55 protein-coding genes and 1 tRNA gene (2 of these 56 running past the window's edge) are annotated in these 54,374 nt (G+C 69.3%); 18 read left to right on the forward strand and 38 right to left on the reverse strand.

Annotated elements, in window-relative coordinates:
* The 3 genes from OOT46_RS19450 to OOT46_RS19460 all read right to left on the reverse strand — a co-directional run.
* Positions 1 to 907: the 5' portion of a response regulator gene (locus OOT46_RS19450; RefSeq protein WP_265405290.1), read on the reverse strand. The gene continues 410 nt to the left of window position 1, outside the view; only the first 907 of its 1,317 coding nucleotides appear in the window; the start codon lies at positions 905 to 907; its stop codon lies off the left edge, out of view.
* Between the two features lie 125 nt (positions 908 to 1,032).
* On the reverse strand, positions 1,033 to 1,293 hold the full coding sequence (locus tag OOT46_RS19455) for a hypothetical protein (protein WP_265405291.1): 261 nt from the start codon (positions 1,291 to 1,293) through the stop codon (positions 1,033 to 1,035).
* A gap of 222 nt (positions 1,294 to 1,515) precedes the next feature.
* Positions 1,516 to 1,591 (reverse strand) — tRNA-Arg (locus OOT46_RS19460).
* Between the two features lie 236 nt (positions 1,592 to 1,827).
* Between OOT46_RS19460 and OOT46_RS19465 the strand changes: the two genes are divergently transcribed.
* Positions 1,828 to 2,730: a c-type cytochrome gene (locus OOT46_RS19465; protein ID WP_265405292.1), complete on the forward strand. Its 903-nt coding sequence runs from the start codon at positions 1,828 to 1,830 to the stop codon at positions 2,728 to 2,730.
* Positions 2,731 to 2,830: 100 nt separating this feature from the next.
* Here the strand turns inward: OOT46_RS19465 and OOT46_RS19470 are convergent, their stop codons facing one another.
* From OOT46_RS19470 to OOT46_RS19500, 7 genes are all read right to left on the reverse strand, one after another.
* On the reverse strand, positions 2,831 to 3,367 hold the full coding sequence (locus tag OOT46_RS19470; protein ID WP_265405293.1) for a DUF2946 family protein: 537 nt from the start codon (positions 3,365 to 3,367) through the stop codon (positions 2,831 to 2,833).
* A 116-nt stretch (positions 3,368 to 3,483) separates the two neighbouring features.
* Complete coding sequence (locus OOT46_RS19475) at positions 3,484 to 4,491, reverse strand: YheT family hydrolase (protein ID WP_265405294.1); 1,008 nt, start codon at positions 4,489 to 4,491, stop codon at positions 3,484 to 3,486.
* A 52-nt stretch (positions 4,492 to 4,543) separates the two neighbouring features.
* Positions 4,544 to 4,981, reverse strand: a complete 438-nt coding sequence (locus OOT46_RS19480) for a YybH family protein (RefSeq protein WP_265405295.1) — start codon at positions 4,979 to 4,981, stop codon at positions 4,544 to 4,546.
* A gap of 17 nt (positions 4,982 to 4,998) precedes the next feature.
* Positions 4,999 to 5,883 (reverse strand): formyltetrahydrofolate deformylase, encoded by an 885-nt coding sequence (gene purU / locus OOT46_RS19485; RefSeq protein ID WP_265405296.1) that lies wholly within the window; start codon positions 5,881 to 5,883, stop codon positions 4,999 to 5,001.
* A gap of 99 nt (positions 5,884 to 5,982) precedes the next feature.
* The gene (locus OOT46_RS19490; RefSeq protein WP_322114270.1) at positions 5,983 to 7,479 is read right to left on the reverse strand and encodes a TAXI family TRAP transporter solute-binding subunit; all 1,497 of its coding nucleotides are present in this window, start codon (positions 7,477 to 7,479) and stop codon (positions 5,983 to 5,985) included.
* Between the two features lie 10 nt (positions 7,480 to 7,489).
* A complete protein-coding gene (locus OOT46_RS19495; protein ID WP_265405297.1) occupies positions 7,490 to 7,696 on the reverse strand; it encodes a zinc-finger domain-containing protein in 207 nt (68 codons plus the stop codon).
* Positions 7,697 to 7,712: 16 nt separating this feature from the next.
* Positions 7,713 to 8,636, reverse strand: a complete 924-nt coding sequence (locus tag OOT46_RS19500; RefSeq protein ID WP_265405298.1) for a branched-chain amino acid transaminase — start codon at positions 8,634 to 8,636, stop codon at positions 7,713 to 7,715.
* Positions 8,637 to 8,827: 191 nt separating this feature from the next.
* Between OOT46_RS19500 and OOT46_RS19505 the strand changes: the two genes are divergently transcribed.
* Positions 8,828 to 9,589 carry a hypothetical protein gene (locus OOT46_RS19505; RefSeq protein ID WP_265405299.1) on the forward strand — a complete coding sequence of 254 codons (762 nt, stop codon included), beginning with the start codon at positions 8,828 to 8,830 and terminating at the stop codon, positions 9,587 to 9,589.
* A 3-nt stretch (positions 9,590 to 9,592) separates the two neighbouring features.
* Here the strand turns inward: OOT46_RS19505 and OOT46_RS19510 are convergent, their stop codons facing one another.
* Genes OOT46_RS19510 through OOT46_RS19520 form a run of 3 tightly spaced genes read right to left on the reverse strand, consistent with a single transcriptional unit; the run spans position 9,593 to position 11,213 of the window.
* Positions 9,593 to 9,985: a hypothetical protein gene (locus OOT46_RS19510; protein ID WP_265405300.1), complete on the reverse strand. Its 393-nt coding sequence runs from the start codon at positions 9,983 to 9,985 to the stop codon at positions 9,593 to 9,595.
* Positions 9,982 to 10,815 carry a metallophosphoesterase family protein gene (locus OOT46_RS19515; RefSeq protein ID WP_265405301.1) on the reverse strand — a complete coding sequence of 278 codons (834 nt, stop codon included), beginning with the start codon at positions 10,813 to 10,815 and terminating at the stop codon, positions 9,982 to 9,984. The genes OOT46_RS19510 and OOT46_RS19515 overlap by 4 nt, the downstream gene beginning before the upstream one ends.
* A gap of 56 nt (positions 10,816 to 10,871) precedes the next feature.
* The gene (locus OOT46_RS19520; RefSeq protein ID WP_265405302.1) at positions 10,872 to 11,213 is read right to left on the reverse strand and encodes an antibiotic biosynthesis monooxygenase family protein; all 342 of its coding nucleotides are present in this window, start codon (positions 11,211 to 11,213) and stop codon (positions 10,872 to 10,874) included.
* A gap of 129 nt (positions 11,214 to 11,342) precedes the next feature.
* Between OOT46_RS19520 and OOT46_RS19525 the strand changes: the two genes are divergently transcribed.
* On the forward strand, positions 11,343 to 11,891 hold the full coding sequence (locus OOT46_RS19525; protein ID WP_265405303.1) for a hypothetical protein: 549 nt from the start codon (positions 11,343 to 11,345) through the stop codon (positions 11,889 to 11,891).
* A gap of 14 nt (positions 11,892 to 11,905) precedes the next feature.
* Here OOT46_RS19525 and radA read toward each other — a convergent pair whose 3' ends face one another.
* From radA to OOT46_RS19540, 3 genes are all read right to left on the reverse strand, one after another.
* On the reverse strand, positions 11,906 to 13,273 hold the full coding sequence (gene radA / locus OOT46_RS19530; RefSeq protein ID WP_265405304.1) for a DNA repair protein RadA: 1,368 nt from the start codon (positions 13,271 to 13,273) through the stop codon (positions 11,906 to 11,908).
* 42 nt (positions 13,274 to 13,315) lie between these two features.
* Positions 13,316 to 13,801, reverse strand: a complete 486-nt coding sequence (locus OOT46_RS19535) for an acyl-CoA thioesterase (protein WP_265405305.1) — start codon at positions 13,799 to 13,801, stop codon at positions 13,316 to 13,318.
* A 115-nt stretch (positions 13,802 to 13,916) separates the two neighbouring features.
* On the reverse strand, positions 13,917 to 14,249 hold the full coding sequence (locus OOT46_RS19540) for a DUF2917 domain-containing protein (RefSeq protein ID WP_265405306.1): 333 nt from the start codon (positions 14,247 to 14,249) through the stop codon (positions 13,917 to 13,919).
* A gap of 184 nt (positions 14,250 to 14,433) precedes the next feature.
* Between OOT46_RS19540 and OOT46_RS19545 the strand changes: the two genes are divergently transcribed.
* Entirely contained in the window at positions 14,434 to 15,954 is a 1,521-nt protein-coding gene (locus OOT46_RS19545) for a PLP-dependent aminotransferase family protein (RefSeq protein ID WP_265405307.1), read from the forward strand.
* A 36-nt stretch (positions 15,955 to 15,990) separates the two neighbouring features.
* Here OOT46_RS19545 and OOT46_RS19550 read toward each other — a convergent pair whose 3' ends face one another.
* The 3 genes from OOT46_RS19550 to alr form a co-directional block, all read right to left on the reverse strand.
* Positions 15,991 to 16,368 carry a type II toxin-antitoxin system VapC family toxin gene (locus tag OOT46_RS19550; RefSeq protein WP_265405308.1) on the reverse strand — a complete coding sequence of 126 codons (378 nt, stop codon included), beginning with the start codon at positions 16,366 to 16,368 and terminating at the stop codon, positions 15,991 to 15,993.
* The gene (locus OOT46_RS19555) at positions 16,368 to 16,604 is read right to left on the reverse strand and encodes a type II toxin-antitoxin system Phd/YefM family antitoxin (RefSeq protein ID WP_265405309.1); all 237 of its coding nucleotides are present in this window, start codon (positions 16,602 to 16,604) and stop codon (positions 16,368 to 16,370) included. Before OOT46_RS19555 ends, OOT46_RS19550 begins: the two co-directional genes overlap by 1 nt.
* A gap of 123 nt (positions 16,605 to 16,727) precedes the next feature.
* Positions 16,728 to 17,840 (reverse strand): alanine racemase, encoded by a 1,113-nt coding sequence (alr, locus tag OOT46_RS19560; protein WP_265405310.1) that lies wholly within the window; start codon positions 17,838 to 17,840, stop codon positions 16,728 to 16,730.
* A 201-nt stretch (positions 17,841 to 18,041) separates the two neighbouring features.
* On the opposite strand from alr, the gene lplT reads away from it, so the two are divergent.
* The 3 genes from lplT to OOT46_RS19575 all read left to right on the forward strand — a co-directional run bounded on the left by lplT (position 18,042) and on the right by OOT46_RS19575 (position 21,163).
* Positions 18,042 to 19,319 (forward strand): lysophospholipid transporter LplT, encoded by a 1,278-nt coding sequence (lplT, locus tag OOT46_RS19565; protein WP_265405311.1) that lies wholly within the window; start codon positions 18,042 to 18,044, stop codon positions 19,317 to 19,319.
* Between the two features lie 72 nt (positions 19,320 to 19,391).
* Positions 19,392 to 20,303, forward strand: a complete 912-nt coding sequence (locus OOT46_RS19570) for a DMT family transporter (protein WP_265405312.1) — start codon at positions 19,392 to 19,394, stop codon at positions 20,301 to 20,303.
* Positions 20,304 to 20,437: 134 nt separating this feature from the next.
* Positions 20,438 to 21,163, forward strand: a complete 726-nt coding sequence (locus OOT46_RS19575; protein WP_265405313.1) for a S24 family peptidase — start codon at positions 20,438 to 20,440, stop codon at positions 21,161 to 21,163.
* A 725-nt stretch (positions 21,164 to 21,888) separates the two neighbouring features.
* Here OOT46_RS19575 and OOT46_RS19580 read toward each other — a convergent pair.
* The 4 genes from OOT46_RS19580 to OOT46_RS19595 form a co-directional block, all read right to left on the reverse strand.
* Positions 21,889 to 24,690, reverse strand: a complete 2,802-nt coding sequence (locus OOT46_RS19580) for a hybrid sensor histidine kinase/response regulator (protein ID WP_265405314.1) — start codon at positions 24,688 to 24,690, stop codon at positions 21,889 to 21,891.
* Positions 24,691 to 24,702: 12 nt separating this feature from the next.
* Positions 24,703 to 27,207 carry a methyl-accepting chemotaxis protein gene (locus tag OOT46_RS19585; protein WP_265405315.1) on the reverse strand — a complete coding sequence of 835 codons (2,505 nt, stop codon included), beginning with the start codon at positions 27,205 to 27,207 and terminating at the stop codon, positions 24,703 to 24,705.
* A 40-nt stretch (positions 27,208 to 27,247) separates the two neighbouring features.
* Positions 27,248 to 27,772 (reverse strand): chemotaxis protein CheW, encoded by a 525-nt coding sequence (locus tag OOT46_RS19590; protein WP_265405316.1) that lies wholly within the window; start codon positions 27,770 to 27,772, stop codon positions 27,248 to 27,250.
* A 115-nt stretch (positions 27,773 to 27,887) separates the two neighbouring features.
* Complete coding sequence (locus OOT46_RS19595; protein WP_265405317.1) at positions 27,888 to 28,748, reverse strand: response regulator; 861 nt, start codon at positions 28,746 to 28,748, stop codon at positions 27,888 to 27,890.
* Positions 28,749 to 28,921: 173 nt separating this feature from the next.
* Between OOT46_RS19595 and OOT46_RS19600 the strand changes: the two genes are divergently transcribed.
* From OOT46_RS19600 to OOT46_RS19640, 9 genes are all read left to right on the forward strand, one after another.
* Positions 28,922 to 29,407: a glutathione peroxidase gene (locus OOT46_RS19600; protein ID WP_265405318.1), complete on the forward strand. Its 486-nt coding sequence runs from the start codon at positions 28,922 to 28,924 to the stop codon at positions 29,405 to 29,407.
* A 70-nt stretch (positions 29,408 to 29,477) separates the two neighbouring features.
* Positions 29,478 to 30,671, forward strand: coding sequence for an aromatic amino acid transaminase (locus OOT46_RS19605; RefSeq protein ID WP_265405319.1), 1,194 nt, complete (start codon positions 29,478 to 29,480; stop codon positions 30,669 to 30,671).
* 31 nt (positions 30,672 to 30,702) lie between these two features.
* Positions 30,703 to 31,668, forward strand: a complete 966-nt coding sequence (locus tag OOT46_RS19610; protein ID WP_265405320.1) for an ABC transporter permease — start codon at positions 30,703 to 30,705, stop codon at positions 31,666 to 31,668.
* A complete protein-coding gene (locus tag OOT46_RS19615) occupies positions 31,665 to 32,522 on the forward strand; it encodes an ABC transporter permease (protein ID WP_265405321.1) in 858 nt (285 codons plus the stop codon). Before OOT46_RS19610 ends, OOT46_RS19615 begins: the two co-directional genes overlap by 4 nt.
* Positions 32,523 to 32,534: 12 nt before the next feature.
* Positions 32,535 to 33,515, forward strand: a complete 981-nt coding sequence (locus tag OOT46_RS19620) for an ABC transporter ATP-binding protein (RefSeq protein ID WP_265405322.1) — start codon at positions 32,535 to 32,537, stop codon at positions 33,513 to 33,515.
* Positions 33,512 to 34,375 carry an ATP-binding cassette domain-containing protein gene (locus tag OOT46_RS19625; RefSeq protein ID WP_265405323.1) on the forward strand — a complete coding sequence of 288 codons (864 nt, stop codon included), beginning with the start codon at positions 33,512 to 33,514 and terminating at the stop codon, positions 34,373 to 34,375. Before OOT46_RS19620 ends, OOT46_RS19625 begins: the two co-directional genes overlap by 4 nt.
* A 56-nt stretch (positions 34,376 to 34,431) precedes the next feature.
* Entirely contained in the window at positions 34,432 to 35,916 is a 1,485-nt protein-coding gene (locus OOT46_RS19630) for an ABC transporter substrate-binding protein (RefSeq protein WP_265405324.1), read from the forward strand.
* A gap of 37 nt (positions 35,917 to 35,953) precedes the next feature.
* Positions 35,954 to 37,345: an amidase gene (locus tag OOT46_RS19635; RefSeq protein WP_265405325.1), complete on the forward strand. Its 1,392-nt coding sequence runs from the start codon at positions 35,954 to 35,956 to the stop codon at positions 37,343 to 37,345.
* Between the two features lie 19 nt (positions 37,346 to 37,364).
* On the forward strand, positions 37,365 to 38,696 hold the full coding sequence (locus tag OOT46_RS19640; protein ID WP_265405326.1) for a tetratricopeptide repeat protein: 1,332 nt from the start codon (positions 37,365 to 37,367) through the stop codon (positions 38,694 to 38,696).
* Between the two features lie 22 nt (positions 38,697 to 38,718).
* Here OOT46_RS19640 and OOT46_RS19645 read toward each other — a convergent pair whose 3' ends face one another.
* The 5 genes from OOT46_RS19645 to OOT46_RS19665 form a co-directional block, all read right to left on the reverse strand.
* Positions 38,719 to 39,594 (reverse strand): EamA family transporter, encoded by an 876-nt coding sequence (locus tag OOT46_RS19645; protein WP_265405327.1) that lies wholly within the window; start codon positions 39,592 to 39,594, stop codon positions 38,719 to 38,721.
* Positions 39,595 to 39,749: 155 nt separating this feature from the next.
* Entirely contained in the window at positions 39,750 to 40,436 is a 687-nt protein-coding gene (locus tag OOT46_RS19650; protein WP_265405328.1) for an OmpW/AlkL family protein, read from the reverse strand.
* A gap of 423 nt (positions 40,437 to 40,859) precedes the next feature.
* Positions 40,860 to 41,570, reverse strand: coding sequence for a helix-turn-helix transcriptional regulator (locus OOT46_RS19655; RefSeq protein ID WP_265405329.1), 711 nt, complete (start codon positions 41,568 to 41,570; stop codon positions 40,860 to 40,862).
* Between the two features lie 27 nt (positions 41,571 to 41,597).
* Positions 41,598 to 41,990 (reverse strand): VOC family protein, encoded by a 393-nt coding sequence (locus OOT46_RS19660; protein ID WP_265405330.1) that lies wholly within the window; start codon positions 41,988 to 41,990, stop codon positions 41,598 to 41,600.
* A gap of 87 nt (positions 41,991 to 42,077) precedes the next feature.
* Positions 42,078 to 42,605: a cupin domain-containing protein gene (locus tag OOT46_RS19665; protein WP_265405331.1), complete on the reverse strand. Its 528-nt coding sequence runs from the start codon at positions 42,603 to 42,605 to the stop codon at positions 42,078 to 42,080.
* 135 nt (positions 42,606 to 42,740) lie between these two features.
* On the opposite strand from OOT46_RS19665, the gene OOT46_RS19670 reads away from it, so the two are divergent.
* Both OOT46_RS19670 and OOT46_RS19675 read left to right on the forward strand, forming a co-directional pair.
* A complete protein-coding gene (locus OOT46_RS19670; protein WP_265405332.1) occupies positions 42,741 to 42,869 on the forward strand; it encodes a hypothetical protein in 129 nt (42 codons plus the stop codon).
* A gap of 237 nt (positions 42,870 to 43,106) precedes the next feature.
* Positions 43,107 to 43,589 carry a hypothetical protein gene (locus OOT46_RS19675; protein ID WP_265405333.1) on the forward strand — a complete coding sequence of 161 codons (483 nt, stop codon included), beginning with the start codon at positions 43,107 to 43,109 and terminating at the stop codon, positions 43,587 to 43,589.
* Here the strand turns inward: OOT46_RS19675 and OOT46_RS19680 are convergent.
* The 10 genes from OOT46_RS19680 to OOT46_RS19735 all read right to left on the reverse strand — a co-directional run.
* Positions 43,556 to 44,239, reverse strand: a complete 684-nt coding sequence (locus OOT46_RS19680; protein WP_265405334.1) for a transposase — start codon at positions 44,237 to 44,239, stop codon at positions 43,556 to 43,558. The two genes, OOT46_RS19675 and OOT46_RS19680, sit on opposite strands and share 34 nt — an antisense overlap.
* A 1,360-nt stretch (positions 44,240 to 45,599) precedes the next feature.
* Positions 45,600 to 46,016, reverse strand: a complete 417-nt coding sequence (locus OOT46_RS19690; protein ID WP_265405335.1) for a type II toxin-antitoxin system VapC family toxin — start codon at positions 46,014 to 46,016, stop codon at positions 45,600 to 45,602.
* Positions 46,017 to 46,036: 20 nt separating this feature from the next.
* Positions 46,037 to 46,306 (reverse strand): type II toxin-antitoxin system Phd/YefM family antitoxin, encoded by a 270-nt coding sequence (locus OOT46_RS19695; RefSeq protein ID WP_265405367.1) that lies wholly within the window; start codon positions 46,304 to 46,306, stop codon positions 46,037 to 46,039.
* Positions 46,307 to 46,460: 154 nt separating this feature from the next.
* A complete protein-coding gene (locus OOT46_RS19700) occupies positions 46,461 to 46,679 on the reverse strand; it encodes a PIN domain-containing protein (RefSeq protein ID WP_265405336.1) in 219 nt (72 codons plus the stop codon).
* Positions 46,680 to 46,682: 3 nt separating this feature from the next.
* Positions 46,683 to 46,877, reverse strand: coding sequence for a hypothetical protein (locus OOT46_RS19705; protein WP_265405337.1), 195 nt, complete (start codon positions 46,875 to 46,877; stop codon positions 46,683 to 46,685).
* Positions 46,878 to 46,990: 113 nt separating this feature from the next.
* On the reverse strand, positions 46,991 to 48,469 hold the full coding sequence (locus OOT46_RS19710; protein WP_265405338.1) for an AAA family ATPase: 1,479 nt from the start codon (positions 48,467 to 48,469) through the stop codon (positions 46,991 to 46,993).
* A gap of 135 nt (positions 48,470 to 48,604) precedes the next feature.
* A complete protein-coding gene (locus tag OOT46_RS30790; protein ID WP_322114271.1) occupies positions 48,605 to 50,167 on the reverse strand; it encodes a methyl-accepting chemotaxis protein in 1,563 nt (520 codons plus the stop codon).
* A gap of 181 nt (positions 50,168 to 50,348) precedes the next feature.
* Positions 50,349 to 52,076, reverse strand: a complete 1,728-nt coding sequence (locus OOT46_RS19725; protein WP_265405339.1) for an ABC transporter substrate-binding protein — start codon at positions 52,074 to 52,076, stop codon at positions 50,349 to 50,351.
* Between the two features lie 151 nt (positions 52,077 to 52,227).
* Entirely contained in the window at positions 52,228 to 53,721 is a 1,494-nt protein-coding gene (gene glpK, locus OOT46_RS19730) for a glycerol kinase GlpK (protein ID WP_265405340.1), read from the reverse strand.
* A 19-nt stretch (positions 53,722 to 53,740) separates the two neighbouring features.
* Positions 53,741 to 54,374 carry the 3' portion of a DeoR/GlpR family DNA-binding transcription regulator gene (locus OOT46_RS19735; protein ID WP_265405341.1) on the reverse strand. 131 nt of this gene lie beyond the right edge of the window, so the window shows 634 of its 765 coding nt (coding positions 132-765); its start codon lies off the right edge, out of view; its stop codon occupies positions 53,741 to 53,743.

Consider the following 54,374-nt stretch of genomic DNA (forward strand, 5'->3'; position numbering starts at 1 on the left):
GGTCGTCGAGGGTCAGGGCCGCGGGCACGGTCTCGCCCGACGGACGCCGGCTGAAGTGAATCGCCTGGCGTGTCAGCGAGAGCAGCTCGGACGGGCTCAGCGGCGGCACGATAACGTCGATGCCGGCCGGTACGCGGTCCGGGGCCTGTTCGGACGGCGGCAGGAAGGCGACGGCCGTGGCCGCATCGAGCAGCGGGCGCAGGCCCACCAGCTCGTCCAGGTGCACGCCGTACAGGGGCGAACCGAGCACCAGGGCCGGCGGGGTTCTGAGGCGGCCCGACCCGAGGCCCTGGCGCGCCTCCCCGGCCGTGCTGATCAGCCGGATGCGCCAGCCCAGCCGCTGCATGCGACGCGTCAGCGACTCGTAGACGATGGGCGGCTCGCCGATGAGCCAGACCTCGGCGCCGCCGGCGTCGACGTCCTCTTCGTCCTCGCACGGGCCGTCGAGGTCCAGGCAGGCGCGCAGCACGCTGCCTTCGCCGGGCAGGAACCCGACTTCGAGCCGGCCGCCCAGGAGCGTGCACAGCGAGCGGGCCGAACCCAGGGTGGTGATCGGCGTCGTGAGGTCCACCGCCGGCTCGGCGCCGCCCTCCTCCTCGGCCGATGGCGGCCCGTCGCCCCCCGCGTCGGCCACCTGGAGTTCGAGCCGGCAGTGCAGCGGCGCCGTCGGTTGCGCGCGCACCGAGAAGAACACGCTGCCGTGGCGGGCGCGTGCCATGGTGTAGTTCAGCAAGAAGTCGGCAAGCCGCGTGATCGCGTCGGCCCGGGCGCGATCGACCTGGGGGCGGCCCCCTTCGTGATCGAAGAAAAACGGCATCTGCCGCGCCGCGGCATCGAGCAGATGCCGCCGGCTCAGGTCCGTGAGGACCTCGCTCAGGTCGACGCGTGAGGAGGCTTCAGCTTGCATGGCATGGCGGTTGGGGCCCGGAGGCGATCGGCGGTCTGACAGGCCCAGCCCTCGGACCGCCTGCACTTGCGTTGTGTCATGCAAGCCCCGTACCCAACAAGCTGAGGCTGCGGTGTCGCCGGCGCTCAGCCCACCCTCAAGGCGACCGGCTGCCCGGCCGCCCGCCGGCTGTATTCGCTCCACGCCAGGCGGGCTGCCTCCTGCAGGCGCTGCGGCGCCCGGCACAGCTGCAGATGACAAATCCAGTGCTGCAGGCTGTCGTCGATCTGGCTCGCCCACTCGTCCTCGCGCGCAAAAGCCGCCAGGTCGCCGACCACGTCGGTGCGGCCCGTCTGCTTGTTGAGCCAGCGGATGAAAAGAGGTTCGCGGGAAGTGGAGAGGGCCATGGCACGCGGCTCGGAAGCGGAAAAATCGGAGGCGAAGTGTTGCACCCGCTCCCGCCGGCCGCTGTCGGCGGACGTCCTACACGGCGGGCCGAGGCCAGGCGCGAAGGGACGACGGGAACAAAAAGACGGTGGGAGGTGCTGCGGTGCGCACCCGACCCGGGGACGGGTCACATCCAAGACGTCAGCGCAGGCGACGACGGGGTCGATCTGCCACTGCGAAAGTGGCGCGCCCGGCTGGGATCGAACCAGCGACCCTTGGCTTCGGAGGCCAATACTCTATCCACTGAGCTACGGGCGCAAAGATGCGTATGTTAACCGCTAAAGCGAGGATTGCTTGCGCGCCTCGTTCGATCATCGATCCACGAAGGCGGCCGGCGGGCCATCCGGCAGCCCGGCGAGGGCAAGGCGCCACAGTGGGGCGCCGCGTGCGCCCCCTATCCGCCCGTGCAGAGGGCGGCCCGTATAATCCCGAGGTTTTGCAGCGCGGATGCCCGCCCCACCAACACACGCTCCCGCAGTCGAGGATTTGAGCCCATGAGCGACAAACACAACGCCCACGACGAACACGAAGGCCCGCACGAGGGCCCGATCAAGACGCCCAAGCAATTGATCGTTGCGGTGGTGTTCTCGTTCCTGATCCCCATCCTCGGGATCCTGCTGCTGGTCACCTTCGTCGTGGTCGACAAGAAGGAAGGCGCGGGCAGCGATGGTTTCAGCGAAGAAGCGATCGCCCGCCGCATCCAGCCGATCGGCAGCATCGAGCTGAAGGACCTCTCCGACCCCGCCACGCTCAAGGCCGGCATCGATGTCTTCAAGGCGCAGTGCGCCGCCTGCCACGCCACCGGCGCGGCTGGCGCCCCCAAGCTGGGTGACGCGGCGGCCTGGGGCGAGCGTGTGAAGCAGGGGTACGACCCGCTGCTGCAGGCGGCCCTCAAGGGCAAGGGCGCCATGGGCCCGCAAGGTGGCGGCGATTTCAGCGACCTCGAGATCGGCCGTGCGGTGGTCTACATGGCCAATGCCGCCGGCGCCAAGTTCGAGGAGCCCAAGGCGGCGACGCCGGCCGCTGCAGCCGCTTCGGCCACCGAGCCGAGCCCGCAGGACACCCAGGCGGCCCAGAACGCTGCCGCCGCTGTCGCTGCGGCGGCCAAGGGCGCCGAAGCCTCCGCACCTGCTGCTGCCCAGGGCAGCCCGGCCGCCGCGGCGGTGCCGGCCCTCTACGCGCAGGCTTGCCAGGTCTGCCACGCCGCCGGTGTGGCGGGTGCGCCCAAGCTCGGCGACAAGGCCGCCTGGGGCCCCCGCCTGGCACAGGGTGTCGAGGGGCTGACCGCCAGCGCGATCAAGGGCAAGGGCGCGATGCCGCCCAAGGGCGGCGCTGCCAGCGCGAGCGACGCCGACATCAAGGCCGTCGTCGCTTACATGGTCGATACCGTCAAGTGACGGCCGCCTGAACGCTCTCTGCTGAACCAGATCGCTTCGATCTGAACAAAGGCCGGTGTTGTGACCGGCCTTTGTCGTTTCCGGGCCTCCGGGCAGCGGCTCAGAGCGTCTGCTGCTGCGGGCTCAGCACATAGCCGAAGCGCCCCGGGAAGCTGTCGAAGCGCCCGTCCTCGGGCTGCCACAGCCCGGCTTCGACGGCGTGGGAGGCCGCTTCCATGTCCAGTGTGTGAACCACACCGAAGCCGAGGTCGGTGTGGAGGAAGAGCCGTCCGTGTTCGTCCAGCCAGGCCGATTCATAGCGGGCCGGCGCCCCGGTGTGGGCGCAGATCAGCACCGGGCCGCCCGGGTCGGGCTGCAGCCGCCACACCCACGGGGCCGCTTCCAGCTCCACATACACGCGCTGCGGTCCGTTCTGGAAGAACCACGCACCTTGTGCATCGGCCGCATAGTTGCGGTGGATGAAGTCCTTCAGCTTGTCGTGCGTGATGCGGCTGCCCTTGACCTCCGGAAAAGGTCCGGCTGCCTGGATGCGCTCGTCGCGCATGTACCAGTCGCCCCGCGCATCGAGCGCCAGCCAGCCGCGGCAGGCCGGCACGTTCGGCCACTTCTTCAGTGCCGCCTTGACGATCTCGTCCATCTCTGCACCCCCGATCCCGTCGATCTCGCAGCCGCAGTGCGGCCCGGCGGTCTCCAATCCCCCGGCGCCGCCGACCCCGACGGTCCCACAACCACGTCAAAAGCCTGAATCGTCCGTCAAAGCTGCTTCTGCATCCAGTTCAGCACCTGCTCCGGTAGTGTCAAGACGTGACCAGGCCAGTGCCCGGACGGAAAGCCGACGTGGCCGCCGTGGGGCGGCTGCCAGAGCGTCACGAACTCGCCCACCTGGTCCTGCCGCGGCAGGCTGGCGGCCGGCACGAAGGGGTCGTTGAGGGCGTTGAGCACCAGCGCCGGCACGCGGATGCGGTGCAGCAGCGGCTTGCTCGAGGCGCGCGACCAGTAGTCGTCGGTGTCGCGGAAGCCATGCAGCGGTGCAGTGAAGACGTTGTCGAACTCGTAGAGAGTGCGTGCCGCCAGCAGCCGCTCGCGGTCGAACAGGCCGGGATGCTGGGCCAGCTTCCTCAGGGCCTTGGGTTTCATCGTGTTGAGGAACATGCGGCTGTACACCAGCCGGTTGAAGCCGCGCCCGATCGCCGCGCCGCCGGCCGCGAGGTCCAGCGGCGAACTGATGGCGCAGACGGCGCGCACGCTGCGGGCGGCTGTCTCGCCGGCTTCCTCGGCCCAGCGCAGCAGCGCATTGCCGCCCAGCGAGACGCCGACCGCGAGCATCGGCCCGGTGTGCGCCTCGCGCAGGCGCGCCAGCATCCAGCCGATCTCCTCGTGGTCGCCCGAGTGGTAAGCGCGCGGCGCGAGGTTGAGCTCGCCCGAGCAGCCGCGGAAATGCGGCACCGCGTAGTGCCAGCGGTGCCGTGCCGCCCAGTGCGCGAAGGCCTCCGCATAGTGGCTGCGCGACGAGCCTTCCAGGCCGTGGAAGAGCACCAGCAGCGGCGCGTCGGGAGGCGGTGCCGCGCCAGCGGACGGTTCCGCGTAGACCAGCCGGTCGATGTCGACGAAGTCCTGGTCGGGGGTGGTCCAGCGTTCGCGTGCATAGAGCGGCGCGGGACCGAGGAAGCGGCGCGAGAACAGCGCCGGCCAGATGGTCTGCACATTGCCGCCGACCGGGCCGGAGCCGGTCAGCCAGCGAGGCGCACGGTAGCCGAGCATGGTCCTGGACCTCGAAAGCCTGTGGGGTGAGTCGGGACAGCGAAACGCGGCTTCAGTGCAGCATGCCGAGACTGCCGCCCAGGTCCTGCAAATCGACCGCCGCGCCGGAGCTGGCGTGGTGGCACACCAGTCGCCAGCCCAGCGGCGTCTTCACATAGACGTTGGTCGCGAGGACCGTGCCGGTGTGCAGGCCGTCGGCGCTGCTGTGCCTCACCTGCTCCACCACGCTGTGCACTGCGGTGGTCAGCGTGTTGATGCGGCGCACCTTCTCCGGCCGCACCTCGAGGTTGCCGGCGGCGAACAGCTGCTCGAAAGCGGCCCGGATGGCGGCCGCCCCGAGCAGGCGCGGGCCGCCCGGGTGGATGCAGACGATCTCGTCGTCGTCCGACCAGACCGACATCATCTTCTCGATATCGCCTTGCTGCAGCGCTTCGTAGAACTGGGCTTCGATGTCCTCGGGGGAGGCGAGCGTCGCGGGCGGTCTGGGCATGGCGGGCAGGGGCAGGTTCAGGGGAAGACGATGGTCTTGCGGCCGTTCATCAGCACGCGGTGCTCGACGTGCCAGCGCACCGCGCGCGCGAGCACCACACACTCGACGTCGCGGCCCACGGCGGTGAAGTCCTCCGGGCTCAGCGAGTGGTCGACGCGCTCGACATCCTGCTCGATGATGGGCCCTTCGTCGAGGTCGGCCGTGACGTAGTGGGCGGTTGCGCCGATCAGCTTGACGCCGCGCTCATGCGCCTGGTAGTAGGGCTTGGCGCCCTTGAAGCTGGGCAGGAAGCTGTGGTGGATGTTGATCGCGCGGCCCTTGAGGAAGTCGCAGAACTGCGGGCTCAGGATCTGCATGTAGCGCGCCAGCACCACCAGGTCGATCTCGTGCTCGTCGACCAGGCGCTCGACCTGCTGTTCCTGGGCGCGCTTGGCCTCGGCGGGTGCGCCGGTGGGCAGTGGCAGGTGGTGGAAGGGCAGGCCGTAGCTGGCGGCCAGCTCGGCGAAGTCGGGGTGGTTGGAGACGATGGCCGGGATGTCGACCTGCAACTGCCCGGAGCGCCAGCGAAACAGCAGGTCGTTGAGGCAGTGGCCGTGTTTGCTGACCATGATCAGCAGGCGGGGCTTGCGTGCCAGCGAATGGAACTTCGCCTGCATGCCGAACTGCTGGCCGACATGGACGAACAGCCGGTCCAGCGTCGCGACGTCGGCCAGGTGGGCGGGGGCCTCGAAGTGCACCCGCATGAAAAAGAGGCCGGTGCCGTCCGGATCCTGCACGTCGCCGAACTGCTGCGAATCGATGATGTTGCAGCCGGCCTGGTAGAGCAGGCCCGAGACGGCATAGACGATGCCCTTGGCGTCCTTGCAGGAGAGGGTCAGGATGAATTCTTGCGGCGGGGTCATGGGTGGCCTTCAGTAGCCGCGATTGTACGGAGCGGCTGCGCTTTCCCGGGACGGCCGCGGCGCGTCCCCCCGGCACGAGGGGCCGGTGCGGCCTGGCGCTCAGCCGACCGCCTGGGCCTCCATGGTCTGGCGCAGCTTGCCACGGACCAGGTCGATGTGCTGGCGCAGCGCATACAGCTCGTCGGCGTAGGACAGCGGCACGCTGATCTGGGAGGCGCGTGCCTCGACATCGTCGAGCTGGGCCAGCAGCTCGCGGGTGTCGACCTCCGGCCGCTCCAGCGACTCCTCGACCTCGCGCAGCCGCGCGTACCAGCGAAACACGCGCGAGCGCACCCGGAATTCGTAGAGCGGCGGGACCAGGCGCGACAGCGGGATCAGCACCGCGACGATGGACAGCAGCGCCACCCACATGCGGTCGATCACGTTGGAGACCCAGAACGGCAGGTAGCGCTGCAGCCAGGGTGCGCCGTTGCGCAGGTAGCGCTGCGCCTCGGGGGCCACCGGCAGGTCGGTGTTCACCGCGTTGGGGAACTCGCCGGCACGCGCGAACCAGCCGGCTTCACCGTGGATGCGGCCGGCCGCCTGCATCATCAGCTGCACCAGCGCCGGGTGCAGGCCTTCGCGCGCCACCAGCGTGGCGGTGGGCGCGATCAGCTGCACGTCCTCGCCGGGCAGATCGCGGCCCAGGTCGACGACCCCGCGCGGCAGGGTCACCGCCGAAAGGTGCCTGAGCTTGCGCGCGTAGGCGTGCGACTGCGAGAAGTTGAAGAGGCGGATGCCGGGCGTCTGCAGCAGCATCTGGATCAGCGGCGAGTCGGGTGCCGAGACGAACAGCATGGCGTCGGAGCGGCCTTCCAGCAGCTCGACGACGGCCGGCGTGTTGCTCAGGTGGGACAGCTTGAGGGTGTCGCGGTCCAGTCCGTTGAGCTCCATCAGCTCGTCGGCCAGGGCCTGCACGCCGCTGCCCGGCGAACCGGCATTGAAACGCCAGCCCTTCAGCTCGGTCAGCGACTGCAGCCGCGGGCGCTTGAGCAGGCGCTTGGCGCTGTCCTCGCGGTAGAACAGCCAGACCGGCTCGTAGAACAGGCTGCCGAGCGAGACCAGCCCCGGGTCGGGCGCCTCCTCGTCGCCCGGCGGGCGCCGCCAGGTGCCGCCCTGCACGAAGGCGATGTCGATGTCCTTGTCGGCCTGCTGCAGCCAGGCCAGGTTGTCGGCCGAGCCGCCCGAGGGTCGCAGTTCGACCGTGATGCCGTAGGGCGCCAGCAGCTCCCGGTAGCGCCGGCCCATCACCTCGTAGGCGCCCTGCTCGGTGCCGGTGGCCATCACCAGGCGTTTCGGGGGCGTCGGGTCCAGCACCCAGTAGGCGGCGGCCATCAGCAGCGCCGTCAGCACGATGAAGGGCGCCGCCGCGGGGATCAGGTCGCGCAGCGTCAGCAGCATCTGCTTGATGCGCGAGTAGCCCATCGCGCCGGCCCTCACGGCACTGCGCGCCAGGGCGCGGCCGCTGTCCACCGGGAGAAAACCCGGTGCGGGCCGGCCGAGACCCGGGGGCTGCGGCGGGACACCATCGGTCGGATCGCGGCCGGGGGCTGCCATGGCCGCCGGCTCAATGCCCGTGGACCTTCTCGCCGGCCTTCAGCTTGTACATCGTGCCGCAGTAGGGGCAGCGCGCCTCGCCGCCGGCCGCCACGTCCAGGAAAACGCGCGGGTGGTTGCTCCACAGCGGCATCTTCGGGTTGGGGCAGAACACGACGCCCGGTCCCTGCAGGTCCTTCGCGCTCACTTCAACCACGGATTTGACGAACTCGCTCATCGGGGCATCCTCGTGTTCAGACCTGGGTCAGCCACTCCGCGTATTTCGCGTTGCGGCCGTTGACGATATCGAAGAAGGCATTCTGGATCTTCTCCGTGACCGGTCCACGCTGGCCGGCGCCGATCTGCAGGCGGTCGAGCTCGCGGATCGGCGTGACCTCGGCGGCGGTGCCGGTGAAGAAGGCCTCGTCGCAGATGTAGATCTCGTCGCGCGTGATGCGCTTCTCGACGATGCGGATCCCCAGGTCGGCGCAGATCGCGAAGATGGTGTTGCGCGTGATGCCGTTGAGCGCGCCGGCCGACAGGTCGGGCGTGTAGACGACGCCGTTCTTGATCACGAACAGGTTTTCGCCCGCGCCTTCGCTGACGAAGCCGGCCGAGTCGAGCAGCAGCGCCTCGTCGTAGCCCTCGTCGGTCGCTTCCATGTTGGCGAGGATGGAGTTGGTGTAGTTGCTCACCGCCTTGGCCTGCGTCATCGTGATGTTGACGTGGTGGCGGGTGTAGCTGGAGGTCTTGACGCGGATGCCGCGCTTCAGGCCCTCTTCACCCAGGTAGGCGCCCCAGGACCAGGCGGCGACCATCAGGTGGATCTTGTTGCCCTTGGGGCTGACGCCCAGCTTCTCGGACCCGATCCAGACCAGCGGGCGGATGTAGCAGCTCTCCAGCTGGTTGGCGCGCACGACTGCCTTCTGCGCCTCATTCACCTGCTCCTGGGTGAAGGGGATGTTCATGCGCAGGATCTTGGCGCTGTTGAACAGCCGCTCGGTGTGCTCGCGCAGGCGGAAGATGGCGGTGCCCTTGGCCGTGTTGTAGGCGCGCACGCCTTCGAAGGCGCCGCAGCCGTAGTGCAGGGTGTGCGACAGCACGTGGATCTTGGCGTCGCGCCACTCCACCAGTTGGCCGTCCATCCAGATCTTTCCGTCGCGATCGTCCATCGACATGATGGGCTCCTCAGTTTATTGGGTCTTGAAGGGCGTCATTCTACGGTTGACGAACCGGGGCAAGCTGTGGACTTCTTTGCTCACTCTCCCTGGCCGCGCTGCGGGTCGGCTCGCAATTTTTCACGTGCCGGCCTGACAATACGTCCGGGGCCGAGGGCGGAACAGCCGGGCCGTTTTCGGAGAGTCGTCAGATGAAGTGCCTTGTTCGAGCCGCGAGTTCGGCCGTCGCCCTGTTTTCGTTCGTGCTCATGTCGGGATGCGGAACGTCACAGAACCTGGCCCCGGAGCCAAAAATTGTCTTGTCCAAGGTGGCGGTCCTGCGCGTGGACCCTCCCGGCGAGCTCTACACCAGGAACAGCAACCTGGTCCTGAACTCGACCGGCGGCCTGCTGGGCGCGGGCGTGCAGGCGCTCGACACCAGCTACAAGTCGCGGACCTTCAACCAGAAGATGGAGGAATATCGGCTCTCCAGCGGGAAGAAGATGACCTCGGCCCTGATCGAGGAACTGGCGCGACAAGGCTTCGATGTGGAGCTGATCGACGGACCGAAGGGGCCGCCCGACGACCCCGACAACGTCGACTACACGAAGCTCCCCACCCGCAATCCGGTGTTGCATGTTCGTTTCGACGCCATGGGCATGTACTCGAGCCAGACCTCCCTGTATTACCTGCCTCAGTTGAATGTGTCGGCGTGGTTGGTCATGCCCGGTTCGGAGTCCTATCCCTTCGAGGAAGGCTTCTACTACGGAGCGGATTCGCGCGGAGAGAAGTACTGGAGCCTGCCCAGCGACGACAAGTATCGCTATGGCACGTTCGAGACCCTGGTGAACAGTCCGGACAGTGTCGCCGAAGGCTACGACGCCGGAATCAGGGCCGTCGCCAAGCGGATCGGCGAACAGCTCCGCAGCCGCTTCGACCGCCCGGCCGCCGTCGCGGGCGCGCCCGCACCGTAAGGCTCAGGCCCCGGCGGTCGGGTCTTGCGGCCGCCACAACTCCCAGCTCACCACCTTGCCGCCCTTCACCTCCACCGTGAGGTGCGAGCCGCCGGGATCGGTCCAGCGGTAGCGCTCGGGCGCCTCGCCCAGCTTCTCCCCCAGGCTGCGCGCCAGCAGCACCAGCTGCATCATGCGCATGCCGGTGTGCATCTTGGCGTTCAGCATCACGGCGCTGTCGATGTAGCCGATCGGCGCGCTGCCGGCCTGCCGCATCACGCGCACTGCCTTGTTGAACTGCAGCAGCAGCCAGAACACGATGATGCTGACGGCCAGCACCACACCCTGCCAGCCGTAGCCGTACCAGCCGACCGCGAGGGCGGCGAGGGCCAGCGCCCAACCTGTCCATGGATTCATGGCGCGATGGTAGGCCCTGGGGCCGCCTTGTCCGTTGTGGATGCCCGCAGCGCGGCGGCGATGTCGCCCTCGCGCCGGCCCACGCGGCCGGTACGCAGGGCGTCGGCCCAGTCGCCCCGGCCGTGGCGCTCGGCCTGTCGGGCTGCCGCTTCCCAGTCGTAGGGCACCGCGCGCAGCTGCACCGACCAGCCGGCTGCGCCTTTCTCGATCAGCGCATAGCGGGCGTGCGGGCTGCCGTTTTCCATCACGTGCTCGTGCGGGTGGCTGTCGTCGTAGGCCTGCAGCCCGACGCTGCCGGGGTTGACGACCAGGCGGCCGTCCTCGAGCTGCATGACCCGCGGCTTGTGGGTGTGGCCGCAAAGGATCACGGCCGCCTGCGCCGCGCCCGCACGCGTCAGCACCTCGGCGTGGCTGGCCGCGCGCACGCCGGGCCAGCCGCGCCCCCCGAAGTCGGGGCACACGGTCTCCATGAAGTACTGCAGGTCGCTGCCCGGCGTGCCATGGCAGGCATAGACCTCCTCGCGCCAGCGCAGCTGGGCCGGCAGGCCGGCCAGCCACTCGCGCTGCGGGGGCGTCAGCCGTTCGGCCGCGTGGCGGTCGGACAGGCCCATGCCCTCCAGCGGCCGCAGCACCTGCCGCTCGTGGTTGCCGCGGATGGTGGGCAGCGCCAGGGGCATCAGACGGTCCAGCGTCTCGCAGGGCCACAGCGGGCCCGAGGCGATGTCGCCCAGGTTGAGGGTGGCGTCGGCCCCGGCGGCCTGGATGTCGGCCAGCACGGCGTCGAGCGCCGGCAGGTTGCCGTGGATGTCGGACACGATTGCAAGCCGCATGGCCTTCCTCCGGGGGGGTGCCCGGCACCCCTGCTGGCGCGCTGCCGCCGGCCGGCTCAGCGCGCGGGTTTTTTCATGCTGCGCGCCTGTTCGACCCGCGCGACGCGCAGCTCGAACTGCTGGTACCACCGCTGGTGACCGAGACGCTGGGCCTCCTGGTGCTCCACATGCGCCTTCCACGCAGCGATGTCCTCCAGCGAGCGCCAGTAGGAGACGGTGATGCCGAAGCCGTCGGCCCCGCGCACGCTTTCCACACCCAGGTAGCCCGGCTGCCCGGCCGCCAGTTCGACCATGCGGTCGGCCATGCCGCCGTAGCCTTCGGGGTCGTCGGGCGTGCGCAGGTTGCTGAAGATCACCGCGTAATAGGGCGGCTCGGGGGTCTCGGCGAAGGGACTCATGGCTCGCCAGTGTAGGGCGTCCAGCGCGAATGGGGGATGGAGCCGGGCGGCGGAAGTGCCTAGTCCATTGGACTAACATCGCCGCAGCGGGCCGGCGTGCCTGCCGAGGAATACTCACAGGAGAGGGAATTGAAGACGATGTGGAAGAAGACCGGGCCGAAACAGGCGGCGCTGCTGGCAGCCGCCCTGGCACTGTTGGCTGGCTGCGACAGTCGGACCGCGACCGAGAAGGGCCAGGACCTCGCCAAGGAGAAGCTCGACTTCGTCCAGGGCATCGGCAATGTGGTGAAGGGCCAGGGCAAGGACCTGGGCGGCACGGTGGGTGAAGGCGTGGGCAACGTCGTGACCGGCCTGGGCAAGGGTTTCGACGCCTCGCTGCAGGCCAAGCCGGTGCGCCTGGCCGATCCCGAGGCGGCCAAGGCCGTGCAGGTCACGCGCGCCCAGGAGCTGCCGGCGGCGGCCGACGGCAAGAGCAAGGGCATGACGGTCTACATCGTTTCGGAGAACGGCTACGAGGGCTCGCTGCGCCTGTTGGCAATGTCGGGCGGCGCGGAAGTCGGCCGCAGCACCGCCAAGGCGAAAATCGACAAGGGCGACGCGAAATACGTCGACTTCAGCTTCGACGAGCGAGTGCCGCTGACCTCGGTGGACCAGTACTCGCTGGTGCTGGTCAAGTAGCCACGGGGCGCGCCTCAGCCCAGCTCGCGCACCAGGTCGATGGCCTGCTCGACCCGCTCCACCGCGTGGATGGTCAGGCCCTCGATGGGCTTTTTCGGCATGTTCGCCTTGGGCACCACGGCGACGCTGAAACCCAGCTTGGCCGCCTCCTTGAGCCTTTCCTGGCCGCGCGGCGCCGGGCGCACCTCACCGGCCAGGCCCACCTCGCCGAAGGTCAGGAAACCTCTGGGCAGCGGCTTGCCGCGCAGCGAGCCCTGGATCGCCAGCATCACCGCCAGGTCGGCCGCCGGCTCGCTGATGCGCACGCCGCCCACCGCGTTGACGAACACGTCCTGATCGAAGCAGGCGATGCCGGCATGCCGGTGCATGACCGCCAGCAGCATCGCCAGGCGGTTCTGCTCCAGGCCGACGCTGAGCCGGCGCGGGCTGGGGATGGGCGAGCTGTCGACCAGGGCCTGCACCTCCACCAGCATCGGGCGGGTGCCTTCCAGGGTCACCAGCACGCAGGAGCCGGGCACCGGCTCGCCGTGGGTGGACAGGAAAATCGCGCTCGGATTGGCGACGCCCTTGAGGCCGCGCTCGGTCATCGCGAAGACGCCGATCTCGTTGACCGCGCCGAAACGGTTCTTGAAGGCCCGCACCAGCCGGAAGGCGCTGTGCGTGTCGCCCTCGAAGTAGAGCACCGTGTCGACGATGTGCTCGAGCACACGCGGGCCGGCCAGCGCGCCTTCCTTCGTGACGTGGCCGACCAGCACCATGGCCGTGCCGGTGGCCTTGGCGGTGCGGGTCAGCTGGGCCGAGCACTCGCGCACCTGCGCCACCGAACCGGGGGCCGAGGTGAGCTGCTCGGAGTAGACCGTCTGGATCGAGTCGATCACCGCGACGGCCGGCTTCTCCGCATCGATGGTGGCGAGGATCTTCTCCAGCTGGATCTCGGCCTGCACGCGGACCTTGGAGCCGTCCAGCCCCAGCCGGCGCGCCCGCAGCGCGACCTGGGCGCCGGATTCTTCACCTGTGACGTACAAGGCTTTCATCTGCTGGGACAGCGCGTCGAGCGCCTGCAGCAGCAGCGTGGACTTGCCGATGCCCGGGTCGCCGCCGATCAGCACCACGCCGCCGGGCACCATGCCGCCACCCAGCACGCGGTCGAGTTCATCGATCCCGGTGGGGCAACGCTCGACGTCCACCGCCTCGATCTCGGCCAGCGAGGTGACCGGCGCCGACTTCGCCAGCGCCTGGAAGCGGTGCTGCCTGCCGCCGCCGCTGTCCGCGAGCGTCTCTTCCAGGGTGTTCCAGGCGTTGCAATGTGGGCACTTGCCCAGCCACTTGGGGCTGGTGCCGCCGCACTCCGTGCAGGTGTAGACCGTTTTTTCCTTTGCCATGCAGGCATTGTCGGCCATGCCCACCGGGTGGGGCCGGCGGGCTCAGACGGTGCTGGCGCGGATGCCCTGGTAGCGCTGCTCGAGCTCCTGGCGCAGTTGCTTGCGCACCTTGGCGGCCTCCTGGCGGCGCCGCTCGTCCGGCGTGGTGGGCGTCAGCGCAGGCACCGCGGTGGGCTTGCCGTCGTCGTCGACCGCCACCATCGTGAAAAAGCAGCTGTTGGCGTGGCGCACCACCTGCTGGCGGATGTTCTCCGCGACCACCTTGATGCCGACCTCCATCGAGGAGGTGCCGGTGTGGTTGACGGAGGCCAGGAAGGTCACCAGTTCGCCGACGTGGATGGGCTGGCGGAACATCACCTGGTCCACCGAGAGCGTCACGACATAACGCCCCGCGTAGCGGCTGGCGCAGGCATAGGCGACCTGGTCGAGCAGCTTCAGGATCGTGCCGCCGTGCACGTTGCCGGAGAAGTTGGCCATGTCCGGCGTCATCAGCACGGTCATCGAGAGTTGGTGGCTGGGCAGGTCCATGAAGCAGGCGGCAAGCGGGCCGGGCAGTGAAACGACCCCCGCATTGTGACGGTGCCGACGGCGCGCCGGGTGGCTCGCGGCGCGACAACAAGCGGCGCAGCGGCGACGAGCGGCCTCAGCCGGCCACGGCCGGTGCGCTGTCGGGCGGCGCCGCCGGACGGGGCGTCCGGCTCAGGGCCGCACTCAGCCGGCCGAACAGCCGGCCGAGTGCCGAGGCCGGGCGGACCAGCGCGACGGCCGAGCCGGATTCCGCGCCGAGCAGCACGCCTTCTCCCGGGCGCAGCTGCAGCGAGTCACCGGCATGCAGGAAGTGGTCGTGCAGGTCGCCGCTGGCGGTGACCCAGACCCGGCCGTGCCGCACTTCGAGGGTCGCCGAGCGGCTGAGCGGCAAGTGCATCAGCTGCCCGGGGGCGAGCTGCAAGGTGGCGTAGGAGGGGGAGGGGCGCATCGTGGATCTCCTGGGCAGGGCGGTGGAATCGTTGCTGCCCAGTATTCGCAAGACGCTCCCGGCGGGTAAGACGCAGGCCGCGCCAAAACGAAGCAGTACAGATGCGCCTGTGCGTGTCTGTACTGGCGACAGAACTGCACATCTGTACCTGTGCGCCCCCCCACTCGCCCCTCACAATGACTGTATGGATACCGCTCGCCCGACTGGTGTTTCCGCAGCGCCCGCCGACTCGGCGGCAACGCCGCTGTACCTGCGGCTGGCCGGCGGCATCGAACGCGCCATCGCCAGCGGCGCGATGCGCCCCGGCGACCGGCTGCCTTCGGTGCGGCAGCTCAGCCAGCAGCACGACGTCAGCCTGACCACCGCGCTGCAGGCCTACCGCTGCCTGGAGAACCGGGGCCTGGTGCAGGCCCGCCCCAAGTCGGGTTATTTCGTCGCGCCGCGCACCTACACCTTGCCGGAGCCGCAGATCGACCTGAGCATCGCCGGCGCCTCCTTCGTCAGCATGGACCACGTGCTGCACGAGTTCCTGCAGATGGTCGACCACCCGCTGGCCGCGCCTTCCTTCAACGCCGCGCCGGCGCGCACCCTGCTGCCCGAGGCCAAGCTGCAGCACCTGCTCGCGGGCGTGAACCGGCGCCACCCGGAGTACGCGTCGAAATACCAGATGGCGGGCAGCACCGCGCTGCGCCAGGAGATCGCGCGGCGTGCCGTCACCTCGGGGGTGCACCTACACCCCGACGAGATCGTCATCACCAACGGTGGCATGGAGGCGGTCTACCTCGCGCTCAAGTCGGTCGCCTCGCCGGGCGACACCATCGTGCTGGAGTCGCCCACCTATTTCCACCTGCTGCAATCGATCGAGAGCCTGGGCATGAAGGTGCTGGAGATCCCCAGCCACCCGCGCGACGGCATCTCGCTGGAGGCGCTCGACTTCGCCACCCAGATCCCCGGGGCAGTGAAGGCCTGCGTGCTGCTGCCGAACTTCCCCAACCCGATGGGCAGCCTGATGCCGGTGGCCCACAAGCGCCGGCTGGTGCGCATGATGGCCGAGCGCCGCATCACGCTGATCGAGAGCGACATCTACGGCGAGCTCTACTTCGGCGAGCAGCGCCCGCCGGTGCTCAAGAGCTTCGAGACCGACGGCGACGTGATCCTCTGCTCGGCCTTCACCAAGACGGTGGCACCGGGCTACCGCATCGGCTGGGTCGCGCCAGGCCGGCACTTCCTCAAGACCCAGGCGCTGAAGGTACGCACCTCGGTGGCCTGCCCGCTGCTGCAGCAGGAGGTGCTGGCGCAGTTCATCCGCGACGGCGGCTACGACCACCACCTGCGCAAGCTGCGCGCCGCGCTGAAGACCCAGGCGACCCAGATGGCCGACGCGGTGGCGCGCCACTTTCCGCCCGGCTGCCGGCTCAGCCGGCCACAGGGTGGGCTGATGCTGTGGATCGAGCTGCCGCGCCATGTCGATTCACGCGAAGTCTTCGCGCTGGCGCGGCGCGAGCACATCGGCGTGGCGCCGGGCGCCGCCTTCAGCTGCGGCCGGCGTTTCGACCACTACATCCGGCTGCAGTACGGCGAGCCCTGGTCGCCGCGCATGGAGGCGGCGTTGCAGAAGCTGGGCCAGATCGTCACGCGGCTGGCACAGGAGCGGCCGGAGTCGGGGGTGGAGCGGGGCATGCCGCTGGGCGAAGTGCTGGCCTGAGCGCCGTTCTGCGGCGGCAGCCCGAACCGGGCGGCTTCAGACGAGAAGCACGAGATCGCTGTACTTCGCCAACATCTCGTCAACCGTCAGCAACTTGAGTGGCTCGGCAAGGGCCTGGGCAATCAGGAGCCGGTCGAATGGGTCGTTGTGGTGGAGCGCCAGCTGGGCAACTCCTGCTGCATGACTTGCCTTGACGGGCAGCTCCAAGAATCCGCTCGCTTCGATGGCGTTCGCCAGCTCCTGGGGATCGGCTTCGATTTTCCCCAGTCGGGCTTTGATCGCAATCTCCCAGATGGAGGCAGCAGAGACATACACCGCGTCCGCTGATTCGATGATGTGGCGTGCTGGCGGCTTCAGCAGCGGGGACCCGGCAACCGCCCACAAGAAGATGTGCGTGTCCAGCAGAAGTCGCATCAGCGCCCTTCGAAGGTCGCGAGTACGTCGTCGGGCAACGGGGCGTCAAAGTTCTCGGGGACGCTCACCTTGCCCTTGAGCAAGCCGAACTTGATACGACGCTTCGGGCCCTCCAGTCGAGTGATGCGGACCAACGGCTTTCCGTTTCGACTAACGACCACGTCCTCTCCCGAGGCAGCCTTGTCGACCAGCTGGGAGAGCCGAGTCTTGGCGTCGTAGATGTTCACGGTTTCCACGGGAAGCCCCTGTCGAGTTTTGGACCAAGTCTAGTCTAGCTGTATCGGACCTGCAAAAGGAGCCGGCAAGGTGGGTGGCCGCAAGCCGTCGACGACCCGGTACAGCCAGGCCTCAAAGCCTGTTCACTCGCCCCCTTCGCCCGCGCTCGCCACCGGCACCCGCGGCGCGACGCCGCACATCAGCTCGTAGCCGACCGTGCCGGCGGACTGCGCGACCTCGTCGATGGGCAGCACGCTGCCGTGCGGCCCGTGGCCCCACAGGGTGACCTCGCTGCCCAGCCCGGCGTGAGGCACCGGGCCGAGATCGACCGTGATCATGTCCATCGAGATCCGGCCCACCACACGCGTGCGCACGCCCTCCACCAGCACCGGCGTGCCGGTGCCGCAGTGGCGTGGATAACCGTCGGCATAACCGCAGGCGACCACGCCGATGCGCATCGCCGCCTCGGCGCGGAAGGTGCTGCCGTAGCCGACGCTGTCGCCCGGCTGCAACTGCTGCAGGCCGATCAGGCGCGAGCGCAAGGTCTGGGTCGGACGCAGCCCCCAGTCGGCCATGCTGTGCTGCGGAAAATCGGGCGAGGAGCCGTAGACCGCGATGCCCGGGCGCACCCAGTCGCTGCGCACTTCGGGCTGCGCCGCCGCCAGCTTCAGGGTCGCGGCGCTGTTGGCAAGGCTGCGTTCGCCGGCCATCCCCTCGGTGGCGGCCTGGAACACCTGCAGCTGCCGTTCGATGCCGCCTTCGCTGTCGGCGTCCGAGAAGTGGGTCATCAGGGAGATCTCGTCGACCTGGGTCAGCCCGCTCAGCCGCATCCAGGCGGTACGAAAGGCCGCCGGCGCAAAGCCGAGCCGGTTCATGCCCGAATTGAGCTTGAGAAACACCCGGTGCGGCCAGGTCGTCTTGTGAGTCGCGAGCCAGTCGATCTGCGCGTCGTTGTGCACCGCGTGCCAGAGGTTCAGGCGCGAGCAGAACTCGAGGTCGCGCGCCTCGAAACAGCCCTCCAGCATCAGGATCGGGCCGCGCCAGCCCAGCGCCCGCACCCGTTCGGCCTCGGCGAAATCCAGCATCGCGAAACCGTCGGCGCTCTGCAGGCCGGGGTAGGCACGCTCGATGCCATGGCCATAAGCGTTGGCCTTCACCACGGCCCAGACCTTGGCGTCCGGAGCCGCCGAACGAGCCACGTTCAGATTGTGCGCGAGGGCGTCGGGATGGATCAGGGCTTGGATCGGGCGCGGCATGGGACGATTGTGCCAGCGCCCCTGCCGAGCCTGATTCGGTCCGGGCCGCGCGGCACCGCACACCCTGCGGCGCGGGCCCGGAAGTGCAGGGCGGGCGTGCTATAAACCCGGGCGCGCCGTCGGGCAGGCCGGGCGGCGTTCTTGACCAGCCGAGGGGACTTCAACGGCAGCCGTAAGAAGCCGCGAGCAAGCAGTGACTGAATGAAAAAAGGCTTCTACACCATCATGTCGGCGCAGTCATTCAGCTCGCTGGCCGACAATGCGCTTTTTGTCGCCGCGGTCGAATTGCTGCGCACCAGCGGCGCGCCGGCCTGGCAAGGTGCCGCCCTGGTGCCGATGTTCGCGCTGTTTTACGTGGTGCTGGCCCCCTTCGTCGGCGCTTTCGCCGACTGCATCCCCAAGGGCAAGGTCATGTTCATCTCGAACACGATCAAGGTGGTCGGCTGCCTGATGATGCTGTTCGGCACGCACCCGCTGATGTCCTACGCGATCGTCGGGCTGGGCGCGGCGGCCTACTCGCCGGCCAAGTACGGCATCCTCACCGAGCTGCTGCCGCCGTCCCAGCTGGTCAAGGCCAATGGCTGGATCGAGGGGCTGACCATCGCTTCCATCATCCTGGGCGTGCTGCTGGGCGGTCAGCTGGTCGGGCCCAACATCGCCCCCTACCTGCTGGCGATCGACCTGCCGCTGCTCGAGACCGGCGTGACCAGCGCGGTCGAGGCGGCCATCGCGTCCATCATCCTGCTCTACGTCGCGGCGGCCGTCTTCAATCTCTACATCCCGCGCACCGAGGCCCCCTTGCAGCCGCTGCCCGGCACCCTGCTGGAGCTGGTGCGCGACTTCCGCACCTGCAACCGCCGGCTCTGGCGCGACAAGCTGGGCCAGATCTCGCTGGCGACCACCACGCTGTTCTGGGGCGTCTCGGGCAACCTGCGCTACATCGTGCTGGCCTGGGCCGCCGTCGCGCTGGGCTACGACACCACCAAGGCGTCGACGCTGGTCGGCGTGGTGGCGGTCGGCACCGCGGTCGGCGCGGTGGTCGCCTCCATGAGGATGCGTCTCGACATGGCGACCCGGGTGATCCCGCTGGGCATCGCGATGGGCGTGCTGGTGATCGCAATGAACTTCATCGGCCAGCTCTGGACCGCGGTGCCCTTCCTGATCCTGCTGGGGGGCCTGGGCGGCTACCTGGTGGTGCCGATGAACGCCCTGCTGCAGCACCGCGGCCACAACCTGATGGGCGCGGGCCGCTCCATCGCGGTGCAGAACTTCAACGAGCAGGCCTGCATCCTCGGGCTCGGCGCCTTCTACACCGGCATGACCAAGTTCGGCGTCTCGGCCTTCGGCGCCATCACGATGTTCGGCCTGGCGGTGGCCGGCACCATGTGGCTGATCAAGCGCTGGCACGAGAACAACGTGGTGCGCCATGCCGAGGAGGTCGAACAGCTGATGGCGCTGGCGCGCAGCGACCACCACTGAAGCTCCCTCGCTGCCGCAGGGCCGCCCGGGTGCGGGCCGGCGCGGCGGCCGCCCCTGGCCGACAATCCCGCGATGTCCCCCTCGCCCCCTTTGCGACCGCCTGCCGCGGCCGCCGCGTCGCTGCCGGTTGTCGCCCTGATCTTCAACGCCGCCGTCTGGGGCCTGTCCTGGTGGCCGCTGCGCGCCCTGCATGCCGGACACGGGCTGCACCCCTTGTGGGCCACCGTGGCGATCTTCGTGCTGTCCACCACGGCCCTGCTGGCCTGGCGCCCGGCCGCGCTCGAGCAGTTGCGGCGCCAGCCGGTGCTGTGGGTGCTCGCGGCGGCGGCGGGCGCCACCAATGCCGCCTTCAACTGGGCCGTGAGCATCGGCGACGTGATGCGGGTGGTGCTGCTGTTCTACCTGATGCCGCTGTGGAGCGCGCTGTTCGCGCGTGTCATCCTGCACGAGCGTTTCACGCCGCAGGCCCTGCTGCGGGTGGGCCTGGCGCTGGCCGGGGCGGTGATCGTGCTCAAGCCGGCCGGCGCGCCCTGGCCGCTGCCGCAGGGGCTGCCCGACTGGCTCGGTCTGCTGGCGGGCCTGTGTTTCGCCTTCAACAGCGTGATGCTGCGCCGCCTGGCCCCGCGCACCCGCGAGGAAGGGCGTGCCGTCGCAATGCTGCTGGGCGGTGTCGTGATGGCCGCGCTGCTCGCGCTGGGCCTCGGCCGTGCCGGCGCGGTCGCCGGGCCGCCGGCCCTGGGGCTGGCCTGGCTGCTGCCGGTGGCGGGCCTGGGCCTGTGTTTCCTGCTCTCCAACCTGGCCTACCAGTTCGGCGCCGCGCGGCTGCCGGCGGCCGTGACGGCGGTCGTGATGCTGACCGAGGTGGCCTTCGCGTCGGCCTCCTCGGTGCTGCTCGGCGAGGCCCGCCTGAGCCCGCAGGTCCTGCTCGGCGGCGCCCTCATCGTCGCCGCCGCGGTGCTGGCGGCGCTGCAGCCTTCGCGCTGAAGGAGACAGGGCCGCTGCTGGTCGGCCAGCAGCTTGGCACCGCAAGTGATGCGTGCCTGGCAGCTTCGCAGTTTACCCAAAGGTACATCTTGAGCGTTCACCTGCGGATTCATGCAGAGATTTACCTTTGGGTGATGGACCTCTACGAAGCACGCCGTCAAGTCCTGCTGAGGCTGATCAAGGATCGGTTCGACAACATACAGGCCCGATTCGCGCGGGCCACCGGCATCTCGGCGACCTACCTCACCCGCATGCTGAAGGATGGTGCCGATCCGGCGCGCAAGCGCATCGGGGACGAGATGGCGCTGGCGCTGGAAGAAAAGCTCGATCTGATGCGCGGCACCCTGCTCAATCCCGTGCTCCGATCCCGAAGCGAACCAACGGGGCAGGACCGCGGGGCGTCTGCCGAGATCTCGCCGAGCGTTCCCGGCAACACCGACGACCACCCAGCCGTTTTCCCGGTCCAACTGAAGCTGGTCGCCGGTTCACCGGAATACGACCTGGAATTCCTTCCTGCAGCAGGTAGCGCGCCGCTCGTCTTTCATGAAAGCTGGTATCGCCTGCGGCATTTGGATCCGGCGCGGATGTTTGCGCTGACCGTGAAGGGACGCACCATGGAACCCAGCCTCTCGGACGGCGATGTGGTGGTCGTGAACACGGCCGATACCGCCCCCGCGGACGGACACGTCTTCGCGCTGAACTATGAAGGCGAGCTGCTGCTCAGGCGCCTCGTACGCGACGAGGGCGCCTGGTGGCTGACGAGTGACAACAGCGATCAGCGTCGCAACCAACGCAAGCGCCTTCATGAAGGCAGTTTCGTTCTCGGCCGTGTGGTGCTCAAGCAGACCGAACGGATCTGAGCCGCACCCTCGGCGTGAACGTCGGCAAGCCGGCCGAGATTTCTGCCTCGTTTCTTAAGGAAATTGTACACCTGCAGGTGTATTTATGGGATAAAGAGAAACGCGGCTGAGGCCATCCGCCTCCTCGTCGCGGCCGCCCCGGCTTTGAGAGGCACAGCCATGACCGCACATACGCCTGGCCCTTGGTGGCACACCTGTGAACGTCGTTTTCGAGGGCTGCGGACCCCAGCGGGTCGCCGTCTGCGCCTTCTTGTGAGAGCCTGCGAAGAGGGGCGTAAAGAAAAAACGGTGGCCATTGTGTGGGAAGGCCGGCGCCACGGAGGCGGGAGCAGTGAACGAGTCGCCCTGGCAAATGCCCGCCTGATCGCAGCCTCTCCCGATCTGTTAAAGGAACTGGAACGCCTTTGCCGTGTCTTCGTCGATTACGCCACGGCGGGCGGCCACCCGCACGAAGCGAACCTGCTGACTTTCAAGGCTCGCCAGGTACTGCGCCAACTCAGCAGGTAGTGCTGACGCTGGCGAAGACAGATGTACCGGGCGGTGCGTTTCCATCCTCCCCTCGTGTGAACAAGCCTTAAGCCATACACCGGCGGCCTGCCAATCACGCAGCCTGCGCCAGCAGCGGCTTGATCTTCTTCCACAGTGCCGCGCTGATTCGCCTGTTCTTGTTTTGTCCCACGGCGCGTTAAACGGTTCTGCAGCGCCGTGGGGTGACACTAGCCGCCCTAAGCCGTTGGCGCTGCCAGCAGCCGGCGCATTTCGCCCAGCAGCTCGTCGTCGGCGTAGGGCTTGCTGAGGAACACGTTGACGCCGGCCTCCTCGGCGTGGCGCAGGTGCTTGTGGGTGGCGCGCGAGGTGACCATCATCACCGGCAGCTCGCGCCACAGGCGCGACTCGCGCAGCCGCCGGGTCAGCTCCAGGCCGTTGAGATTGGGCATCTCCAGGTCGGTCAGCACGATGTCGGCCTTGCGGCGTACCAGCGCATCGAGCGCCTCGACACCGTCGCGCGCGGTCGTCACGTCGTAGCCGGCGCCGCGCAGCAGCTGGGCGATGGTCTTGCGCACCGAGATCGCGTCGTCCACCACCAGTGCGTGCTTGCGCGGCACCTTCATGCGCTTGCGCAGCTGGGCGGCAGCCTCACGGCGGCCCGGCGAGGCCGCCGCGCGCTCCAGCGCCTCCAGATCGAGCAGGAACAGCACCTTGCCGTCGGGTCGCAGTGCGCCGCCCGCGACGCCGCGGACGCGGCGCAGCATGCGGCCGATGTCCTGCAGGATCAGCTCGCGCGAATCGACGATGCGGTCGACCTCCAGCGCGATCTCGCCTTCGTAAGCGCGCGCCAGCACCACCGGGCGGGCCTGGCCCGAGTTCTCGCCGGGCGGCAGGCCCAGCCAGGCCGCCAGCTTCTGGTAGGGCAGCTCGCGGCCGTTGTGGCGGAACACGGTGCCGGTCGGGGTCACCGCCACCGTGCCTTGGCCCGGCGCCAGCGCCAGCACCACGCTGTCGCTCGGCAGCGCGTAGACCTGCTGCTCGACCTCGACCAGCAGGGCGTGCTGCAGGCCGGTGCTGGCCGGCACCTGCAAGGTGAAGCTGCTGCCGGCGCCGGGCCGGGTGTCGATCTCGATGCGGCCCTTCATCGCATGCAGCCGGTCGGCCACCACGTCCAGGCCCAGCCCGCGCCCGGACAGGTCGGTGACCTCGGCTTTGGTCGAGAAGCCGGGCAGCAGGATGAGGCGCTTGAGCGCCTCGGGCGCGGGCCGGCTGTCGGCCTCCAGCAGGCCCAGCTCGATGGCCCGGCGCTGCACCGCCTCCAGGTCCAGGCCGGCGCCGTCGTCACGGCACTCCACGCGCACCAGCTGCTGGTCGCGCGTGAAGCGCAGCAGCACGTTGCCGGCGGCCGGCTTGCCGGCCGCCACGCGGGCCGGCGGCGGCTCGATGCCGTGATCCACCGCGTTGCGCAGCAGCTGCAGCAGCGGTTCGGTGAGCCGGTCCAGCACCTCCGCGTCGACCTGCACCTGTTCGCCGCTGACCTCGAAGTGGACCTGCTTGCCCATCGCCGCCGCCGTCTGCGACACCGCCCGGCGCAGACGCGCGATCACCTGGCGCACCGGCACCAGTCGCGCCGCGATCAGCTCGCGGTGCTGCAGCACCAGCTCCTGGCCCTGCTGGCGCAAGGCCTGTCCGGCCAGGCGCAGCTCGGCGCGCGCGGCCTCGGCGTGTTCCAGCTCGTCGGCCGCCATCTCGGCGGCGAAGCGCGACAGCGCCTGCAGTTCGGCCTGGTGTTCGGGATCGGGCGCCGTGCCGTGGCTGTGCAGGACCGCCGCGTCGAGCTGCGACAGGCGCAACTTGAGCTGGCTGTTGCTGAGCTCCAGCTGTTCCAGCCGGTCGTCGAGCACCCGCAGGTGTTCCTCCAGCCGGCCGTGCTGCACCAGGCCCTGGGCGGCCTGGCGCACCAGCCGGTCGAGCCGGTCCACGCCGATGCGCAGCGTGGCGAGGGCAGCATTGGACTGTTCGCCGGCGCGCCCCGGGGCGGCGCTGCCGTCGCCGGCCGCGGGCGCCGTGGCGGTGGGCAGTTCGGGCGCGCGGAGCGCCGCCGGCAGGGTGTCGAGCGCCAGCCGCTCGAGGGTTCCCTGCTCGATCGCTCGCACCCACTCGCCCAGGCGCTCCAGCCATGCCAGCGCGTCGTCGGGCGCGGCTTCATGGCCGCGCAGCGCCTGCACCATCTGGTCCAGGCAGGCCACCGCTTGTTCCAGGTCGCGCGCCATCGCCACCGGCACCTCGCCCTGGCGGCTCACGGCGTGGTCGAGCAGGTCTTCCAGACGCTGGCCGAGGCGGCCGATGCCGCGGATGCCGGCGACATTGCCGCTGCCCTTGAAGGTGTGCGCGGCACGCCGGGCCGCCTGCAGGGTTTCGAGGTCGGAGCGGCCATCGGCCAGCGCCCGCACGCCGCGCGCCAGCGCGTCGAGCTGGATGGGCGCATCGTCGAGGAAGGCGTCGAGCAGGGTCGGGTCGACGTCGTCGGGCACCTCCAGCGAGACCTCGTGGTCGTCCAGCGGCTGCGGCGCCGTGCTCGGCGCCGCAGCCTCCATCTCGGGCGGCATGCCGGGCGGCAGGCGCAGCAGGCGCAACAGCTCGGCGAGCTGCTCGCGGGTGGGCGCGATCGGCCCCCCGGCGACGAAGCGGCCCAGCTCGCGCACCGCGCCTTCCTCGGCCGGCTCCTCGAAATAGCCGGTCAGCGCCCGGTGCCAGCGCAGCAGCCAGCCGAGCGCCTCGTGCAGGTCGCTGCCATCGAGGTCGGCGAACACCAGGGCACTGTCGCGCAGCAGCTCCAGGACGATGGCCAGGCCGTCGAGCTGGATCATGCGCGAGGCCTGGGCCAGCCGGGCGAACCGCTGCCCGGCGATCTCGGCCTGGCGCGCGCCGGTGCTCGCGTCGGCGAGCCACTGCATCAGCGCGGCGTCGATCTCGGGGGCCGCCAGGGTGAACTCCTCCTGCAGCACGTGCAGCAGTTCGTGGATGGGCGTCGTCACAGCGTCTCGTCCTCAGGCGCGGTAGGCGGGGTCGCTCGACCCCAGATTGAATTGGCCGACCGACTCCGACAGCCGACGCGCGAAATCGACCAGGGTGGCGGTCGACTCGGTCTGTTGCTCGATGGCCAGGATGGTCTGGGCCGAGCCGCGGTGCAGCTGGTCGACCCGCTGACGCAGTTCGTGGGCCAGGGCCGACTGCTGCTGCGAGAAGGTGGCGATCTGGCGCACCAGCCCGACCAGGTGCTGGGTGGTGTCACGGGTCTCGGCCATGCGCTCGCCGGCCTGGCGCGCCAGGGCCGACTGCTGGTCGACCTGCACCATCAGCCGGTTCACGCTCAGCAGGGTGTCGCCGGTCTCGACCTGCACGCCCTGCACCATGTGGGCGATCTGGCCGGTGGCCTGGCGGGCCGATTCGGCCAGGCGCTGCACCTCGTCGGCCACCAGCGCGAAACCCCGGCCCGCTTCGCCGGCGCTCGAGGCTTGCATCGCGGCGTTGAGCGCGAGCACATGGGTGCGCTCGGCGATCTGGCTCATCAGGCTCACCACCGCGGAGATCTCCTGGCTGCGTGTGCCCAGGCGCTTGAAGCGCTTCTCCAGCTCCAGCATGGACTCGCCGAGCGCACGGGTGCCGTGCACCGAGGCCTCGACGGCGGCCAGCGCCGATTCGGTGGCCGCCGAGGCCTGGACGGCCGCCTCGCCGCTGTTGTCCGCCAGCGCGCCGACCTGGGCCAGCTGGTAGGTCGCCTGACCCAGTGAGCCGGCCATCGCGGCCAGGGCCTCGCGTTCGTCCTGGGCGGTCTCGTCGACGCGCACCGCCTGCTCGCCGACGAACTCGCTGGCCTCGCGCACCTGGGCCGCGATGTCCTGCACCTGGGCCAGCGTCCGGCTCATCTCGTGGCCCAGCTGGTTGACCGCCGAGGCCAGGGTGCCGGTCAGGTCCTCGCTGACCTCGGCGCGCGCGCCCAGGTCCTTGTTGGCCATCTGGAACACGGTCTGCAGCAGCCGCACCACCGACTCGTTGAGCTGGTCGTTCTCGCGTGTGGCCGCTTCGAGGCGAGCCTGCCGGCTGTCGAGCAGCTCGTCGAGGGAGCGGCCCAGCGCGCCCAGCTCATCGCGTGCAGCCAGGCCGGTGCGAGCCTGCAGCTCCCCTTGCAAGGCGCGCTGCAGGGTGGTGCGCAACACCGCCAGCGGTTTCAGCCAGCCGCGCTGCAGCGCCGTCATCAAGGCAGCGCCGAGCAGCGCCGCCGCGGCGGCGGCGAGCAGGGCGCGCCACAACAGCGGCCACGGGACATCCAGGCGAGCGTCGGCGGCGCCGTCCGCGGCGGCCAGCGTGACCAGCGCCCAGCGTTGTCCTTCGAGTTGCACCGGACCATAAGCGGCCTGCTGCTCGCGGCCCTGCGCGTCGACATAAGCCAGGCTGCCACTCTGTCCTTGCAGCGCGGCCGCCACCGCGGGCGAGTCGACCGGCAGCAGTCCGATGCCGCTGCCGCGGTGCAGGGCCAAGGCACGCGCCTCGGCGCTCAAGGCACGCCCCTGGGTGCCGATGTAGGCCGACGTGTCGCCGAGCAGGGCGCGGGGATCGCTGCGCAGCTGCTTGTCGCTGCCGACGAGAAAGCTGTCGGCACGCGGCGCGGCGCCCGCCGCCAGCATGCCGGTGAGCTGCGCGATGCCGACGCGCCAGGCCAGCACGCCGACCTGCGTCTCGCCCTCGAAGAGCGGCACCGCCGCAAACAGCACCGGGCGGTTGGCGGCCGGCAGGTAGGGGCCCAGGTCGGAGAGTGCCATCGCATCGGCCGAGCGGGCGCGGCGCACCGTGCCGTAGACGGCCGCGAGCGGCGAGCCGAGCACCAGCGGGGCATTGAGGCTCATGCCGAAGTCGATGTCCTTGGCCACGCTGTAGACGATCTGGTCGGTGTCGCTGTCGATCAGCAGCAGGTCCTGCACGCCCAGCTGGTCCTGCGCACGGTCGAAGGCGCGGTGGTACTGCGCATGCACCTGGCCGTAGGGCGTGGGCGTGTCCGGATAGACCATCAGGTCCTTGCGACCCGGCGGCTGCGGATTGCGGGCGATGAACTCCTGCTGCAGCAGCGCGGTGGTGAGCGAGCGGGCGTCCAGCACCGGCGTCAGCTCGGGTGGCGGCTCGACGTTGTGGACCGCCCACTCGGCCTTGTACTGCTGCGCCAGCCAACCCAGCATCTCCTCGCGCATCGCCGCGCCCGAGGTGCCGCTGGCGGCGTTTTCGTCCATCAGCCGCAGGGCCGCCTTGAACTGCCGCAGGGCCTCGACCGTGCCGGGTTGGGCGGCCAGCGCACGCAAGCCGCCCAGGCGGCTCTGCACCTCCTGCTGCAGCGCGCGGCCCTGCAGCTCGTGCTGGGTCAGCAGGGCCTGGGCGCGCAGCGCTTGCTCGCTCGCGCGACCCTGTTGCGCCGTTCCCTGCCATAGCGCGGCCGCGGCCACGATGGCCCCCAGCAGGCTCAGGCCGGCGCCGCTCAGCAGCAGTCTCAGGCGCAGATTCATGCGTGCCCTCTCGTGCCCGGTGATGTCCTTGGCCCCGGGCTCAGACGAGCGCCAGTTCGGCCGACAAGGCCTCCATCAGGGAGGCCGCATCGATCAGGGCCCAGGCGCGGCCGCCGTCGTCGCACGCGGCGCCCGCCACGAACTCCAACAGCGCCGCGGGTGTCTCCGGCGGCGCCAGGCCGGCCTGCGGGCGCGCCATCGCGGGCAGGCCGTGGAAGGCGATCGCCGCGGCCTGCTCGGCCTCGCCCCCCAGCAGCATCAGCGTTCCGGGGCCCGCGGGCGGCAGCGAGGCATCGAGGTAGACCGCGAGGTCGAACACCGGCACCACCTTGCCCTCGATGTTCGCGGCGCCGATCAGCCACGCGGGCGCATGCGGGACCTCCGACAGCTGGACGTTCTCGACGATGCTGCGCGCCCAGCTGAAAGGGAAGGCGAGCCACCACGGCCCGCACATCACGCCCTGCGCCAGCGCGGCCGAAGACGGGTCCTGCCCCGTGCCCGGGGGACTGGTGGTGTCTCCGGGCGCGGTCGGTGACAGGGGCGGAATGGGTAGGGGCTGCTCCACTGGACGTGTCTTGGTTTTCGGTACAAAGCGCAGTGTAGGGCGGGGAAGGCGCGCGGCTTGCCTGCGTTGCGTCGAAACAGCGCCGGCGGGCGCCGAATCGCGGACCCGCCGATGCTCAATGCTCGGGAGCGGGCCGTGTCGTGCTGATGCCCAGGGTGCTGTCGAAGGCGCGCTGGAAGACCGGGTGGTGCTTGCCGATCACCCGCACCAGTTCGTCCTCGGACAGCGGCTTGGCCAGGTAGGCGTCGCAACCTGCCAGGGTGCCGCGGATCCGGTCGATCGTGCCGGCCCGGCTGCTCAGCAGCACCACCACCGGTGTCGGTCGCTCGGGCTCCGGCGGGCGGCGCTTGATGACGCGGCAGGTCTGGTAACCGTCCATGCCCTGCATCATCACATCCAGGAAAACGAAGTCGAACTGCCGTTCGGCGAGCCGCTGAAGCGCCTCCTCGCCACTGCGGGCCAGGTGCACCTTGAAGCCGAAGCGTTTCAGTCGTGACTGCATGAAACGCAGTTGCAGATCACTGTCGTCGACCACCAGGATGTGCTCGTACTTGTCGTCGTTCTCAAGCAGCACCGAGTTGCTGAAGCCGGTGCTTGAGGGGAAGCCGCTGCGTGCCGTGTCGACGCCGGCGGCGAGCGACGCGGCCGGCTCGGCGTGGCGGGCTGTGTCACGGCTCACCGCGTCGTCGAGCACGCGCAGCAGGTTGATCAGGTTGAGCGGGCGTGGCAGCTGGGCCAGCCCGCCGCCGACCGGCTGTTCGCCGACGAACAGGGTGGCTGCCCAACGCCCCGCGTCGCGCACGCTACGGTGCACCTCGGGCGTGTCGGCATCGGCGATGACATAGTCGCTGGCGGGCAGTTCCGCCACGTACTCGTAGGCCGGCGAGCGCCGCGCCGCCAGGCGAAAGAAGGCCTCGAACGTGGCCCGTTCGAACGCACTGAAGCCTTGCACCGCCACCCGATAGGGGACCTTCACGACCCTTGCTCCTGCTGCTGCACCGCGGCAGGCCCGGTGCCCCGCGTGTTGTGGATTCGGGCTCGCATCGTTGCAGGCCGGCGCCGCGAGCGTCAACACCGCACCTCGGGGGGCGCGCCCGCGCGGCGCAGTAACATCACTGTCCGATCGGCCCTGTCGGGCGGGAGCGAATGATGAGCAGTGTCTATGACTTCGAAGCGACATCCATCGACGGGCAGCCAGTGCCGCTGTCGGCCTACCAGGGCAAGGTGTTGCTGATCGTCAATACCGCCAGCAAGTGCGGCTTCACGCCGCAGTTCTCGGGCCTGGAGGAGCTGTGGACGCACTACGGCGCGCGCGGCCTGGTGGTGCTGGGTTTTCCCTGCAACCAGTTCGGCGCCCAGGACCCCGGCAGCGAGGCCGAGATCGCGAGCTTCTGCTCGGCCAACTACGGCGTCAGCTTCCCGATGATGGGCAAGGTCGAGGTCAACGGCGCCCAGGCCCACCCGCTGTACCAGTGGCTGACCACGGAGGCGCCCGGGCTGCTCGGCACGCGCTCGATCAAGTGGAACTTCACCAAGTTCCTGGTCGGCCGCGACGGCCGCGTGCTGCGGCGTTATGCGCCGACGGACACGCCCACTTCGCTCAAGGCCGACATCGAGCGCGCGCTCTCGGCCTGAGCCCCGGCCGTCTGCGCGGCCCCATCCGGATAATCCGGGTTTCCACATGTATTAGCCCCGAGGACCTTCCATGTTCCAGCACGTCGACGCCTATGCCGGCGATCCGATCCTGACCCTCAACGAAAACTTCCAGAAGGACCCGCGCCCGAACAAGATCAACCTGAGCATCGGGGTCTACTTCGACGACGCCGGGCGGCTCCCGGTGATGGGCGCGGTGCGCGAGGCCGAGTCGTCCCTGCTGCAGCAGATCGGGGCGCGGCCCTACCAGCCGATGGAGGGCGCGGCCAACTACCGCAGCGCGGTGCAACAGCTGCTGTTCGGTGCCGATCACGAGGCGGTCGCCAGCGGGCGTGTCGCGACCCTGCAGACCCTGGGCGGCTCGGGCGGCCTGAAAGTGGGCGGGGATTTCCTGCAGCGCTACTTCGGCGGCTCCCAGGTGTGGGTCAGCGACCCGACCTGGGACAACCACCGGGCCATGTTCGAGGGCGCCGGCTTCAAGGTCCACACCTATCCCTATTACGATCCCGAGACCGGCGGCCTGAAGTTCGACGCCATGCTGACGAGCCTGAAGGGGCTGCCGGCGGCCAGCATCGTGCTGCTGCACGCCTGCTGCCACAACCCCACCGGGGTGGACCTGACACGCGAGCAGTGGGCCGAGCTGATCCCGGTGATCCGCGAGCGGCGCCTGATTCCCTATGTCGACATCGCCTATCAGGGTTTCGGCGATGGCATCGAGGAAGACGCCTTCGCGATCCGCGCGCTGGCCCAGGCCGGTGTGAGCTTTTTCGTCGCCAGCTCCTTCTCCAAGAGCTTCTCGCTGTATGGCGAGCGCTGCGGGGGCTTGAGCGTGATCTGCCCGGACAAGGCGCAGGCCGAGCTGGTGCTGGGCCAGCTCAAGGCCGCGGTGCGGCGCAACTACTCCAGCCCGCCGACGCACGGCGGGCAGATCGTCGCCAAGGTGCTGCTGACACCCGAGCTGCGTGCCGCCTGGACCGCCGAGCTGGACGCGATGCGCGCGCGCATCAAGGACATGCGCCAGCGCCTGCATGCGGTGCTCACGACCAAGCTGCCGGGTCGCAACTTCGACTACTTCCTGACCCAGCGCGGCATGTTCAGCTACACCGGCCTCAGCCCGGAGCAGGTGGACCGCCTGCGCGAGGAGCACGGCGTCTACCTGGTGCGCTCGGGCCGCATGTGCGTGGCCGGGCTGAACCAGCACAACGTCGAGAAGGTCGCCGTCGCGATGGCGGCCGTGCTGGCCTGACCGGCCGCCGGCGCAGCGCGGGAGCGGGCGCTTGACGAGCGTCTTCCTGCTCAGGCGTTTCGCCACCTTCGTGGCGACACTGCTGTGTGCCTCGGCGCTCGTCTTCGCGGTGCTGGAGGTCCTGCCCGGCAATGCCGCCGAGGTGATGCTCGGGCCCACCGCCACGCCCGAGGCGGTCGAGGCGCTGGCGCTGCAGCTCAGGCTCGACCGGCCGGCGCTGCAGCGTTATGGCGACTGGCTCGCCGGCATGGCGCGTGGCGAGCTGGGTACCAGCAGCGCCTACGGCACGCCGGTGGCCGAGCTGATCGCCGAGCGCCTGGTGGTCAGTCTGCCGCTGGCGGCCCTCGCGATGGGGCTGACCACCGTGCTGGCGCTCGCGCTCGGGCTGTACGCCGCCTTTCACCACGGCAAGGCGGGCGACCTCGGGGTGATGGTGCTGAGCCAGGTCGGCATCGCAGTGCCCAGCTTCTGGTTCGCGATCCTGCTGATCCTGCTGTTCTCGGTGAAGCTGCAGTGGTTCTCGGCCGGCGGCTTCCCCGGCTGGTCGGTCGAGGCGGGTGGCGGCCTCTGGCCGGGCCTGAAGGCCTTGCTGCTGCCGGCGGTGGCGCTGGCCGTGGTGCAGGCCGCAGTGCTCGCGCGGGTGACGCGCTCGGCGGTGCTGGAGGTGCAGGGCGAGGACTTCGTGCGTACCGCGCGCGCCAAGGGACTGAGCCGCCGCGCGACCTTGTGGCGCCACGTGCTGCGCAACGCCATGGTGCCGGTGCTGACCATCATGGGCTTGCAGTTCGGCAACCTGCTGACCAGCGCCATCGTGGTCGAGAACGTCTTTTATCTGCCCGGCCTGGGCCGCCTGGTGTTCCAGGCGGTCGCCAACCGCGACCTGGTCGTGGTGCGCAACGTCGTGATGCTGCTCGCCGCGGCGGTGGTGCTGATCAACTTCGTGGTCGACCTGCTGTATGCCTGGGTCGACCCGCGCCTGAAGGTGCAGGACCGGTGAGCGCGGCCGCATCGAGCCCAGCCGGCTTGGCCCGGCGCGCCGCCCTCCACCCGGGTTTTGTGCTCGGCGGCGCGCTGGTCGCCGTGCTGCTGCTGTGCGCGGCGCTCTCGCTGGTGTGGACGCCCTATCCGCCGGAGGAGATCGATGTGGCCGCGAAGCTGCAGCTGCCCTCGGCGGCCCACTGGCTGGGCACCGACCCCCTGGGACGGGACATCGCGACCCTGCTGCTGGTGGGCGCGCAGAACTCGCTGCTGGTCGGCGTGGTCGCGGTCGGCATCGGCCTGGTGGCGGGTGTCGCGCTCGGCGCCCTGGCCGCGGCACGCAAGGGCTGGGTCGAGGAGCTGGTGATGCGGCTGTCCGACTTCACCTTTGCCTTCCCGGCGCTGCTGTCGGCGCTGATGCTGAGCGCGGTGTTCGGCCCGGGCCTCTTTACCTCCATCGCCGCCATCGGGCTCTTCAACGTTCCGGTGTTCGCGCGCGTCACGCGGGCCTCGGCCAACGCGGTGTGGGCGCGGCCCTTCGTGACCGCCGCGCGGGCCTGTGGCAAAGGCGGCTGGCGCATCACGCTGGACCATGTGCTGCCGAACATCGCGGCGGTGCTGATCGTGCAGGCCACCATCCAGTTCGCCACCGCGATCCTGGCCGAGGCGGCGCTGTCCTACCTCGGCCTCGGCACCCAGCCGCCCCAGCCCTCCTGGGGCCGCATGCTCAACGAGGCGCAGTTGCAGATGTTCCAGGCGCCGCGCCTGTCCATCTTCCCGGGCCTGGCCATCGCCTTGTCGGTGCTGGGCCTCAACCTGCTGGGCGACGCGCTGCGCGACCTGCTCGACCCGCGCCTGGCGCGCAGCCGCTGAAAGGACAGTGCGATGTCCACGCCCTTGCTCGACGTCCGCGACCTGCGCGTCACGCTGCAGACCGCGCGCGGGCCGGCCCAGGCGCTGCGCGGCCTGGACTTCTCGATGCAGCCGGGCGAGACGCTGGGGCTGATCGGCGAATCGGGCAGCGGCAAGTCGCTCACGGCGCTGGCGCTGCTGGGCCTGCTGCCGGCCTCGGCGCAGGTGTCGGGCAGCATCCGGCTGGCCGGGCAGGAGCTGATCGGCCTCGACGAGGACCGTCTGTGCCAGCTGCGCGGCGACCGCATCGCGATGATCTTCCAGGAACCGATGACCGCCCTCAACCCGCTGCACCGCATCGGCCACCAAGTGGCCGAGCCCTTGCGCCTGCACCGCGGCCTGGGCCGGCACGCCGCGCGTGCCGAGGCGCTGCGCCTGCTGGAGCGGGTGCACCTGAGCGACGCGGCACGCCGGCTCGACGCCTATCCCCACGAGCTCTCGGGCGGTCAGCGCCAGCGCGTGATGATCGCGATGGCGCTGGCCTGTGGGCCCGCGCTGCTGATCGCCGACGAGCCCACCACGGCGCTCGACGTGAGGCTGCAACGCGACATCCTCGCGCTCATCGCCGAGATCGTGGCCGAGCGCCGCATGGCGCTGCTGCTGGTCTCGCACGACCTCGGCGTGATTGCCGAGAACGTCGAGCGCATGCTGGTCCTGTACGGCGGCCACATCGTCGAGTCCGGCCCTACCGAAGCCGTCTTCGACCGGTTGGCCCATCCCTATACACGCGGCCTGTTCGCGGCCCGCCCGCGGCTGGGCGCGGCACGGGGCGCGCCGCTCGACGCCATCCCCGGGCGGGTGCCCGAACTGCTGGACCTGCCGCCCGGCTGCCCCTTCTCCGACCGCTGCGCCTTCGCCGTCGAGGCCTGCCGCGCGGGCCTGCCGGAGGCCTTCGAGGTCGGGCCGGGCCACCGGGCGCGCTGCATCCGCCTGCCCGAGGGGGTCCAGCGATGAGCGCCGGCCTCGCCCCCGCCGCCGAGCCGCCCCTGCTCGAGGTGCACGCGCTGGCCCGGCACTACCGGCTGCCGCGCGAGAGTCTGTTCAGGCCCGGCCCGGTGCTGCGTGCGCTGGACGGCGTCAGCTTCACCCTTCAGGGCGGCCGCAGCCTGGGCATCGTCGGCGAATCGGGCTCGGGCAAGTCCACGCTGGCGCGGCTGGTGATGGCGCTGGAGCGGCCCAGCGCCGGCAGCGTGCGCCTGCTCGGGCAGGACCTGCACCGCCTGCCGGCGGCCGCGTTGCGACAGGCGCGGCGCGACTTCCAGATGGTGTTCCAGGACCCTTATGGCTCGCTCGATCCGCGCCAGCGTGTCGAAGCGATCGTGACCGAGCCGCTGTCGGCCCTCGGCGCGCCGCCGCGCGAAACCGTACGCGAGCAGGCCGCCGGCGCGCTGGAGGCGGTGGGACTGCGCCGCGCCGACCTGGCTCGCTATCCGCACGAGTTTTCGGGCGGCCAGCGCCAGCGTATCGCGATCGCTCGCGCGCTGATCACCCGGCCGCGCCTGATCGTCGCCGACGAGCCGCTCAGCGCCCTCGACGTGTCGGTGCAGGCCCAGGTGCTCAACCTGTTGCAGGAGCTGCAGCGGCAGTTCGGCCTCAGCTATCTGTTCATCAGCCACGACCTCGCGGTGGTCGAACACCTGTGCGACGAGGTCGCGGTCATGCAGGCCGGGCGTATCGTCGAGCAGGGCGAGCCGGCGCGGCTGTTCCGTGCCGCCGCCCATCCCTACACGCGTGCGCTGCTGGAGGCCGCTCCTTCGATGGATGCCGACACGCCGCGCCGGCGTCGCGCCGCGCCGCAAAACGTGGTGGAATGAGCGCCGGCGGCGGCACCGCCCGCCGCTGCCCGACCGTGGAAGTAGGAGACTCGCGCATGAAACTGGGTCACACCGTGCTGACCGCCCTGCTGGCGGCCGCCCTGTCCGCCGGCGCTGCCGCGCAGGCGGGCAAGACCTCGGCCGTCCTCGCCATCACGCTGGAGCCGCCCGGCCTGGACCCGACCACCGGCGCCGGCGCGACGATCGGCGAGATCGTGCACTACAACGTGCTCGAAGGCCTGACCAAGATCCATTCTGACGGCCGCGTCACGCCGCTGCTGGCCGAGAGCTGGAGCCTGGAGCCCGACGGCCGCAGCTACACCTTCAAGCTCAGGCGCGGCGTGCCCTTCCACGACGGCGAGAGCTTCGACGCCTCGGACGTCAAGTTCAGCTTCGAACGCGCCAAGGCCGAGGGCAGCACCAACAAGGCCAAGAAGGCGGTGTTCGACAACATCGCACGCATCGACACGCCCGATCCCCACACGGTCATCCTGACCCTCAACCAGCCCGACAGCACCTTCCTGTTCCGCCTGGGTGAGAACACGGCCGTCATCCTCGACCCCAAGAGCGCCGCCGGCACCGCGACCCGGCCGATCGGCACCGGGCCCTACAAGTTCGACGGCTGGGCCAAGGGCTCGGCGGTGACCCTGAGCGCCTGGAGCGGCTTCCGCGCGCCGCAGTCGGTGAAGATCAAGAAGGTCACCTTCCGCTTCATCAACCACGCCGCGGCCCAGGTCGCGGCGCTGCTGGCCGGCGACGTCGACGCGATCCCGCGCTTCCAGGCCTCGCAGAGCGTGGGCCAGTTCCGCAGCGACCCACGCTTCAGCGTCACGGCCGGCGGCTCCAACGGCAAGACCATCGTCAGCATCAACCACCGCCGCAAGCCCTTCGACGACGTGCGGGTGCGGCGCGCCTTGTCCTACGCGGTCGATCGCAAGGCCATCATCGATGGTGCGATGGACGGCTTCGGCACGCCCATCGGCAGCCACATGGTCCCGGGCGACGCCGGCTACGTCGACCTGACCGGCGTCTACCCCCACAACCCGGAGAAAGCACGGGCGCTGCTGAAGGAGGCCGGTGTCGCGACCCCGCTCAAGGTCACGCTGACCTTGCCGCCGCCGGTCTATGCGCGGCGCAGCGGCGAGGTGGTGGCGGCCCAGCTCGCCAAGGTGGGCATCCACGCGAAGATCGAGAACGTCGAGTGGGCGCAGTGGCTCTCGGGCGCGTTCAAGGGCAACTTCGATCTCACCATCATCAGCCACGTCGAGCCGCTGGACCTGATGATCTACGCCAATCCGCAGTACTACTTCGGCTACGACTCGGCGGCCTTCCGCGCGCTGATGGAGCGCTACAACGCGTCCATCAACCCGCAGGAACGGCTCAAGCTGATCGGCGACGCCCAGCGCATGCTGGCGAACGACGCAGCCAATGTCTTCCTGTTCCAGCTGCCGCAGATCGTCGTCAGCAACAAACGGCTGAAGGGCCTGTGGAGCACCTCGCCGATCTTCGTCAACGACATGAGCGCGGTGTCCTGGCAGTGAGCCGGACCGGGCGCCGCAGAACCAGGGAGCCAGCTGCATGAACGAACTGCATGCCTGTACCGCCGTCGAGCTGGGCGCGCTCTACCGGCAGGGTGCGGCCTCGCCGGTGGAGGCCACCCGGGCCGTGCTGGCCCACATCGAGCGCTGGGAGCCGCGGTTGCAGGCCAGCTACGCGCTCGACCCCGAGGGCGCGCTCGCGATGGCGCGGGCCTCGGAGCAGCGCTGGCAACGCGGCGAGCCGCTCGGCGCGCTGGACGGCGTGCCGGCCATGCTCAAGGAAAACATCGCGACACGCGGCGTGCCGGTGCCGCTGGGCACCGCCGCCACCGAACTGCAGCCGGCCGCCGACGACGCCCCGCCGGCTGCACGCCTGCGCGAGGCCGGTGTCGTGTTCCTCGGCAAGACCACGATGCCGGACTACGGCATGCTGAGTTCCGGCCTGTCGAGCTTCCACCCGCTGACCCGCAACCCCTGGGACCTGGCCAAAAACCCGGGCGGCTCCAGCGCTGGCGCGGCCGCTGCCGCCGCTGCCGGCTACGGGCCGCTGCACGTGGGGACCGACATCGGTGGGTCGATCCGCCTGCCGGCCGGCTGGTGCGGTCTGTTCGGCCTCAAGCCCAGCCTGGGGCGCATCCCGATCGATCCGCCCTACCCGGCCCGCGTCGCCGGACCCATGACCCGCAAGGTCGCCGACGCGGCGCTGATGATGCAGGTCCTCTCGCGCCCCGACTGGCGCGACCACATGAGCCTGCCGGAGCAGCCCATCGCGTGGCAGTCGCTGGAGCGCCCGCTCAAGGGCCTGCGGCTGGGCCTGTGGCTGGACGCCGGCTGGGGCACTCCGGTCGCGCCGGAGGTCGAGGCCGCCGTGGTGCGGGCGGCGCGGGCCTTCGAGGCAGCCGGCGCCATCGTCGAGCCCCTCGCGCCCTGGGCCGACCGTTCGGTGATCGAAGGCATCGACCGCTTCTGGCGCACCCGCTTCTGGATCGAGATGAACCAGTTGCCCGAGGCGCGCCGGGCGCGTGTGCTGCCCTTCATCCGCGCCTGGGCCGAGGGCGGCGCCGGGCTCAGCGGCGAGGCGGTCTTCAAGGGCTACAGCGAGACCTTGAACGTGCGGGCCGCCACGGTTGCCGCGACCCAGGCTTTCGACTACGTGCTCTCGCCGACCGCGCCGATGCCCGCCTTCGCCGCCGAGCTGCCCTGTCCGACCGACGACGTGAGCCGGCCCTTCGACCACATCGCCTTCACGCTGGTCTACAACATGAGCGAGCAGCCGGCCGCCTCGATCAACTGCGGCTATACCCGCGAGGGTCTGCCCATCGGCCTGCAGATCGCCGGGCGGCGTTTCGACGACCTCGGCGTGCTGCAGATGGCGTATGCCTGGGAGCAGCTGCGGCCGCCGCAGCGGGCCTGGCCGCAGCCACCCGCCTGAGGCTGCCCGGGGCGCGGCGATGCGGCACGACGAACGCGGCCTTCCGGTCGGCACGAACTCGACGCAGGCTCGCGAGCACGCCGACCGGGCGCTGTGGCGGCTGCTGTCCTTTTTCGGCAACCCGCTGCCCGACCTGGAGGCTGCCGCCGAGGCCGATCCCGGCTGGCTGCTGCCGCCGGTGATGCAGGCGGGTTTCCTGTTGAGCCTGACCGAACGCGGCTTCGAGGCCGATGCCCGGGCCGCGCTGGCGCGCGCTGCCGCGCTGGAGGCGCACGGCAGCGAGCGCGAGCGCGGCCTGCTTGCCGGCGTGCGGCTGGGCTGGCAGGGTGACTGGGCCGCTGCCTGCCGCTGCTGGGACCAGGTGCTCGACCGCGCGCCGCGCGACGCGCTGGCCCTGCTGTGGGGCCACTTGTTCGACTTCCACCGCGGTGACGCCGATGCGCTGCTGCGTCGGGTCGAGCGGGTGCTGCCCGACTGGGATGCCGACGATCCGCTGTGGCCCTATGTGCTGGGCATGCACGCCTTCGGCCTCGAGGAGAACCACCGCCATGCCGAGGCCGAGGTGGCCGGCCGCCGCGCGCTGGAGGGCGGTGCACCGGTGCCCTGGGCCGTGCATGCGGTGGCGCATGTGATGGAGATGCAGGGCCGCCACGAGGAGGGTCGCCGCTGGCTGATGCAGCACGAGCCGATGTGGGCCGACGGCAATGGCTTCGCTGGCCACCTGTGGTGGCACCGCGGCCTGTTCGAGCTGGAAGGCCTCGACACCGCGGCGGCGCTGCAGCTCTATGACAACAGGCTGAATCCGGAACAGCTGCAGATTGCCTTGCAGCGCCTCGACGCGACCGCGCTGCTGTGGCGGCTGGAGCTGCTGGACGTCGACGTCGGGCCGCGCTGGCGGCAGCTGGCCGGCGACTGGGACCAGAGCGAAAGCTCGGCCGGCTGGTCGCCCTTCAACGACCTGCATGTCCTGCTGGCCCTGCTCGGCAGCGGCGAGCCGGCGGCGGCGGAGCGTTGGCTGGCGCGGGTGGCGACACGCTGCGCCGGCCTGCGCGAGCGCGAGGGCGAAGCCCGCTGGCAGGCCGGGCGCGCCGGGCTGGCGCTGATGCAGGGCCTGCTGGCCTACGCGCGCGGGGACGACCACAGCGCGCTGCCGCTGCTGCAGGCGGGGCGGATCCAGGCCGCCCGCATCGGCGGCAGCCACGCCCAGCGCGACCTCGTCACGCAAACCCTGCTGGCGTCGGCGGCGCGTTGCGGCCAGCGCGCGTTGGGCCTGGCCCTGCTCGCGGAACGTCAGGGCGCCAAGGCCGGCACGCCACTGACACGTCACTGGCAGGAGCGCCTCGCGCGTTGACGCCGCGGCAGGGGTGCCGGGCTCAGGCCGTCCGGGCCGCCGTCATCCGGCTCGCGAGCACATTGAGCGCCAGCCCTGCCAGCACCAGCCCCGCGGCCTGCAGCTTCCAGCCCGGCAGCGGTTCGGACAGCCACCAGGCCGAGGCCGCCATGCCGAAGACCGGCACCAGCAGCGCGTTGGGTGTCACGGTCGCCGCGGGGTGGTGGGAGAGCAGCCAGTTCCAGGCGGCGTAGCCGAACAAGGTGTTGCCCAGCGCCTGCCACGCCACCGCGGCCCAGGCTAGCAGGCCGGCCTGCTGCACGCTGTGCCACATCGGGCCGGGCCCTTCGAAGACCCAGCTCAGTGCAAACAGCGGCGGCACCGCGAACAGGCTGGACCACACCATGAAGCCCAGCATGTCGACCTTGCCGGCCGACTTGGCGACCAGGTTGGCACAGCCCCAGCAGAAGGCGGCCAGCAGCACCAGCACCAGGCCCAGGGCGGTGACCGAGCCGTCGGTGCGCAGTGCGATCAGGACCATGCCCGCGACGGCCAGCGCGAGTGCCAGCAGCTGCACCGGGCGCACCCGCTCGCCGCGCAGGGCCATCGCCAGGCCGATGGTGAAAAACACCTGGGTCTGGATCACCAGGGAGGCGAGGCCAGGCGAGATGTCGGCGCGCATCGCATAAAACAGCAGCCCGAACTCGCCCGCGCCGAGCAGCACGCCGAAGGCCGCCAGCAGGCGCCAGGGCACCGCGGGTCGGCGCACGAACAGCAGGAAGGGAAAGGCCGACAGCGTGAAGCGCAGAGTCGCGAACAGGAAGGGCGGCAGCTCGGCCAGTCCCAGCTTGATCACGACGAAATTGGTGCCCCAGACGAACACGACGGCCAAGGCGAGCAGCAGGTGGGTCAGGGGCATGCGGGCGAATGCTGGTGGTGGCCGTTGAACGGGGCGCCCGAGTGTAGCGAAGCCCCGGCGCGGCTGCAGGGCGGGGGCCGGGCAGAAAAAAACCGCTGCAGCGCCGGGGCGCTGCAGCGGTATCACAGCCGCCGCCGAGGGCGGCCTGGGGTCACTCAGAAGCTGTAGCCCGCGGTGAGTGTGAAGGCCGTCGGGTTGAAGTCGATGGTCGTGCGGCGCACGATGGTCGCGCCTCTGGCCGTGGTCGTGGTCGCCGTCAGGTCGCTCTTGACCCGCGCGGTCGCGACGGTCGCATTGAGCGACCAGGTCGGCGTGATCGCGTAGCTCACTCCCGCCTGGGCCGCCAGGCCCCAGGAGTCGGACAGGTCCAGGTCGGTCTTGCCGCCGCTGGCCGTGTCGCCGGCGGCCGTGCTCTTCGAGTCGATGAAGCGGGTGTAGTTGATGCCGACACCGACAAAGGGCCGCAGCTTGTCGCCCGCGGTGCCGAAGCGGTAGTTGGCGAACAAGGTGGGCGCCATTTGCTTGGAGGACGAGATGTGCCCGAAACGTTCGAGGGCGCCTTCGCCATAGACCTTGTGCTTGGGCGGGATGCCCATCGCCAGGTCGATGCCCCACTGGTCGTTGAAATAGCGCTGGTAGCCGAAGATCACCGTGCGGGCGTCGTCGACGTCGAGCCGGGCGTTCGGGGGGGTGGTCCCGGGGGGGCCCTGCAGCGGGCCGCTGCTGGAGTTGATGTTGATGTAGCCGCCGCCGAAATAGACGGTCTGGCTTTGGGCGAGGGCGCTGCCCGTGGCCGCGGCCAGCAGGGCGGCGAGCAGGGGAGCGAAGGGGGTCTTGTTCATGAAGTCTCCATGGATTGAGGGCCGCCGCTCAGCCGCCCGAGGCGCGCCGACTTGCTGGAAGAAGCCGCGCAGCAGCGCAGTGCGGAACGGTGGGACCAGGGTGCCGTGGTACTGCGCGAGGGCCTGGCCGCCGGCTGCGGTCTTGGCCTGTTGGAAGCCACCGGAGGCCACGGCGACGGCCCCCCATGTGCGAATGGCTTGCATGTCTTACCTCGTTTCGGTGATCTGCGATCACTTAATAAGTGCACGAACGTTCGTATCGGGACCGCGACTATAGGGGAGCGTGCAATTGGGGGGGCAGGAGGGTAAACCCGCGCCCGCCGCCATACACCGCAACAGCCTTAAGGAGCCCTGTCCGAAAGGTCAGGTAAAGCGGGCACGGTTGTGGCGCCGCTGGAACAAGGCAGGTGAAAGCGGAGGTTTTCAGGGCCGCAGGACGGCCCGGTCGTACTCGCAGCGTTCGGCTTCGAGCAGGCGGAACAGGTCGGCCAGGGAGCGGCCGGGTTCGTCGCGGAAGCGCTCCGCCAGCGGTTCGAGGGCGGCGATGCGATCGAGGCGGAAGCTGCGGAAGTCGTCGCGTGCCTCGCACCAGGCCCCCAGGGTCCAGACCTTGCCCCAGTAGAAGCAGCCCAGCGGACGCACCGTGCGGTCGCTGCGTGCACCGTGCATGTCTTGGTAGCTCAGGCGCAGTTTCACATGGGCCTCGATCGCTTCACGCAGTTGGGCCAGCCGCTTCAAGGTCGAGGGGTTGCCGACCGGCGGCGCGTAGAGCGCCAGGCTTTCGGCCGCCACCCGGCTCGCCGGCGGCAGCACCGCCATGATCTTGCCGAGCGCGTCCTCGGCCTGGCGCGCGAGCATGGGATCCAGCCAGCCTCGGGCCAGCCGCACCGCGGCGACCAGGGCCTGGGCCTCGGCGCTGCTGAACATCAGCGGCGGCAGGTCATAGCCGGCCCGCATGCGGTAACCGACACCGGCCTCGCCCTCGATCGGAACCCCCTGGGCCTGCAGGTCCACGATGTCCCGGTAGATGGTGCGCTCGGAGACCTCCAGCCGGGTGGCGAGCCAGGCGGCCGTGCTCAGGCGCCGGCTGCGGATCAGCTGCACCAGTTCGAAAAGACGCTCGGCTCGTCGCATGGCGGCATGCTAACGATCGGACGGCGCTCAGGCCAGCGCGTGCAGTCCGACCCGGTTGCCCTCGGGATCGAGGACATGCGCGCAGCAGCCGAGCTCGCCGGGCAGGTCGATGCGCGGCATCGCGATGCGACCGCCGGCGGCTTCGACCCGGGCGAGGACCGTGTCGAGCGAGGGCTCGGCATTGAGATACACCACCGTGCCGGTCTGCGCCGGCGGCGGCGCATCGCCGCCGGCGAGCAGGCAGCCGCCGACACCGACACCGCCCCCGGCTGCCGGAAAGACGGCCAGCGTGTAGGCCCCCACCTGCTCGCGCTTCAGCGGCGCGGCCAGCAGGGTCTCGTAGAAGCGCTGGGCGCGCTCCATGTCCTGCACCGGGATTTCGAACCAGTTCACTGCATGGGTGCGAGGGATCTCTTGCATGTGTAGCTCCTGAGGTTGGGAGCCGGCATCGTGCGCGGCGGCCCCTGACAACGTTCTGTCAGGAGACCGTCACCCTGGTCGGCCACCTCAAGCGCCGGGATCGCCGGAGCCGTGCGCCAGCTCCAGGATGCGGGGCAGCTCGGGCTCGCCGTCCATGTAGTCAGACCGGGTCAAGCGGCCGACCGTCTTGATGCTGCGCACCAGGACCTTGCCGCTGTCGGGATAGACGCAGACCTCGTGCGGATCGTTGAGGCCGATCGCCAGATACACCAGGTCTTCGTCGAACGGGTTGGCCAACTGGTGCGCGACACCGGTGCCTGCCGGGCAGGAGATGCAGTCACCCGGGCGGATCTCCTGCAGCTGGTCACCATGCCGGAACACGCCGCGGCCGGAGAGCACGAAAAACATTTCGTCCTCGCGCGCGTGGGCATGGAAGGGGCAGGCAGAGCGACCCGGAGGCACGCGCGAGAGGTTGGCGCCGATGCGCCCGGGGTGGGCATCGAGCGCGGGTGTCAGCGGCTTGTAGGTGCCGCCCCAGTGCTCGCCCTTCAGATGCGGTACTTCTTCGACGCTGTCCACATGGACGACAAGCGGTGGTGCCGGTTCGTTTTTCATGTGCCTCCCATGATCGAGACCAGCTGCCTATTCTGCGTCCAGAGATCGTCGCTGCGTATCATCGGCGCGCCGGCCGCCGCGACCGACGCCGCTGTTCCATACCGGCAAGAGGGCCGATGCTGAAAGGAGCGCCGCATGAAACCCCGGACCTGGCTGATCCTCGGCCTTTGCACGCTGGCAGCGGTGCTGCTGGTGGCCTGGCTCGGCGACGAGTACGGCAACGAGGCCCGTGCCGTCCTGCGCGCTCTGGCGCGCCTGCTGTGACCTGCAAGGAAAGAACGGGCCGATCTGGTCGACCCGCGTGTGGTTCTCGAGGTGCCCGGGCGGTCAGCTTTGTCAAGGTGCGAAGGAACGTGGTTCACTGCGCTTCCCCAACTGTCGTTTACACGAGTGGGCCGTGATTCTTTTGTAGTAATGGCAGCGATGGGTATGAGAATCGGTGGTCACTCACCTTCATTGAGGGGGATTGTCGTGATACGACGGCCCGGTTCCCAGTTTCCCATGAACCTCTTGCACTCCTTGACAGTGCCTGCTGCCGCAGTGATTGGCGCCTTGCTGTGCAGCACGACGGAGGTGCGTGCGCAAGGTGTTCCGCAAACGTTCCAATGCGAGGAAGGCGGTATCCCTCGTGCCACGTATCCCAACCACACTTACTATCTTGCGAAGGCCGTATTCTGTATTGCCGCTGATGGTGCCGGAAACTGGAAGGCCAGCGTCGGTAATAATGATGAAAATAATAGAAGCGGCACTTTGCCGGGCTGGCCGTCCGTCAGAAAGGGGCATGTGCAATTGAAGTACACGCGCTACCGCTACTGTGACACTCACATAGCAGACAGCCCCGATCTGCAGCTCTGGAAAATGGGCATGACGACTGTCACGGGTTGGACGCCATATTGGGCGGCCGGCCAATACTGCGCCATCTGGTGGTACGTGGATGACGATGGCACCCATCAGATGGGACAGATCCACGACTTCGAGTTTTGATGGAGGATTGGCCTGGCATCGTCGTTGATACCGGCATCTTTGATTCGCGCAGCGATGATCAGCGTTGCAGGGGCACGCCAGGTGACGCTACGGGTATCCGTCGAGAAGCCGGCTGCCGTCCGGAGGAAGCAGCAGAGCCTTGAAATGTGCCGGGTTGAGCTGTTCAGCGCGTCGTCGACCTCGCCCTTGAGCCAGTTGCGAGCGAGCAGCCCATCGCTCTTCATGTGGCCGATCATCGGCTCGACCACCTGCCGGCGCTTGAGCAGCCGTTTCAAGGCCCGTGGCAGCCGTCTGGTGTGGCTGAGCAGCAGCCGGCTGCCCGCGGGCGGCTGCGCGCCCCGGTAGCCCCGGTCGGCCAACACGATCTTCGGGCGCTGCTCGGTGAGGATCTCCACCTGTTCAAGCTGGCTGTCCAGCGTGTGCCCGTCGTACGGATTGCCCGGCATCGAGCGCATACCCACCACCAAGCCCTCCCGGGCTGTCACGGCCACCGAGACCTTCACCCCGAACTCGTAAAGCGTTCTCGCCTTGCCTTTTGCCAGGTACTCGAGCTCCGGCGCATGCAGCGCGTACAGCTTGTCCTTGGAGTCGCGCTGCTGCGCATGCAGCCGCTGGGCCACCTGCAGCCGCGACTTCAGCGCCTCGGGCATCCGTTCAGCCTTGGGCCGCCTCGCCCAAGCGGGCGTAGCTCTGGCGCAAGCCGATGCCTGCGTCTTGTGCGGCCTCCACAAAATTGCTGCCTCGCACGCTTGAGCAGTCGGCTGTCCGTGGGATGGGCGATCGCCTTGGGCTGCACCGTCGTGTCCACCACCGCGGTGTGCCGCCATCGTGACGCGGTGGAGCACGCCATCAAGGTGAGCAACTTCGACCAGGTCGAGCGTGCGCTAGACACGCCGCTCTCGCGGTGGTTCCCGCACACCTCATGGAGCAGACCGAGTCGCTTGGCTGCGACTCTTCACAGGTTCACGAAGGAGTTGGACACGGCACCATGACGGTGTCCCTCTCCTTCGTCACCGCGCGTCCTGACGGTCCGTAAGGGGCGAGCCCTGATCGTTCCAATACGTCGGCCCTGGGCGATCGATCTTGCAGACACTCTCTGGTTGCTTCTCATGAAAGTTCTCTTTGACGGCAAGTTTCACACTCACTACGGGCAGGGCTACCTGATCCTTGGCGATACCTGCGACACGGATCAAGATTGGCGTAAAGGTCAAGTCAACGGGTTGCTGGGTGCGGGGTTCCCCACCTTCTTATTTCTGGTCTTCGGGCTACATACAGGGGATGTACGTCTCACGGTAAGACTGTGGGACGCTCCACCGGAAGTCGAGGAAGTCTGGGAGGAGGTCGTTGAGGCGTCCTTCCGAATCCCTCCTGGCCAGGTCGTGTGGCTCTGCGAGTTCGGGGACAACCACGGAACCCTCGATTTAGACCCTGGCGTCTATCGTGTCCGCTATTGCGCCCACAACTTCGGGGCGGCTGAGGACGCCATCTCCCGTGACGAACACACTGGGGACGAAATGTTGGAGAGCTACCAACTTGACTTTTGGAAGGCTGAGGCGAAGCCCGACGCAATTCTTCGTCAGACTAGTCCTCGGGCGGCATACTGGCACTCAGTGGCGCCCGGTCGAAGCTAGTGCACTGCGGGGATGGCGGAGGCGATATCACCTGGGACGTCGCAGCGATGCAGGCTCCATGGGCGCTTCGTGGTTCCGACATGTCGGAGTCGCTCTACGGCGATGTATCGCTCGCCGATACGATGAGCGGACTTGGCGGCAGACCTCGTCGCCCTCATCGAATCCGTGCAAGGTGAATTCGATGCGCCGGGCTGTCTGGGCGCTGGCGCGGTCATCCATCTGCGCCTGCACGACGCCGGAGCGCAAGCTGCCGGACCGGCCCGCGCTGAAGGTGATGAGCCGGGGCCTTCCATGTCCACGTAGTCCTGGTCCCAGTTGGACATCCACGTGATGCGCCAAGCGCCGTTGAAGGGGCTTGCTGCCATGTCGAGCTGCCCCGCTATCGTTGTGCCTTGGATTCAAAGGGGTTGAGCAATTCCACACCGAAGCGCGAAAGGTCTGCGACGTTGCGGGTCACGACGGTCAGGCGATGGCGGATGGCCGTGGCTGCGATCATCGCGTCCTCGTACAGGGTGTCGGAGCGATGGTGCATCAGCCTGGCCCAGATGCGGAAGGTGTCGGCGTCCATGGCCAGCAGGTTGTACGAGGCCGCCACACGGTCGGCCCATCGCTCGATGTCGGCGGCCTTGTGCTCGTCCTGTTCGCGTGTGAGTTCGATGCCGGCCTGGATCTCCCCCAGGCTCACCGCGGAAATGCGCAGGTCGCTGTCGGGTACGGATTGAAGCCAGGCCAGCACCGCGCCGTGCGGCTTGGGCCGGCGCAGTTCCGAAATGACGTTGGTGTGCAGCAGATACATGGGGCATCGCTGGGCCGTGCTCAACCCAGAGCCTTGACCTGCCGGCGGCGGGCCTTGCCCCGTTCATGCGAGCGTTCCAGCGCCAGCTGGTCGGTGCGCGCATCCTCGGACAGCAGCAGCTCCTTGAGGGAGGGGCGTGCGGCAGACTGCATCTGCTGCCACTGAGCGGCGGGCACCAGCACAGCGGTTTCGGCGCCGCGTCGCGTCACCATCTGCGGGCCTTCCGACAGGCAGGCATCGAGGAATTCGCTGAAGCGGGATTTCGCGTCTTGTACGGGCCATGCTTTCATGATGAACTCCATCTGACCAGTCAGATGACTAGTCTAGCAGGGCGGCGGCCACGACAACACCCGCTGGGTCACACCGCAGCAGGTGAACGGCCGCGTGGCTAGGACCTGCAGGTTGGAGGCGCCGGTCCGCACCTCCAATGAAGGTCGCCAAAGCTTAGAGCACGAATGTCTCGATGAGCGATCCCGGCACTGCGGCGAAATGCTTGACGTTGCCGGTGAGCACAGCGAGGCCATGTTCTTGCGCCGTGGCGGCGATGAGTGCATCGCCCATTTGCAGCCCGTGGCTCAAGGTGAGCGTTTCCATCAAGGGCCTTGCCCGTTGCGTGATCGCTTCGGTCAAGGGCAGAAGCACTGCACCTCGACGTTGCAGCATCTTCTACACGGCTGCCGGTTCGGCCTTGTTTCTCATGCCCTGGAGCACTTCGAGGTAGCTGACGGCTGACAGCGTGAGTGGGTTGATCAGGCCCAGCCGGCGCGTGGCCTGTGGAAGGCCACGCAAGTGCCAGATCAGAACGTCGGTATCGACGAGCAGCGTCACGGCAGGCACATGCTGGATCACGATCGCATTCATCGCGCCTCCTCTCTTGCCGCACGCACGGCTCGGTGCGGCCTGTGACGCCGCATTGTGAAAACGGGAGTCGGCACTATCGCATAACCCCGTATCCGGCGGACACGGCGCCCCTCTCAATCCGCCTTCACCGTCCGCTCCCCCGCCCACTCACGCAGCTGGGCGATCTTCTCGCCCATCACCACCGACAGCGGCCGCGTGCGCGCGATCTCCTGAGCCACCAGGGTGTCGCTCAGCTCGCTGCCGTGTGCATGCGCCTCGTAGAGGGCGCAGATCACGGCCTGCTCGATCTCGGCGCCCGAATACCCTTCGGTGAGCCGCGCCAACGTTGTGAGGTCGAAGCGCGCCGGGTCCTGGTCGCGCTTGCGCAGGTGGATCAAAATGATCTCGCGGCGCGCCTCCTCACCCGGGAGGTCGACGAAAAAGATCTCGTCCAGCCGGCCCTTGCGCACCAGCTCGGGCGGCAGCGACTCGATGTCGTTGGAGGTCGCGACGATGAAGACCCGGCTGCGGCGTTCGGCCATCCAGGTCAGCAGGGTGCCGAGCACCCGCCGCGATTCGCCGTTGTCGCTGTGGTCGCTGCTGGACAAGCACTTCTCGATCTCGTCGATCCACAGCACACAAGGCGACATCGAGTCGGCGGCCTTCAGCGCATCGCGCAGCTTGCGTTCGGTCTCCCCCAGCCACTTGCTGTAGAGCGCCGCGAAGTCCAGCCGCATCAAGGGCACCCCCCAGGTGCCGGCCACCGCCTTGGCCGCGAGGCTCTTGCCGCATCCCTGCACCCCCAGCAGCATGATGCCCTTGGGCACGTCCAGCCCGCGCGCCGCCGCCTCGTCGAGGAAGGGCGCGCGGCGCCGGGCCAGCCAGCGTTTCAGGTTGGCGAGGCCTGCCACGTCGGCGAAGGCGGCGGTGTCGAGCTCGAAGCTCAACGAGCTGTCGCGACTGAGGATCTGGTGTTTCTGCGTCAGCAGGCGTGGCAGGTCGGTGTTGTCCAGCACGCCGTCGTGCTCGATCGCGTGGCGCACCAGGCGCCGCACGTCGGGCTCGGCCAGGCCGCGCAGCAGCTTCAGCAGCATCACCGCGGCTTCACGCTCGCCCTTGAGCCGCCGCGGTGCGTTGCGGGCCTGCCAGGCCTGCACCTCGTCGTTGAAGATCTGCTGGATGCCGGCCTCGTCCGGCAGCGAAAGCGCAAAACGCACCGCCAGCTTGTCCAGCTCGGGCGGAACCTCGGTGCGGTGGCTCATCAGCACCACGGTGCGCGCCACCCGGTCGTGGTCGGTCGCGATCTCCTTGAGCAGGCGCACATGCAGCGGGTCGCCCAGGAAGGGATGGAAGTCGAGCAAGGCGTAGACACCCGGCTGGCGCACGTTGGCGACATGGCGCAGGGCCGGTGCCGGGTCCTGGGTGGAGGCCAGCGCGATCTGGGTCTGCACCGGCTTCCAGCCGGTCGTCACCGACCAGGTGAACACCGGCAACTGGCGCCGCGACGCGCAGCGCGCCAGCAGCTGCACGGCGCGCTGCTCTTCGTGGGTTTCGATCGAGATGATGGGAAAGCGCGAAGCGATCAGCAACTCGAGGTCGTGCTCGTCTTTCATGGTGCGGCGGCGGTGTAAGGGTGGTCCTGGTCCGGCCGCGGCGCCCCTCGCGCATGGTGGCCCCCTCCCAGTGCGGGGCCGATTCTAGGGCCTCGGGGGCTGCAGGCAGCCCCCGGTCTGGGGGCCGCCCGCTCCTCAGGCCGGCGCCAGCCGGAACACCGCCACCGTCTCGGTCAGCCGCCGCGCCTGGTCCTTCAGGCTTTCGGCGGCCGCGGCGCTTTGCTCCACCAGCGCGGCGTTCTGCTGGGTCATGTGATCGAGCTGCTCGACCGAGCGGCCGATCTGGGTGATGCCGCTCTCCTGCTCCACCGAGGCGCGGTTGATCTCGCTGATCAGCGTGGCGACATGCTTCACCTGGTCGACGATCTCGGACATCGTGGTGCCCGCGTCGAGCACCAGCCGGCTGCCGCCCTCGACCTTCTCGACGCTGTCGGAGATCAGCGTCTTGATCTCCTTGGCGGCCTCGGCGCTGCGTTGCGCCAGGCTGCGCACCTCGCCGGCCACCACCGCGAAGCCGCGGCCCTGCTCGCCGGCACGGGCTGCCTCCACGGCGGCGTTGAGCGCGAGGATGTTGGTCTGGAAGGCGATCGCGTCGATCACCGAGATGATCTCGGTGATCTTCTGGCTGGAGCTCTGGATCTCCTGCATGCGGGTCACCACCTCGCCGACCACCTGGCCGCCCTTGGCCGCGACGCCCGAAGCGGCGTCGGCCAGCTCGGTCGCCTGGCGCGCCGAGGCGGTGTTGTGCTGCACCGTGGTGGTCAGCTGCATCATCGAGGCCGAGGTCTGCTGCAGGTTGCTGGCCTGCAGCTCGGTGCGGCCGCTCAGATCGTGGTTGCCCTGGGCGATCTCGCCGCTGGCCAGCGAGACCGACTCGGCGGCGCCCTGGATGCCCTGCACCACACCGCGCAGGCCGGTCTGCATTTCCTGCATCGCGGCCAGCAGGCTGCGCGTGTCGCCGCGCTTGAGCTGGATCGTCTCGCTCAGGTCGCCGGCCGCCATGCGGCGCACCACCGCCCGGGCGTATTCCGGCTCGCCGCCCAGCTGGCGCATCAGCGAGCGGGCGATCAGCACCGCCAGTGCAGCGCTCAGCGCCACCGCGAGCGCGACGCCCACCAGCAGGCCGCCGCTGGCCACCGCGTAGCCGTGGTCGACCTTCTCGACGTTGCGCTGGGTGTCGGTCGCCTGCAGCGCGATCATCGCGCCCAGCGCTTCGAACCACTGCGTCTGCGGGCCCTGCACTTTGTCCAGCAGCGTCTCGCCGGCGGTTTCCTTCTGGCCCGACGAGGCCTGTTCCAGGGCCTCCTGGAACAGCGGCATCACCTGCTTGCGGAAGCCGGCGATGGCGGTGTAGGTCTCGCGCTCCTTGTCGCTCACCAGCAGCTGGCCCAGCTCCTCGTAGGCGGCGTCATAGTTCTTGAGGGACTGGTCCTTCACCGCCTGCTGCGCGGCTTGTACCTCCTGGTTGCGGGAGATGATGACGTTGCGCACCGCGCGCGCCACTGTTTCCAGCTCACCGCGCATGCGCCAGGCCAGCTCGGTCTTGCGGTTGTTCTCGGTGACGATGACATCGACGCCCGACTTCACCGAAGCGAGCACCCACCATGCACCCGCGGCGACGATCACCATCAGGCCGACCGCCAGCCCGAATCCGACCGCCAGCCGGTGGGCAACCTTGATCTTGTTGAAAGAGAACATGCGACCTCCGCAGCCACGCTTGCGGCCCCGCACCGGAGCCTGGGGAAACGAGCCGCCGGGTCCCGCCTGGCAGGCTCCCGGGGCTTTACTGCCTGGGCTATCGGCAGGAAATGCCTGTGTCAAGAGGCCAGGCAAACCCTAGGCGGTGCCCGCCAGTGCCGATTTCCGGCGCCACCGTGCATCAGTTCACGCGGCCTTCCTTCCAGGCCTGCAGCAAACGGTCGTAGGCGATGGTCTCGCCCTTGGGCTTCTCGTTGGCGAGCTGCTTCCAGGGCGCCGCGTAAGTGACCAGCCGCTTGCGCGGGTCCTGGGCCGGGGCCAGCTTGGGCGGGCAGTTCGCCATGCCGGCGCGCTCCAGCCGTGCCAGCACCTGGTCCATCTCGTCGGCCAGCTTGTCCATCGCGCCCTGCGGTGTGGCCTCGCCGCTCAGCGCGGTGGCGATATTCTTCCACCAGAGTTGGGCCAGCTTGGGGTAGTCGGGCACGTTGGTGCCGGTCGGCGTCCAGGCCACGCGCGCCGGGCTGCGGTAGAACTCGACCAGGCCGCCGTACTTGGCCGCGTTTTTGGTGAAGTAGTCGTGGCGGATGTCGCTCTCGCGGATGAAGGTCACGCCCTTGATGGATTTCTTCAGCGACACCGTCTTGCTGGTCACGAACTGCGCGTACAGCCAGGCGGCAGCGGTGCGGTGAGCGTCGTGGCCCTTGAAGAAGGTCCAGGCGCCGACGTCCTGGTAGCCGTTCTGCATGCCCGACTTCCAGTAGGCGCCGTGGGGTGAGGGCGCCATGCGCCACTTCGGCGTGCCGTCGGCGTTGACCACCGGCAGGCCCGGCTTGGTCATGTCGGCGGTGAAGGCGGTGTACCAGAAGATCTGCTGTGCCACCTGGCCCTGGGCCGGCACCGGGCCGGCTTCGGAGAAGGTCATGCCGCTGGCCTCGCGGGGCGCGAACTTCTTCAGCCAGTCGATGTACTTGGTCAGCGCATACACGGCGGCCGGTGAGTTGGTCGCGCCGCCCCGTTCGACCGAAGCACCCACCGGCGTGCAGCCGTCGGACGCGACGCGGATGCCCCATTCGTCCACCGGGTGCCCGTTCGGCAGGCCCTTGTCGGCGGTACCGGCCATCGACAGCCAGGCGTCGGTGAAACGCCAGCCCAGCGAGGGGTCCTTCTTGCCGTAGTCCATGTGGCCGTAGATCGGCTTGCCGTCGATCTGCTTCACGTCGTTGCTGAAGAACTCGGCGATGTCCTCGTAGGCGCTCCAGTTCAGCGGCACGCCCAGCTCGTAGCCGTACCTGGCCCTGAACCTGTCCTTCAGGTCGGCGCGCTCGAACAGGTCGGCGCGGAACCAGTAGAGGTTGGCGAATTGCTGGTCGGGCAGCTGGTAGAGCTTGCCGTCCGGCGCGCGGGTGAAACGCGCACCGATGAAGTCGGTGATGTCCAGCCAGGGGTTGGTGAACTCCTTGCCCGGGCCGTCCATGTAGTCCGTCAGCGGCAGGATCTTGCCGTAGCGGTAGTGGGTGCCGATCAGGTCGGAGTCGGACACCCAGCCGTCGTAGACCGACTTGCCAGACAACATCGAGGCCTGCAGCTTCTCGACCACGTCGCCTTCCTGGATCAGGTCGTGCCTGACCTTGATGCCAGTGATCTCCTCGAAGGCCCGGGCCAGCGTCTTGGCCTCGTACTCGTGGGTCGCGATGGTCTCGGACACCACATGCACCTCCTTCACGCCGCGCGCCTGCAGCTTGCGGGCCGCCTCGATGAACCACTGCAGCTCCAGCATCTGCTGGCGGGGGTTGAGGCTGGAGGGCTGGAACTCGCTGTCGATCCAGCGTTTGGCCTCGGCCTCGCCGGCATGCACGCCGGGGGCCAGGGCAAGTGCGGCCAGAGCCGTCGCCAACAGGCGCTGCTTCATCTTGTACTCCTCATCGATGAATAGCCCGTTGTCCGCAGCGGGCCGGGGGCGCCCGGCAGGCCGGGCGCGATCTTCCTCTGAGCGATGGCTGCTCTTGTTCTTCTTCTCGATCTTCTTGTTCTGTTCTTTTCTCCCCGGCGCGCAGGCTGGCCTATTCCAGCGTGGTCTGCCGCACGGCATGCTCCCAGCGTTGCATCAAGTCCGCTGCGCGCGAGCGCGGCATCGTCGGCAGGAAACGCCGCTCGACCTGCCATTGCGCCGACAGCTCGTCCAGGCCCTTGTAGATGCCGCAGCTCAGGCCCGCGAGGTAGGCCGCACCCAGGGCGGTGGTCTCGATCACCTTGGGCCGAACCACCGGCACGCCCAGCAGGTCGGCCTGGAACTGCATCAGGAGGTTGTTGACGCAGGCGCCGCCGTCGACGCGCAGCTCGGCCACCGGCGTGCCGCCGGCAGCCTGTGCATCGCGGCTCATGGCCTGCAGCAGCGCGGCACTCTGGAAGGCGATGGACTCCAGCGCCGCGCGCGCGATGTGCGCCACCGTGCTGCCGCGCGTGAGCCCGACGATGGCGCCGCTGGACTTGGGCTTCCAGTAGGGCGCGCCCAGGCCGGTGAAGGCGGGCACGAACATCACGCCGCCCGAGTCGGGCACCGACTCGGCCAGGCCCTGTACCTCACCGGAGCCCTTGATGGCGCGCAAGCCGTCGCGCAGCCACTGCACCACGGCGCCGCCGATGAAGACGCTGCCTTCCTGCGCGTATTCCGGCTGGCCGGTGCACTGCGCCGCCGAGGTGGTGATGAGGCCGTTGGTGGACAGCTCGCCGCGCTCGCCAGTGTGCATGAGCATGAAGCAGCCGGTGCCGTAGGTGTTCTTGGCGAGGCCGGCGCGGAAGCAGGCCTGGCCGAACAGCGCACTCTGCTGGTCGCCGGCGATGCCGCCGATCTTCAGTGCATGGCCCAGCAGGGCCGCGTCGGTCTCGCCGTAGATGTGCGAGGAAGGGTGCACCTCGGGCAGCAGCGAACGCGGGATGCGCAGCGCCGCCAGCAGCTCCTCGTCCCACTCGTTGCGGTGGATGTTGAAGAGCATGGAGCGCGACGCGTTGGTGACGTCGGTGACGTGCAGGCGCCCGCCGGTGAGCTGCCAGACCAGCCAGGAATCGACCGTGCCGAAGGCCAGCTCACCGCGCTCGGCAGCGTGGCGCACGCCGGGCACGTTGTCGAGGATCCACTGGATCTTGGTGCCCGAGAAGTAGGCGTCGATCACCAGGCCGGTCTTCTCGCGCACCAGCGGTTCCAGGCCTTCCTCGCGCAGCCGCGTGCAGGCCGGCTCGGCACGCCGGTCCTGCCAGACGATGGCGTTGTAGACCGGCTCGCCGGTCTGGCGGTTCCAGACCAGCGTGGTCTCGCGCTGGTTGGTGATGCCCAGCGCTGCCATCTCGCGGGCCTGCAGGCCGGCCTTGGCGAGCACTTCGCGCGCGGTCGCGAGCTGGCTGCTCCAGATCTCGCGCGGGTCGTGTTCGACCCAGCCGGGCTGGGGGAAGATCTGGCGGAACTCGCGCTGCGCCATCGCAACGATGTTGCCTTCGGCGTCGAAGACGATGCTGCGGGAACTGGAGGTGCCCTGGTCGAGGGCGAGCAAATAGGTCATGGGGGCTCCCTGTGTCTGGTCAGGCCGCCACTTCGCACTGCACCCCGGCCTCGCTCAAGAGGCGGGGGTACGGCTCCGGCGGCGCGGCGTCGGTGAACAGCATGTCCAGCTCGCTCATGTGGCCCAGCTGCACCATCGCGGGACGGTTGAACTTGCTGTGGTCGGTGGCGAGCCACACCTCGCGCGAGTGCTCGATGATGGCCCGCGACACCTTCACCTCGCGGTAGTCGAAGTCGCGCAGGCTGCCGTCGGGCTCGATGCCCGAGATGCCGATCAGGCCGATGTCGACCTTGAACTGGCGGATGAAGTCGACCGTGGCCTCGCCGACGATGCCGCGGTCGCGCGAGCGCACCACACCGCCGGCCACGATCACCTCGCAGTCGGGGTTGTCGCTCAGGATGGCCGCGACATTGAGGTTGTTGGTGATCACTCGCAGTCCGCGGTGGCGCATCAGCTCGTGCGCGACCGCCTCGGTGGTGGTGCCGATGTTGAGGATCAGCGAGCAGCCGTCCGGCACCGACTTCGCGACCGCGCGGGCGATGCGCTGCTTGGCGTCGGCGTTGAGGTTCTGGCGCTGCCGGTAGGCGATGTTCTCGACCGTCGAGCTGGGCACCCGCACGCCGCCGTGGAAGCGCGCCAGCAATCCGGCCTCG

This window comes from Aquabacterium sp. A7-Y (assembly GCF_026153205.1).
Classification (GTDB): domain Bacteria; phylum Pseudomonadota; class Gammaproteobacteria; order Burkholderiales; family Burkholderiaceae_C; genus Caldimonas.

Excerpts from the sequence above, each read along its gene's own strand:
- OOT46_RS19655 (WP_265405329.1), bottom strand. The coding sequence starts at position 41,570 with ATGCGACGAGCCGAGCGTCTTTTCGAACTGGTGCAGCTGATCCGCAGC.
- OOT46_RS19455 (WP_265405291.1), bottom strand. The coding sequence starts at position 1,293 with ATGGCCCTCTCCACTTCCCGCGAACCTCTTTTCATCCGCTGGCTCAAC.
- OOT46_RS19490 (WP_322114270.1), bottom strand. The coding sequence starts at position 7,479 with ATGGCAGCCCCCGGCCGCGATCCGACCGATGGTGTCCCGCCGCAGCCC.
- OOT46_RS19675 (WP_265405333.1), top strand. The coding sequence starts at position 43,107 with ATGAACCTCTTGCACTCCTTGACAGTGCCTGCTGCCGCAGTGATTGGC.
- OOT46_RS19550 (WP_265405308.1), bottom strand. The coding sequence starts at position 16,368 with ATGCGACTTCTGCTGGACACGCACATCTTCTTGTGGGCGGTTGCCGGG.
- OOT46_RS19600 (WP_265405318.1), top strand. The coding sequence starts at position 28,922 with ATGAGCAGTGTCTATGACTTCGAAGCGACATCCATCGACGGGCAGCCA.
- alr (WP_265405310.1), bottom strand. The coding sequence starts at position 17,840 with ATGCCGCGCCCGATCCAAGCCCTGATCCATCCCGACGCCCTCGCGCAC.
- OOT46_RS19640 (WP_265405326.1), top strand. The coding sequence starts at position 37,365 with ATGCGGCACGACGAACGCGGCCTTCCGGTCGGCACGAACTCGACGCAG.
- OOT46_RS19630 (WP_265405324.1), top strand. The coding sequence starts at position 34,432 with ATGAAACTGGGTCACACCGTGCTGACCGCCCTGCTGGCGGCCGCCCTG.
- radA (WP_265405304.1), bottom strand. The coding sequence starts at position 13,273 with ATGGCAAAGGAAAAAACGGTCTACACCTGCACGGAGTGCGGCGGCACC.
- OOT46_RS19660 (WP_265405330.1), bottom strand. The coding sequence starts at position 41,990 with ATGCAAGAGATCCCTCGCACCCATGCAGTGAACTGGTTCGAAATCCCG.
- OOT46_RS19570 (WP_265405312.1), top strand. The coding sequence starts at position 19,392 with ATGTCCCCCTCGCCCCCTTTGCGACCGCCTGCCGCGGCCGCCGCGTCG.
- OOT46_RS19665 (WP_265405331.1), bottom strand. The coding sequence starts at position 42,605 with ATGAAAAACGAACCGGCACCACCGCTTGTCGTCCATGTGGACAGCGTC.
- OOT46_RS19725 (WP_265405339.1), bottom strand. The coding sequence starts at position 52,076 with ATGAAGCAGCGCCTGTTGGCGACGGCTCTGGCCGCACTTGCCCTGGCC.
- OOT46_RS19695 (WP_265405367.1), bottom strand. The coding sequence starts at position 46,306 with ATGAAAGCATGGCCCGTACAAGACGCGAAATCCCGCTTCAGCGAATTC.
- OOT46_RS19500 (WP_265405298.1), bottom strand. The coding sequence starts at position 8,636 with ATGTCGATGGACGATCGCGACGGAAAGATCTGGATGGACGGCCAACTG.
- OOT46_RS19535 (WP_265405305.1), bottom strand. The coding sequence starts at position 13,801 with ATGGACCTGCCCAGCCACCAACTCTCGATGACCGTGCTGATGACGCCG.
- OOT46_RS19700 (WP_265405336.1), bottom strand. The coding sequence starts at position 46,679 with ATGCTGCAACGTCGAGGTGCAGTGCTTCTGCCCTTGACCGAAGCGATC.
- OOT46_RS19645 (WP_265405327.1), bottom strand. The coding sequence starts at position 39,594 with ATGCCCCTGACCCACCTGCTGCTCGCCTTGGCCGTCGTGTTCGTCTGG.
- OOT46_RS19465 (WP_265405292.1), top strand. The coding sequence starts at position 1,828 with ATGAGCGACAAACACAACGCCCACGACGAACACGAAGGCCCGCACGAG.
- OOT46_RS30790 (WP_322114271.1), bottom strand. The coding sequence starts at position 50,167 with ATGTTCTCTTTCAACAAGATCAAGGTTGCCCACCGGCTGGCGGTCGGA.
- OOT46_RS19705 (WP_265405337.1), bottom strand. The coding sequence starts at position 46,877 with ATGAATGCGATCGTGATCCAGCATGTGCCTGCCGTGACGCTGCTCGTC.
- purU (WP_265405296.1), bottom strand. The coding sequence starts at position 5,883 with ATGACCCCGCCGCAAGAATTCATCCTGACCCTCTCCTGCAAGGACGCC.
- OOT46_RS19510 (WP_265405300.1), bottom strand. The coding sequence starts at position 9,985 with ATGAATCCATGGACAGGTTGGGCGCTGGCCCTCGCCGCCCTCGCGGTC.
- OOT46_RS19545 (WP_265405307.1), top strand. The coding sequence starts at position 14,434 with ATGGATACCGCTCGCCCGACTGGTGTTTCCGCAGCGCCCGCCGACTCG.
- OOT46_RS19480 (WP_265405295.1), bottom strand. The coding sequence starts at position 4,981 with ATGCCCAGACCGCCCGCGACGCTCGCCTCCCCCGAGGACATCGAAGCC.
- OOT46_RS19495 (WP_265405297.1), bottom strand. The coding sequence starts at position 7,696 with ATGAGCGAGTTCGTCAAATCCGTGGTTGAAGTGAGCGCGAAGGACCTG.
- OOT46_RS19620 (WP_265405322.1), top strand. The coding sequence starts at position 32,535 with ATGTCCACGCCCTTGCTCGACGTCCGCGACCTGCGCGTCACGCTGCAG.
- OOT46_RS19625 (WP_265405323.1), top strand. The coding sequence starts at position 33,512 with ATGAGCGCCGGCCTCGCCCCCGCCGCCGAGCCGCCCCTGCTCGAGGTG.
- lplT (WP_265405311.1), top strand. The coding sequence starts at position 18,042 with ATGAAAAAAGGCTTCTACACCATCATGTCGGCGCAGTCATTCAGCTCG.
- OOT46_RS19540 (WP_265405306.1), bottom strand. The coding sequence starts at position 14,249 with ATGCGCCCCTCCCCCTCCTACGCCACCTTGCAGCTCGCCCCCGGGCAG.
- OOT46_RS19680 (WP_265405334.1), bottom strand. The coding sequence starts at position 44,239 with ATGCCCGAGGCGCTGAAGTCGCGGCTGCAGGTGGCCCAGCGGCTGCAT.
- OOT46_RS19515 (WP_265405301.1), bottom strand. The coding sequence starts at position 10,815 with ATGCGGCTTGCAATCGTGTCCGACATCCACGGCAACCTGCCGGCGCTC.
- OOT46_RS19475 (WP_265405294.1), bottom strand. The coding sequence starts at position 4,491 with ATGCTCGGCTACCGTGCGCCTCGCTGGCTGACCGGCTCCGGCCCGGTC.
- OOT46_RS19520 (WP_265405302.1), bottom strand. The coding sequence starts at position 11,213 with ATGAGTCCCTTCGCCGAGACCCCCGAGCCGCCCTATTACGCGGTGATC.
- OOT46_RS19575 (WP_265405313.1), top strand. The coding sequence starts at position 20,438 with ATGGACCTCTACGAAGCACGCCGTCAAGTCCTGCTGAGGCTGATCAAG.
- OOT46_RS19650 (WP_265405328.1), bottom strand. The coding sequence starts at position 40,436 with ATGAACAAGACCCCCTTCGCTCCCCTGCTCGCCGCCCTGCTGGCCGCG.
- OOT46_RS19585 (WP_265405315.1), bottom strand. The coding sequence starts at position 27,207 with ATGAATCTGCGCCTGAGACTGCTGCTGAGCGGCGCCGGCCTGAGCCTG.
- glpK (WP_265405340.1), bottom strand. The coding sequence starts at position 53,721 with ATGACCTATTTGCTCGCCCTCGACCAGGGCACCTCCAGTTCCCGCAGC.
- OOT46_RS19670 (WP_265405332.1), top strand. The coding sequence starts at position 42,741 with ATGAAACCCCGGACCTGGCTGATCCTCGGCCTTTGCACGCTGGCAGCG.
- OOT46_RS19635 (WP_265405325.1), top strand. The coding sequence starts at position 35,954 with ATGAACGAACTGCATGCCTGTACCGCCGTCGAGCTGGGCGCGCTCTAC.
- OOT46_RS19505 (WP_265405299.1), top strand. The coding sequence starts at position 8,828 with ATGAAGTGCCTTGTTCGAGCCGCGAGTTCGGCCGTCGCCCTGTTTTCG.
- OOT46_RS19605 (WP_265405319.1), top strand. The coding sequence starts at position 29,478 with ATGTTCCAGCACGTCGACGCCTATGCCGGCGATCCGATCCTGACCCTC.
- OOT46_RS19710 (WP_265405338.1), bottom strand. The coding sequence starts at position 48,469 with ATGAAAGACGAGCACGACCTCGAGTTGCTGATCGCTTCGCGCTTTCCC.
- OOT46_RS19690 (WP_265405335.1), bottom strand. The coding sequence starts at position 46,016 with ATGTATCTGCTGCACACCAACGTCATTTCGGAACTGCGCCGGCCCAAG.
- OOT46_RS19470 (WP_265405293.1), bottom strand. The coding sequence starts at position 3,367 with ATGGACGAGATCGTCAAGGCGGCACTGAAGAAGTGGCCGAACGTGCCG.